General features: G+C 66.2%; 54 protein-coding genes (2 of these 54 only partly in view). 23 read left to right on the forward strand and 31 right to left on the reverse strand.

The window, feature by feature from the left end:
• Nucleotides 1-708, reverse strand: partial view of a cell wall hydrolase gene (locus C8J39_RS05820; RefSeq protein WP_165895138.1) — the 5' portion only. The gene continues 396 nt to the left of window position 1, outside the view; only the first 708 of its 1,104 coding nucleotides appear in the window; the start codon lies at nucleotides 706-708; its stop codon lies beyond the left edge, outside the window.
• Nucleotides 709-768: 60 nt separating this feature from the next.
• Between C8J39_RS05820 and C8J39_RS05825 the strand changes: the two genes are divergently transcribed.
• A complete protein-coding gene (locus C8J39_RS05825) occupies nucleotides 769-1,224 on the forward strand; it encodes a Rap1a/Tai family immunity protein (protein WP_120299580.1) in 456 nt (151 codons plus the stop codon).
• A 43-nt stretch (nucleotides 1,225-1,267) separates the two neighbouring features.
• Here the strand turns inward: C8J39_RS05825 and C8J39_RS05830 are convergent, their stop codons facing one another.
• From C8J39_RS05830 to C8J39_RS05850, 5 genes are all read right to left on the reverse strand, one after another.
• Nucleotides 1,268-3,397, reverse strand: coding sequence for a GumC family protein (locus tag C8J39_RS05830; protein ID WP_183037933.1), 2,130 nt, complete (start codon nucleotides 3,395-3,397; stop codon nucleotides 1,268-1,270).
• 125 nt (nucleotides 3,398-3,522) lie between these two features.
• Nucleotides 3,523-4,224, reverse strand: coding sequence for a polysaccharide biosynthesis/export family protein (locus C8J39_RS05835; RefSeq protein ID WP_082441380.1), 702 nt, complete (start codon nucleotides 4,222-4,224; stop codon nucleotides 3,523-3,525).
• A 93-nt stretch (nucleotides 4,225-4,317) separates the two neighbouring features.
• Nucleotides 4,318-6,870, reverse strand: a complete 2,553-nt coding sequence (locus tag C8J39_RS05840) for an O-antigen ligase (RefSeq protein WP_183037934.1) — start codon at nucleotides 6,868-6,870, stop codon at nucleotides 4,318-4,320.
• Nucleotides 6,871-7,411: 541 nt separating this feature from the next.
• A complete protein-coding gene (locus C8J39_RS05845) occupies nucleotides 7,412-7,684 on the reverse strand; it encodes a hypothetical protein (protein WP_120299583.1) in 273 nt (90 codons plus the stop codon).
• 178 nt (nucleotides 7,685-7,862) lie between these two features.
• Nucleotides 7,863-8,588 (reverse strand): metallophosphoesterase family protein, encoded by a 726-nt coding sequence (locus C8J39_RS05850; RefSeq protein WP_120299584.1) that lies wholly within the window; start codon nucleotides 8,586-8,588, stop codon nucleotides 7,863-7,865.
• A 412-nt stretch (nucleotides 8,589-9,000) separates the two neighbouring features.
• Here C8J39_RS05850 and C8J39_RS05855 point away from each other — a divergent pair, with 412 nt between their 5' ends.
• From C8J39_RS05855 to C8J39_RS05890, 8 genes are all read left to right on the forward strand, one after another.
• Nucleotides 9,001-9,447: a hypothetical protein gene (locus C8J39_RS05855; protein ID WP_056061499.1), complete on the forward strand. Its 447-nt coding sequence runs from the start codon at nucleotides 9,001-9,003 to the stop codon at nucleotides 9,445-9,447.
• Nucleotides 9,448-9,452: 5 nt separating this feature from the next.
• Nucleotides 9,453-10,004 carry a glycosyltransferase gene (locus C8J39_RS05860; protein WP_243649750.1) on the forward strand — a complete coding sequence of 184 codons (552 nt, stop codon included), beginning with the start codon at nucleotides 9,453-9,455 and terminating at the stop codon, nucleotides 10,002-10,004.
• Between the two features lie 68 nt (nucleotides 10,005-10,072).
• Nucleotides 10,073-10,660 (forward strand): polysaccharide biosynthesis/export family protein, encoded by a 588-nt coding sequence (locus C8J39_RS05865; RefSeq protein WP_056061505.1) that lies wholly within the window; start codon nucleotides 10,073-10,075, stop codon nucleotides 10,658-10,660.
• A gap of 41 nt (nucleotides 10,661-10,701) precedes the next feature.
• Nucleotides 10,702-12,093, forward strand: a complete 1,392-nt coding sequence (locus tag C8J39_RS05870) for an outer membrane beta-barrel protein (RefSeq protein WP_120299586.1) — start codon at nucleotides 10,702-10,704, stop codon at nucleotides 12,091-12,093.
• A 64-nt stretch (nucleotides 12,094-12,157) separates the two neighbouring features.
• Nucleotides 12,158-14,278, forward strand: coding sequence for a polysaccharide biosynthesis tyrosine autokinase (locus tag C8J39_RS05875; protein WP_107951807.1), 2,121 nt, complete (start codon nucleotides 12,158-12,160; stop codon nucleotides 14,276-14,278).
• A gap of 463 nt (nucleotides 14,279-14,741) precedes the next feature.
• The gene (locus tag C8J39_RS05880) at nucleotides 14,742-15,041 is read left to right on the forward strand and encodes a hypothetical protein (protein WP_120299587.1); all 300 of its coding nucleotides are present in this window, start codon (nucleotides 14,742-14,744) and stop codon (nucleotides 15,039-15,041) included.
• Nucleotides 15,042-15,152: 111 nt separating this feature from the next.
• Nucleotides 15,153-15,878: a hypothetical protein gene (locus tag C8J39_RS05885; protein ID WP_120299588.1), complete on the forward strand. Its 726-nt coding sequence runs from the start codon at nucleotides 15,153-15,155 to the stop codon at nucleotides 15,876-15,878.
• A gap of 88 nt (nucleotides 15,879-15,966) precedes the next feature.
• Nucleotides 15,967-16,290 (forward strand): Rap1a/Tai family immunity protein, encoded by a 324-nt coding sequence (locus C8J39_RS05890; protein WP_120299589.1) that lies wholly within the window; start codon nucleotides 15,967-15,969, stop codon nucleotides 16,288-16,290.
• A gap of 83 nt (nucleotides 16,291-16,373) precedes the next feature.
• Here C8J39_RS05890 and C8J39_RS05895 read toward each other — a convergent pair whose 3' ends face one another.
• The 9 genes from C8J39_RS05895 to C8J39_RS05935 all read right to left on the reverse strand — a co-directional run bounded on the left by C8J39_RS05895 (nucleotide 16,374) and on the right by C8J39_RS05935 (nucleotide 28,550).
• Nucleotides 16,374-18,791 (reverse strand): sialidase family protein, encoded by a 2,418-nt coding sequence (locus tag C8J39_RS05895; protein WP_120299590.1) that lies wholly within the window; start codon nucleotides 18,789-18,791, stop codon nucleotides 16,374-16,376.
• Between the two features lie 37 nt (nucleotides 18,792-18,828).
• A complete protein-coding gene (locus C8J39_RS05900) occupies nucleotides 18,829-19,584 on the reverse strand; it encodes a WecB/TagA/CpsF family glycosyltransferase (protein ID WP_243649739.1) in 756 nt (251 codons plus the stop codon).
• Nucleotides 19,585-19,765: 181 nt separating this feature from the next.
• Nucleotides 19,766-21,367, reverse strand: a complete 1,602-nt coding sequence (locus tag C8J39_RS05905; RefSeq protein ID WP_120299591.1) for a hypothetical protein — start codon at nucleotides 21,365-21,367, stop codon at nucleotides 19,766-19,768.
• Nucleotides 21,367-22,737, reverse strand: coding sequence for an O-antigen ligase (locus C8J39_RS05910; protein WP_120299592.1), 1,371 nt, complete (start codon nucleotides 22,735-22,737; stop codon nucleotides 21,367-21,369). Before C8J39_RS05910 ends, C8J39_RS05905 begins: the two co-directional genes overlap by 1 nt.
• A 9-nt stretch (nucleotides 22,738-22,746) precedes the next feature.
• On the reverse strand, nucleotides 22,747-23,874 hold the full coding sequence (locus C8J39_RS05915) for a glycosyltransferase (RefSeq protein ID WP_165895140.1): 1,128 nt from the start codon (nucleotides 23,872-23,874) through the stop codon (nucleotides 22,747-22,749).
• Entirely contained in the window at nucleotides 23,871-25,040 is a 1,170-nt protein-coding gene (locus C8J39_RS05920) for a glycosyltransferase (protein WP_120299594.1), read from the reverse strand. The genes C8J39_RS05915 and C8J39_RS05920 overlap by 4 nt, the downstream gene beginning before the upstream one ends.
• On the reverse strand, nucleotides 25,037-26,374 hold the full coding sequence (locus C8J39_RS05925) for an oligosaccharide flippase family protein (RefSeq protein ID WP_120299595.1): 1,338 nt from the start codon (nucleotides 26,372-26,374) through the stop codon (nucleotides 25,037-25,039). The genes C8J39_RS05920 and C8J39_RS05925 overlap by 4 nt, the downstream gene beginning before the upstream one ends.
• A complete protein-coding gene (locus C8J39_RS05930) occupies nucleotides 26,371-27,381 on the reverse strand; it encodes a glycosyltransferase family 2 protein (protein ID WP_120299596.1) in 1,011 nt (336 codons plus the stop codon). Before C8J39_RS05930 ends, C8J39_RS05925 begins: the two co-directional genes overlap by 4 nt.
• Nucleotides 27,378-28,550 carry a glycosyltransferase family 4 protein gene (locus C8J39_RS05935; protein WP_165895141.1) on the reverse strand — a complete coding sequence of 391 codons (1,173 nt, stop codon included), beginning with the start codon at nucleotides 28,548-28,550 and terminating at the stop codon, nucleotides 27,378-27,380. The genes C8J39_RS05930 and C8J39_RS05935 overlap by 4 nt, the downstream gene beginning before the upstream one ends.
• 123 nt (nucleotides 28,551-28,673) lie before the next feature.
• Between C8J39_RS05935 and C8J39_RS05940 the strand changes: the two genes are divergently transcribed.
• Nucleotides 28,674-30,614, forward strand: coding sequence for an acyltransferase family protein (locus C8J39_RS05940; RefSeq protein ID WP_183037935.1), 1,941 nt, complete (start codon nucleotides 28,674-28,676; stop codon nucleotides 30,612-30,614).
• Here C8J39_RS05940 and C8J39_RS05945 read toward each other — a convergent pair.
• The gene (locus C8J39_RS05945) at nucleotides 30,598-32,079 is read right to left on the reverse strand and encodes an O-antigen ligase (RefSeq protein ID WP_120299599.1); all 1,482 of its coding nucleotides are present in this window, start codon (nucleotides 32,077-32,079) and stop codon (nucleotides 30,598-30,600) included. The genes C8J39_RS05940 and C8J39_RS05945 overlap by 17 nt on opposite strands.
• Nucleotides 32,080-32,415: 336 nt before the next feature.
• Between C8J39_RS05945 and C8J39_RS05950 the strand changes: the two genes are divergently transcribed.
• Nucleotides 32,416-32,919 carry a MucR family transcriptional regulator gene (locus tag C8J39_RS05950; RefSeq protein ID WP_120299600.1) on the forward strand — a complete coding sequence of 168 codons (504 nt, stop codon included), beginning with the start codon at nucleotides 32,416-32,418 and terminating at the stop codon, nucleotides 32,917-32,919.
• An 86-nt stretch (nucleotides 32,920-33,005) separates the two neighbouring features.
• Here C8J39_RS05950 and C8J39_RS05955 read toward each other — a convergent pair whose 3' ends face one another.
• From C8J39_RS05955 to C8J39_RS06015, 13 genes are all read right to left on the reverse strand, one after another.
• Entirely contained in the window at nucleotides 33,006-33,911 is a 906-nt protein-coding gene (locus C8J39_RS05955; RefSeq protein WP_120299601.1) for a flagellar motor protein MotB, read from the reverse strand.
• A gap of 4 nt (nucleotides 33,912-33,915) precedes the next feature.
• Nucleotides 33,916-34,779 carry a flagellar motor stator protein MotA gene (gene motA, locus C8J39_RS05960; RefSeq protein ID WP_056061555.1) on the reverse strand — a complete coding sequence of 288 codons (864 nt, stop codon included), beginning with the start codon at nucleotides 34,777-34,779 and terminating at the stop codon, nucleotides 33,916-33,918.
• Nucleotides 34,780-34,889: 110 nt separating this feature from the next.
• Nucleotides 34,890-35,810: a flagellin gene (locus tag C8J39_RS05965; RefSeq protein ID WP_120299602.1), complete on the reverse strand. Its 921-nt coding sequence runs from the start codon at nucleotides 35,808-35,810 to the stop codon at nucleotides 34,890-34,892.
• A 5-nt stretch (nucleotides 35,811-35,815) separates the two neighbouring features.
• Nucleotides 35,816-37,162, reverse strand: a complete 1,347-nt coding sequence (gene flgK, locus C8J39_RS05970; RefSeq protein ID WP_120299603.1) for a flagellar hook-associated protein FlgK — start codon at nucleotides 37,160-37,162, stop codon at nucleotides 35,816-35,818.
• Nucleotides 37,159-37,491, reverse strand: a complete 333-nt coding sequence (locus C8J39_RS05975) for a rod-binding protein (RefSeq protein WP_120299604.1) — start codon at nucleotides 37,489-37,491, stop codon at nucleotides 37,159-37,161. Before C8J39_RS05975 ends, flgK begins: the two co-directional genes overlap by 4 nt.
• A complete protein-coding gene (locus C8J39_RS05980) occupies nucleotides 37,488-38,594 on the reverse strand; it encodes a flagellar basal body P-ring protein FlgI (protein ID WP_243649740.1) in 1,107 nt (368 codons plus the stop codon). The genes C8J39_RS05975 and C8J39_RS05980 overlap by 4 nt, the downstream gene beginning before the upstream one ends.
• Before the next feature lie 296 nt (nucleotides 38,595-38,890).
• On the reverse strand, nucleotides 38,891-39,571 hold the full coding sequence (locus C8J39_RS05985) for a flagellar basal body L-ring protein FlgH (protein WP_120299606.1): 681 nt from the start codon (nucleotides 39,569-39,571) through the stop codon (nucleotides 38,891-38,893).
• A complete protein-coding gene (flgG, locus tag C8J39_RS05990) occupies nucleotides 39,571-40,359 on the reverse strand; it encodes a flagellar basal-body rod protein FlgG (protein WP_120299607.1) in 789 nt (262 codons plus the stop codon). The genes C8J39_RS05985 and flgG overlap by 1 nt, the downstream gene beginning before the upstream one ends.
• A gap of 13 nt (nucleotides 40,360-40,372) precedes the next feature.
• Nucleotides 40,373-41,125 (reverse strand): flagellar basal-body rod protein FlgF, encoded by a 753-nt coding sequence (gene flgF, locus C8J39_RS05995; RefSeq protein WP_120299608.1) that lies wholly within the window; start codon nucleotides 41,123-41,125, stop codon nucleotides 40,373-40,375.
• Between the two features lie 24 nt (nucleotides 41,126-41,149).
• Nucleotides 41,150-42,418, reverse strand: a complete 1,269-nt coding sequence (locus C8J39_RS06000; RefSeq protein ID WP_056061578.1) for a flagellar hook protein FlgE — start codon at nucleotides 42,416-42,418, stop codon at nucleotides 41,150-41,152.
• A 28-nt stretch (nucleotides 42,419-42,446) separates the two neighbouring features.
• Nucleotides 42,447-43,127 (reverse strand): flagellar hook assembly protein FlgD, encoded by a 681-nt coding sequence (locus tag C8J39_RS06005; protein ID WP_120299609.1) that lies wholly within the window; start codon nucleotides 43,125-43,127, stop codon nucleotides 42,447-42,449.
• A 2-nt stretch (nucleotides 43,128-43,129) separates the two neighbouring features.
• Nucleotides 43,130-43,525, reverse strand: a complete 396-nt coding sequence (flgC, locus tag C8J39_RS06010) for a flagellar basal body rod protein FlgC (protein WP_093400072.1) — start codon at nucleotides 43,523-43,525, stop codon at nucleotides 43,130-43,132.
• A gap of 18 nt (nucleotides 43,526-43,543) precedes the next feature.
• Nucleotides 43,544-43,882 (reverse strand): flagellar basal body protein, encoded by a 339-nt coding sequence (locus C8J39_RS06015; RefSeq protein ID WP_279388810.1) that lies wholly within the window; start codon nucleotides 43,880-43,882, stop codon nucleotides 43,544-43,546.
• A 622-nt stretch (nucleotides 43,883-44,504) separates the two neighbouring features.
• Between C8J39_RS06015 and C8J39_RS06025 the strand changes: the two genes are divergently transcribed.
• The 8 genes from C8J39_RS06025 to fliA all read left to right on the forward strand — a co-directional run bounded on the left by C8J39_RS06025 (nucleotide 44,505) and on the right by fliA (nucleotide 50,756).
• Entirely contained in the window at nucleotides 44,505-45,179 is a 675-nt protein-coding gene (locus C8J39_RS06025) for a motility protein A (protein ID WP_120299612.1), read from the forward strand.
• Entirely contained in the window at nucleotides 45,176-45,697 is a 522-nt protein-coding gene (locus tag C8J39_RS06030; RefSeq protein WP_120299613.1) for a hypothetical protein, read from the forward strand. The genes C8J39_RS06025 and C8J39_RS06030 overlap by 4 nt, the downstream gene beginning before the upstream one ends.
• Complete coding sequence (locus C8J39_RS06035; RefSeq protein WP_120299614.1) at nucleotides 45,694-46,188, forward strand: flagella basal body P-ring formation protein FlgA; 495 nt, start codon at nucleotides 45,694-45,696, stop codon at nucleotides 46,186-46,188. Before C8J39_RS06030 ends, C8J39_RS06035 begins: the two co-directional genes overlap by 4 nt.
• An 85-nt stretch (nucleotides 46,189-46,273) precedes the next feature.
• The gene (flgM, locus tag C8J39_RS06040; RefSeq protein ID WP_120299615.1) at nucleotides 46,274-46,570 is read left to right on the forward strand and encodes a flagellar biosynthesis anti-sigma factor FlgM; all 297 of its coding nucleotides are present in this window, start codon (nucleotides 46,274-46,276) and stop codon (nucleotides 46,568-46,570) included.
• Nucleotides 46,557-46,874 (forward strand): flagellar protein FlgN, encoded by a 318-nt coding sequence (locus tag C8J39_RS06045; protein ID WP_120299616.1) that lies wholly within the window; start codon nucleotides 46,557-46,559, stop codon nucleotides 46,872-46,874. Before flgM ends, C8J39_RS06045 begins: the two co-directional genes overlap by 14 nt.
• A gap of 211 nt (nucleotides 46,875-47,085) precedes the next feature.
• A complete protein-coding gene (locus C8J39_RS06050; protein WP_120299617.1) occupies nucleotides 47,086-47,931 on the forward strand; it encodes a lytic transglycosylase domain-containing protein in 846 nt (281 codons plus the stop codon).
• Between the two features lie 3 nt (nucleotides 47,932-47,934).
• Nucleotides 47,935-49,995 carry a flagellar biosynthesis protein FlhA gene (flhA, locus tag C8J39_RS06055; protein WP_120299618.1) on the forward strand — a complete coding sequence of 687 codons (2,061 nt, stop codon included), beginning with the start codon at nucleotides 47,935-47,937 and terminating at the stop codon, nucleotides 49,993-49,995.
• Nucleotides 49,992-50,756, forward strand: a complete 765-nt coding sequence (gene fliA, locus C8J39_RS06060) for an RNA polymerase sigma factor FliA (RefSeq protein WP_120299619.1) — start codon at nucleotides 49,992-49,994, stop codon at nucleotides 50,754-50,756. Before flhA ends, fliA begins: the two co-directional genes overlap by 4 nt.
• A gap of 35 nt (nucleotides 50,757-50,791) precedes the next feature.
• On the opposite strand, the gene C8J39_RS06065 is transcribed toward fliA, so the two are convergent.
• Nucleotides 50,792-51,532 (reverse strand): SDR family NAD(P)-dependent oxidoreductase, encoded by a 741-nt coding sequence (locus C8J39_RS06065; protein WP_120299620.1) that lies wholly within the window; start codon nucleotides 51,530-51,532, stop codon nucleotides 50,792-50,794.
• Nucleotides 51,533-51,788: 256 nt separating this feature from the next.
• Nucleotides 51,789-52,745, reverse strand: a complete 957-nt coding sequence (locus tag C8J39_RS06070; protein WP_120299766.1) for a flagellin — start codon at nucleotides 52,743-52,745, stop codon at nucleotides 51,789-51,791.
• A gap of 284 nt (nucleotides 52,746-53,029) precedes the next feature.
• Here C8J39_RS06070 and C8J39_RS06075 point away from each other — a divergent pair, with 284 nt between their 5' ends.
• The 4 genes in view from C8J39_RS06075 to fliG are tightly spaced (at most 1 nt apart) and all read left to right on the forward strand, a layout consistent with a single transcriptional unit that may run on beyond the window.
• Nucleotides 53,030-54,331, forward strand: coding sequence for a sigma-54-dependent Fis family transcriptional regulator (locus tag C8J39_RS06075; RefSeq protein WP_120299621.1), 1,302 nt, complete (start codon nucleotides 53,030-53,032; stop codon nucleotides 54,329-54,331).
• Entirely contained in the window at nucleotides 54,328-54,690 is a 363-nt protein-coding gene (fliE, locus tag C8J39_RS06080; protein ID WP_120299622.1) for a flagellar hook-basal body complex protein FliE, read from the forward strand. Before C8J39_RS06075 ends, fliE begins: the two co-directional genes overlap by 4 nt.
• Nucleotide 54,691: 1 nt before the next feature.
• On the forward strand, nucleotides 54,692-56,362 hold the full coding sequence (gene fliF / locus C8J39_RS06085) for a flagellar basal-body MS-ring/collar protein FliF (protein ID WP_120299623.1): 1,671 nt from the start codon (nucleotides 54,692-54,694) through the stop codon (nucleotides 56,360-56,362).
• Nucleotides 56,359-57,160, forward strand: partial view of a flagellar motor switch protein FliG gene (fliG, locus tag C8J39_RS06090; RefSeq protein WP_259457504.1) — the 5' portion only. The gene runs 221 nt beyond the window's last position; only the first 802 of its 1,023 coding nucleotides appear in the window; it begins with the start codon at nucleotides 56,359-56,361; its stop codon lies off the right edge, out of view. Before fliF ends, fliG begins: the two co-directional genes overlap by 4 nt.

The following is a 57,160-nucleotide window of genomic DNA, read 5'->3' on the forward strand; positions in this document are numbered from 1 at the left end:
GGCGTGATAATGCGTCGCCCAGCCCACCGGCGCGAACACCGCGCCGCCCAGTGCCGACGTCGCGATCCGCGAGGCGCGCAGCCAGCCCTTCTGCGACGGTAACCGGCCAAGCGCACCATCGCAGACGAAGGTGAACTGGCAGCCGGTCCTGCGTTGCGATCCGTCGAGGACGACGCCGCAGACCGTCTTGGGATAGGCGGGATGGCGCACCCGGTTGAGGATGACCTGCGCCACCGCGCGCTCGCCATCGTCCGATTCGCTGCCCGCCTCGTAATAGACCGCCATCGTCAGGCATTGCAGCGAACGGCTGTAATCCTCCGCCTTGCCGGTCCGCAGCGCGAAGGTGGACGCGGACTCGACGCGCTTCGCCACGGTCGGCGCGGCGGCGTTCCAGGCGACCGCCTGCTCGGGCGTCAGCGGGCGCATCGTCTTCGGCGCGAACGGTGCCTCGATTCGCGCCGTGCTCGCCCAGCGCGTGCCGCCGGTCGCGTCGAACGTCTTGTCCGGTGGCGTCCCGAGGCTGACGACCGCGACAATGATCGATCCGCCGATCAGGATCAGCGCCAGCAGGGCGGGCACGATCACGCCCAGATGAAACCGACGCACCGGCGGCAACGACGAAACGGTGTTCGGATCGAGGATCAGCGTCGAGGGCGCCGGCTCGTGCGACGCGGGCGCCTGTCGCCGAATAAGGTCGAGAAGAGCCATTGCTTCGTCGGGTGTTAGTGAATTGAAGCGCACCGCGCCAGCGCGTAACGACGGGCGATCATGGTCATGCCCCTCGTCCTGCTGCTCGCCGCACCGCTGTTGGTCCAGTCCCAGAAACCCAATGGGCCGGTGCCGCAGGCTTCCGCCCCGCAAGCTTCGACCTCGCAAGTATCCGCGGGGCCGCTCGCCGGGGGGTTGTTCAGTGCTGGGCAGTTGCGGCAGCGCTGTTTGTCCAACGTGCCGGCCGACGCGTCCTATTGCTTCGCTTATATCACCGGCGTGCATGACACGGTCCGCGCGTACGAGGCGTGGCTGAACCAGCGCGAATTCTGCGTGCCGCGGCATGTCCCGCAGGGCGATTTGCGCCAGGCGTTTATCGACTATCTGCGCGACAAACCCTCCGACCTGTCCGGCGAAGCGGCCTCGGTCGTCGTCGTCGCGCTGAAGATCCGCTACGCCTGCGGTAGCGGCGCGCGCGGGGCACCGCCTGCCCCGGCTCGGAGCGGCAAACCCTGACCCGCGCTAGCTGCTCCGGCCCAAGCCAGAGCAGCGGTGCGGCTTATTTCGACGCGTCGTCGTAGCGATAGCGGTAATAATCGTAGGACTGGCCGAAGCCCGCCTTCTTGGCGTTGTACTTGGTCATGACGCAGCCGATCACGGTGCCGCCGGCGCGGAGCAGGCGGGACACGGCGTTGCGTGCCTGCCCGAAATGCGCGCTTGAGGCTTCAGCGACGAACACGGTGGCCTGCGCGGCGGCCGTCAACTGCGCCGCGTCGGCGAGTGCAAGAACCGGCGGGCCGTCGACGATCACGACGTCGTAATCCGCCTCCAGCGCGGCGAGCAGGTCCTGCATCGCCGTCCCCGCGAACAGCGTCGCGGGATCCGGTGGCAGGCGTCCGCTCGGCAGGAAGCTGAGCCCGGGGAACGCGGTCGGCAGGATCGACGCGCCGCGTTCGGTCATCCGAGCGAGGACCGACGAGAGGCCGATCTCGGGCAAGGTGATCCCCAGCGTGCGGTGCAGCGACGGACGCCGCAAATCCGCATCGACGAGAAGGACGCGGCGGCCGAGCCCGGCGAAGTCGCGTGCGAGCGCGAACGAGGTGGTCGACTTGCCCTCCGACTTGCTGCTGCCGGTGACGAGGATCGACCGCGGCGGCCCCTGGTTCGACGACAGTTCGATCGACGTCCGGATCGCGTGATACGCCTCGGCGATCTCCGACTTCGGATTGTTGAGCGCGTCGAGCGGCGAATCGCCCCGCGTGTCGGGCACGACGCCGAGCAGCGGGATGTGCAGCTTCTGCTCGACATCCTGCGGATCGCGGATCGAATCGTCGAGATAGTCGCGACCGAACGCATACAGCATCGCCAGCGCGAGCCCGGCGATCAGCGCGAGCGCGACGTTCAACAGCGGCCGCGGCGACGTCGGACGACGGGGCTGCTCGGCGGTATCGACGCTGGAGACGTTGTTGGTCGTGATCCCCGCCTCGGCGCTGACTTCCTTGTAGCGCTGGAGCAGGCCCTCATAGAGCTGGCGGTTGGTATCCACCTCGCGGCGCAGGATATTGTAGCGAACGCTGCGGCCCTGTTCGGCAAGCGTGGCGCCCTGAAGCGCGGTGACCTGCTGGATGAGCGCGCGGTTCTGACGTTCGGCGGTCAGATACTGGTTCTCGATCGACTTGCGCGTTACCTCCGCAAGCTGGCGGATCTGCTGGTCGAGCGTGGCGATCTCGGCAAGCGCCTGGATCACGACAGGGTGGTCGGGCTTCAGGCGACGACGGACTTCGCTGAGGCTGGCGATATCCTCCGCGCGCTTCTGCGACAGGCGCTGGACCGCCTCGTTCGCCTGCACTTCGGGCAGCGACATCAGCGGCGCACGACGCGCCTGCTCCCACCGCGCACGTGTCCGCAGGCGGTTGGCCTCCGACGTCGCCGAGTCGGCGTTGAGCTGGATGAGATTGGCGGTGACGAGCGAGCGCGGCGCGTTGTCCGCTTCCTGCTGGCGCGCACCGGCACTGGCGTCGATCAGCCGCGCGGACCGGGCATAGGCGATCAGGTCGCGCTCCGACCCTTCGAGGCGCGTCTTGGCGAGGCCGAGCTGGTTCTGGAGGAACCGGCGGGAATAGGACGATGCGGAGAATTTCCGCTGGATATTCCCCTCGATGAAGTTGGTCGCGTAGCTGTTGGCGATCTCTGCGGCGAGTGCGGGGTCGCGGCTGGTGAAGATGATGTGGACGACGCGCGAGTTGCGGCGAAGGTCGATCGTCAGGTTCTTTTGCAGGACGTCGACGACCTGGTCGGCAAGGCTGGCATCGCCCGGCTTGATCTCGATCTGGCGCGCGCCGGTCATCCGCTTGAGGAAGTCGTCGTTCGCACTCAGCGCAAGGCTGTCCGAAACGCGGCGCGCGATCGCCCGGCTGTTGAGCACGTCCGCCTGCGTCTGGAGGAAGCGATCGGCATCGCTGCCGGCGACCTGCGGCTCCGAATCCTCGGTGCCGAGTACCTTCGCGACCTGCTGGTCGATCTGGATGCTCGACTGCGCGGTGTACTTGCGCGGCATCAGCAACGCGGAGGCGATGCCGAGCATCAGCGCGACACCGACGATCGCGATCATCATGTATCGATTGCGGAAGATCGTCGCCCAGACTGCGCGAAGATCGATCGCCGGTTCGTCCTCCTCGCCCTCAGGCACGGAAAAGTCCTCGCGCTCGGCGAAATTCGACCCTGGGGCCGAACCGAAGTTCCGCCGGTCGTTCGGCGTGAGAGCGCCCTGAGAGACGTCGACACTCCCCATGAGTCAGTTCTCTTCCTGTGGTCTTAGAATTGCGCGAAGACGCCGAAGCCCGCGAGCAACGGTGCCGCGCGCAGAATGTCATGCCAGGCCGACTTGCCCGTCGAATGGCCGACGATGATCGTGTCGCGAGCCGCGATCGCCGGATCGGCATCGTCACCGCGGCGGATCCGCTTCAGATCGAACACCGCGCCCATCCGCTTGCCGTCGATGTAGCGGATCACGATCACCTCGCGCAACGACGCGTCCTCGCTCTCGCCCTTGGCAAGCGCGATCGTGTCGAGCAGCGTGGTCGGCCCGGAAATCGGATAGATGCCCGGCTCCTTGACGTCGCCCTGCACGGTGACGCGCTGCGCGACCGAACTGGCGACGGTGACCGTGACTTGCGGATTGACGTAGAACCGCTCGGCCAGCTTTGCGGCGAGCAGGTCGGCGAGCTGCGTGCTGGTGTTGCCGGCCGCCTGGATCCGTCCGATCAACGGCATCGATATGACGCCGGCGGCATCGACGACGACCCCGCGCGTCGAGATGTCGGCTTCTTGGAACACGACGATGTCCAGCGTATCGAGCGCGCCGATACGATAATCCTGCACCCGGGGCGCCCCCACAGGCGCCGGGATCGTCTCATACGCGGCTTCGCCGGTTCGGAGATTAGGGCCGACATTATCGTCGGCGCACGCGCCGAGCATGGCGCTCAGCGCGACCACCCCTATCAAGGTCGCTCGCATCCGTTGATCTTGCCCCTTTGGAATGACGAACCCTCGCACTACCCGGTGCACTCGGTCAAGCGTCTAACCTGTGTTACCGGCACCGGCACGACGTCACTGCCCGGTCGCGGCGGTTATGCGGACCGAATCGATCCAGAACACGCCGGGCTGCCCACCACGCTCGCGCAGGTTGAGCCCCAGGACCTGCACCGGACAGCTGGTTTCGACCGTGACGACACCAGCCATCTGCCGCCAGCCGGCCCCTCGCCCGTCGAGCGCGATGCCGTCGGTCGTGATCGTCGCCGGTCGACCGGCGCACGTCAGCGAAAGCGTGGCCGGCACGTCGGAACCGCGAACCATCGCGCTCACCCGCCAGCGGCCCGGCGGCAAGGTGATCGCCTGCGCCAGCGCGGTGCCGCTCGACAGCCCGTCCGAGACGATCTGCAGTGCGTGGCCGCTGCCGTCCGCGCCGCGATCCGCCGGGATCACGCGTACGCCCGGCAAGCTCGGTGCGCCCCAGGCATAGGGGATGACCCCACCCGGCAGCGGTGACGGCAACGCCTCGAACCCGCCATCCGCGACCAGTCCGCGGCCACCGCTCGCGAGCCAGACCTGACGCGCGCCGGCCACGTCGCCCCTGTCACCGAGCTGCCAGCGGATCAGCGTGGTTTCCAGCGGCGTCGCGGCGACGCCCGCCTTCTGCAGCTTGCCAAGAAACTCGAGCGTGCGCGGCACCGATTCGGCAGCATCCTTGGCGATCAGGTTGAAGAACCCCTGCCGCCATTTGGGCGCATCGCCGAGGCGCGCGACGACCGCATCGACGCCGCCGGGCGACAGATAGGTGCGGCGCATCTGAGGCATCAGCGCGTCGGGCAGCTGGGCACGGCGCAACAGCGCGTCGATACGCTCTGCGGCGACACCCGTGCTGCCAACCTCCAGCGCGCGTTCCGCCAGCCACAATTGCATCAGCGTATCGCGCCAGCCCAGCGCGGCGCCCGCCTGTAGCAACGCGCTGCCGCGCACCGGCTGGTCGATCGCGAGATCGGCATAGCCGTGCGCGCGGACTGCCCCCGCGTCGATCGGGTCGATCGCCAGCGCACGGGCCGCAGCAGCGCGTGCCGCGGCTGGCTGGCTGGCGAGTTGCTCGGCATTGGCAAGCGCCGACCAGGCGCTGGCGGACCACGGCGAGACCGTCGTCGCGGCCGCGGGCTGGCCGCGCAACGTCAGGAAGCGCCCGGCCGCATCGCCACTCGCCGCCAACCCGATAATGGCCGCGACGATCGTCATCGTTATCGTCGAGGGCGTCCAGGCGAAGGAAGCGGTCGTGCGGGACTGCGGACGACCGACCGCGGCGATCAGGCCGAGCGCGGCGCCGAACAGGCCTGCGATCCCCGCCATGCGCAGTGGATAATCGACCAGGGAAAACAGCAGGATCAGCGCGATCGCCGCACCGCCCGCGACCAGTGTCGCGCGCTCCTGACGCGTGCCGGCGTGGCGATCGCCGCTCTGCCGGTCGCTCGCGCCGCGAACGCCTGCGCGGCGCCAACCCGATACGAGCGCGACGATCAGCACGATCAGCCCTGCCGCGATCAGGATCGCCGCGGGCAGCCCCCCTTCGAGGACGAGTTCGAGAAAATCATTGTGCGCGTGATTGACGCTCAGCGGCGAAACCTGCCCGAGTGGCTCGACGCTCCGATAGACTCGCTCGAAACTGCCAAAGCCGGTGCCGAACGGGAATGTCTCGCGGACGATGTAGAGCGAGTTCTCCCAATATTGATAGCGCAGTTCTTCGGCGACCGTGGTGAAGCGGGCGAACAGGCGCTGGACCAGATCGGTGCGCGACAACAGGAGACCGCCGACGACATAGAGCGCGGCGGCCGCAGCGACCGACTTGCCCGTGCGCCGAACGTCGCCGACCAGGGCGAATGCGACGATCAGCGAAATCGGCAGCAACAGCAACGCGGTGCGCGAACTGGTCGCGAGAATGCCGAGCGACAGGAAACCGATGACGCCGAGCATCCCGAGCCGGCGCGCCGCCCCCGTGCCCATCACGCCCGGTACCGCAGCGAAGACGATCGACACCAGCAGGAACGTCGCCTGGTGATTGCGGTTGACGAAGAAGCCGACGCCGAACCCGCGATGCGCGGTTTCGTACAGGACCGGCGCGCTGCCGCCTGCCGCGACCTGCAGCGCGGCGAGCACCGTCGAGATCACCGCGGCAATGACGATCAGCCGCAGCATCGTCACGCGCGACTGGAGCGGAAGTACCGCCACCGTCAGCATCGCGGCCAACGGCACGAGCAACGTGAGCAACGCGGTAAAGGTCGTATCGGGCGTCATGCTGAACGCGTGCCACCGGGTCGTCCAGCCGAGCAGCGTGAAGATCTGTACCGCCGTCTCGCGCGCCGGCAGGCCATGCCACCAGCTCGCGGGCAGCGGCACCAGTTGCGCCACCAGCACGAGCGCCGCAGCGGCGAACACCAGCAGGAAGCGGCTCAGTGCGACCGATCTCGTGGCGGTCGTCGCGGACGCAAGCGTATTGATTTCGGAGGGCGCCGGACGCGCGGCGCGGACGATCAGGATAAGCGCCAGAATTTGTGCGGCAAGTTCGATCAGCGGATAGCCAGTGCCCGCGCCCCCGCCGAACAGCAGGACCGCCAGGAACACCACCAACGGCGCATGGGCCCGCCATGGCGCCGACAAACCGAACCTGTCAGTGCGAGACCGTCCGCTCGACCTGCCGCCAGACCGGCCACTCTCTCTTCGAGAGCCGCGACGCTCATTCATGCCGCTCATGCGGAACGCCCCCACGCACTGTAGCGATGATGTTCGCTGCGGCACAGCATGACGATCATGTCCACCGGGTCATGCAATCTCGCGCTTGCCGTCAGCGATCGTACGTCACGTAAAGCCATCGATGGACCGCTTCGATAAGGACTGGGACAGGCAGGTGAGCCCGCCAGGCGATCGATCGTCGCAATCGGCCGGGACGACCGTGCGGATTCGTCGATCCACAGCAATTGGCGAAGATCACGCCCCCAGCCGGCAAGTCATCGACGTCACCGTCCGGACGTTTTTGACGTTACCGAACGCGACCGTGGATCAAAAACCACTGAAAGGCACAAAAAGATAAAGGCGAAGCACTCGTTCGAATGCTTCGCCTCAATAACTCTCGCGATCGCGTGCCTAGCGAGGCAGCGTCAGCCGATCAGTTCGGGCTGGAGTCGTCGTCACCACCGCTGGCAACGACCGCAACCACTGCAACCAGGGCAACGACACCGAGCAACGGCAGCAGGAATGGCGCGCCAGCAAGATCATTCTTGCGCTTGGCCGACGTTCCGATGCGCGTCGGCGAACCGGCAGCATCGACCATCTTTACGCTGTCGAAGCTGACTGCTTGCGGACGCGCCGGTGCTGCATACGCGGTACCGATGAAAGCCTGGCTAGCGAGCGCCGCTCCAAGAATGATCTTTTTGAACATGATTTCCGACCCCTGAATACGGCGTTTCCGCGCCTATACTTCAGTTACTCACGTGCTGGCAGAAGAGTCAAGTACAGGGATCGCACCACTAACCTGGATCAATTGCCCAAATTGCATGTTCCTTACAATAGGACCGTTTGTTTTTTACAATTTGCTGCAGTTGCTCACTTCCGTGAGTTCACATTGGCAACGAGACAGCAAGTATGTCCCTTTTTTCACCTTCCAAGTAGATCGCACTGAGAACGCCTGTTCGATACGCACCGGTATCGATACCAATCCGGTTCTCGCGGACATCGACATCGGGGGTAATGCTGTGTCCGTGGACGACGACCGCACCGAAATCGCGTTCGGACCGGAGGAACTCGCTTCGGATCCACAGCATGTCGTCGCGCACCTGCCGCGCAAGCGCGACACCGGGACGAACACCCGCATGGACGAAGTAATAGTCTCCGGACTGGACACTGAGTGGCAATTGACGAAGCCAGGCGAGCCACTGCCGCGGGATCGCGCGTCGCGCGCTATTCATATAGTCGCGTGGGTCGTCGTCGGTGCGCAGCGGTGCGATGCCGAAGCTGGCGAGCGTCGCATCGCCGCCTACCGCAAGCCATCGCCGCAATGCGTCCGGATCGCCGTCGAGCGCCTGAAGCATCGCCTCTTCATGATTGCCGAGCAGGACGATGACGCGGCTATTCTGGCGCTGGAGACCATAAAGCATTGCCAGCACCTCGGCGCTTTGCGGCCCGCGATCGACGACGTCTCCGATCAAAACCACGTAGAGCGAGCGAGCCGCCGGCAAGCTTGCAGAATGCTCGCCGATCCGCGCGATCAACATCTGGAGAAGGTCGTATCGGCCGTGGATGTCACCGATGGCATATATTCGGTCACCAGAATCGGTGCTTGGCAACGCAACATCTCCGGTATAGCGTTTCCCGCAAGGTCGTGGGGGAAGCGCGGCGATCTAACTTGAATATGCCATTGCGATCAATTGGTTCGATTGCTGGAATATCAAAGTCTGCGATAGTGGAGCACTGCACATCCCATGGGCTGGCCGATAATTGAAGAGGGCCAGTCACGGACGGTATGCACCAAGTCGAGCATGATCCCGATGGACTGGTGGCGCAAGATGGGGACGCGACAAAGTGGCTGAGGTCGGATCAACGTCAGCCCGTTCCCTGCCCGAGCGGTTCTTCGTGAACCCGGGCAATGACAGCGATACTGCCGCATCCTCGGCGGATTCTACCCCGCGGCGAACGAATACACCCGTTGCATCGATCGATCATTTGCGCTTCCCGGTAAATCCGGATAGCGGCACCCTGATGCGCGTCCTGCTTGTCGCCTCGGCCGGTGGGCATTGGATCGAACTTCACCGCCTTCGCGCGGCGTTCGTCGGCGCGGACTGCCAATTCGTCAGTACGTCCAAAGGCATGACGCCGCCGCTCGGCGACCGCGAGGTTCTCGAAATCGCCGACACGGCGAGGGATTCGGCCTGGGCGATGGCACCTACCCTGCTTGGCTTGCTGCGGGTCTTCCGCGCGTTCGATCCAGACCTGGTCGTGTCGACCGGTGCCGCACCGGGCGCGCTGGCGCTGATGATCGCCAAGATGTTCGGCGCACGAACGATCTGGATCGACAGCATCGCCAACAGCGAAACATTATCGCTGTCGGGGCGCCTCGTGAAGCCGTTCGCCGATCTGCGAATCGCGCAGTGGCAACATCTCGCCGACGAGAACCCATCGCTGCGTTACCTAGGGCAAATCCTGTGATTCTGGTGTCCGTCGGTACGCAATTGCCTTTCGATCGGCTGATCCGCGCGGTCGACGGGTGGGCGGTCGACCATGGTCGCTCCGATGTGATCGCGCAGGTCGGCCCGACCCGCTATCGCCCGGTTGCCCTGAAGAGCTTTGCGCACGTCGCCTATGACGTCTTCCGCGATCTGCAGAAGGAGTGTCGCGTGATGGTGTGCCATGCGGGCATGGGATCGATCATCACCGCGATGGAATTCGGCAAGCCGATCATCGTGATGCCGCGAAACCACAAGCTCGGCGAACATCGCAACGGCCACCAGTTCGCGACCTTGCGGCAATTTGGCGATCGCCCCGGCATCTACCCTGCGGACACGGAAGTCGAACTGCGCGCGCTGCTCGAGCGGGTCGATGACCTGACTGCGTATCCGACGCTCAATACCATCGCCTCGGATGCGTTTGTCGAGCAATTGGCGGAGATCGTTCATCGACCCGCCAAGACCTCCAAGGTCCGACAACTACGGCATTTTCTCTCCGGCAAACGAGGCGGTGAGCCCGACAGACCCGGTCTCCGATAGATACCGCGATGCAACAAATTACCTTGATGCTTTAGTATCGGCATGTTAGCCAAGAACTGACAGTGTAAATGGGGGTTTGCGTGAAAAATAGAGCGGCTTTTGTCTTGCTAGCCGCCTTTGCGCTTGCCGGATGTTCGAAATCCGGCCCGCCCCCTATTTCGAGCGGTGAACGCTATGCCGAGGGCGCAGCGAGCGACGACATCTACAAACTAGGCGCTGGCGACAAGATTCGCGTCATTGTTTACAATGAACCGCAATTGAGCGGTGATTTCTCGGTCAGCAGCGATGGCGAGATCTCGCTACCGCTGATCGGCAACGTGCAGGTCGCGGGCAAGCCGATCGAGCGCGTCACGCAGGAGGTGCAGGCGCGCCTGTCCGATGGCTATCTTCGCGACCCCCGCGTGAACATGGAGGTGGCGACCTACCGCCCGTTCTTCATCCTCGGCGAAGTCCGCTCGCCCGGCCAATATCCCTATCTGAGCGGGCTGACCGCTTTGAATGCGATCGCCACGGCACAGGGCTATACGCCCCGCGCGCGCAAGGCGACCGTCCGCATCCGCCGGTTCGGCGATCAATATGAGCAGGAATATGTCCTGACGCCCAACCTGCGGATCTATCCGGGCGACACGATCCGTCTGACGGAGCGGTTTTTCTGATACCGAGCACGATCCGGTCAGGCCGGTCGATACGCTATCGCTTGTTTTCGACGAGCCGGACCTGGGACGCGGACGATATGACGGGGGTACGCAGCATCACGCAGACGCGCGCCGCGTCTAGGCACCGGGCCGCCGCGCTGTGGCTTCGCGGTACATTGATCGCAGCGTCCGCGCTTACCCCCGCCGTTGCCGCCGCGCAGACCAGCAGCCTGTTGCTGCCGCCCGCGACAACCAGCGGTGACGACTATGATCGTGGTCACAATGTCGGTGTCGTCGAACGCGGGCGGCCCGAATATGACGCGCTGGGCGTCCGGCTCGGCAGTTTTATCGTAAACCCGCAGCTGAACACGTCGATCGGTTACAGCGACAACATCTTCAACGACAACACGAACAAGAAGTCCGACGTCTACACGTCGTTCGAACCCTATGTGAACGTGGCGTCCGACTGGTCGGTGCATCAGTTGCGGCTTACCGGCGCTGCGGACATCCGGCGTTTCGCCAAGCAGACAATCCGCAATCAGGATGCGTGGAACGTCCAGGGCAGCGGCCGCATCGACGTGACGCGCGACCTGACGGTGCGGCTCGACGCACAGGCAGACCGGACGTACGAGTCGCCGTTCTCCGCCGATGTCGTCGCGAATCTGATCGAGCCGTCGCGGTATCTGCGGACGTTCCTCGGAACCCGGACGTCGTACGATTCTGGCCGGTCGCGCGTGATCGGGACGATCGATCGCACCTCGTACGAATTCAGTTCGGTGCGCTTTGCGGACGGGTTGATCCGCGACCAGCGGTATCGCGATCGCGTCACCTATGCCGGCACCGGCACGTATGAACTCGGTTTCAGCCCCAGCCTGTCTCTCTACACGCGGCTCGAGGCCGACCGGAACAATTATGGTCTTGCGCAGGCGTTCGGCGCACCGAACCGCGATTCGAACGGCTATCGCGGCGTGTTCGGATCGAATTTCGATATCGCCGGCGTCGCGCGCGGCACCGTCGGCATCGGCTATAGTTACCGCAAGTTCGACGCGAGCCAGACGTATCGCACGACGAGCGGCCTGTCGGTCGAGGCACGCGCGGACTGGTTTCCGAGCGAACTCACGACGGTCGGTATTCTCCTGCAACGCCGGTTGATCGACGTCGACTTGTCCAACGCGGGCAGTTCATGGGATAACCGGATCCGAGTCACGGTCGATCACGAACTTCTGTACAATCTGATCGTCACGGTCGGTGGCGAAGTCAGCAAGCGCGAGTATCCGGAGCGGTCGAGTTCCACGCAAGTCTATCGCGCGGAAGTCGGCAGCCGCTACCAGATCACGCGATGGCTCGGTCTCGATGCGAACATCGGCTACGGATCCAACAAACCGAGCGGCGTCGGCCTCGGCAATCCTTTTGACGAGTTGCGTGCACGTTTCTCGATCCGTATCAGACGATAGGACGCAACCATGTCTCAACTGAAGAACAACGGCCTGTCCGCCAGATACTTAGGAAAATCCTGACATGAAGGTCGTGAACGCGGCAGAGCCCGAGACCCGGTTGAGCGACGTGATCCGCACGGTGCGCGACGTCATCCGCCGGCGCATCCTGATCCTCCTGGGCATCACCGCGGTGGTCGCCGCGATCGGCATCATCCTGACGCTGCGGATCACGCCGGTCTATCAGGGCGTGACCCGCATCCAGATCGATCCGAGCCGCAACCCGCTGGCGCGCACCGCCAACGATGCGCAGGCGCAGCTCGCCAGTGAGGCGATCGAGACCGAGGTGTCGGTGATCCGCTCGCTCGACCTGGCGCGCGTCGTCGTCAAGCGGCTCAACCTGCTCAACGATCCGGAATTCAGTGGTGGCCCGCCCCCCGAAGGCAAGCCTGCATTGTCGCCGGCGGCCAAGCTCGATGTCGTCGCGCGGTCGGTCAACAGCCACCTCGACGTCGCGCGCGATCGCCTGACCTATATCATGGCGATTCGCTTCAATTCGGAATCCGCCGACAAGGCCGCACGCATCGCCAATGCGTTCGCGACCGGCTATCTCGATACCAAGGTCGGCAACAAGATCGGTACCGCCGAGCGCCAGACGGCGTGGTACCAGAAGCGCATGGATGAACTCGCGGCCGACATCCGTGTCGCCGACGAGCGCGTCGCGCAGTACCAGGCGCAGGCCGGCATCGTCCGCGGTGCCTCGAACCAGACCGGGACGATCGTCGACCAGCAGGTCGCACCGCTTTCATTGCAGCTTGCGTCGGCCGAATCCTTTGCCGCCGAAGCGCGTTCGAAGGAGCAGTCGGCTAAACAGCAGGTCCGTCGCGGCGCGCTCGACTCGATTTCCGATGTTCGCCAGTCGGCGACCATCCAGGATCTGCGGAGCAAGCGGGCATCCTTGTCGCAGACGCTCGAAGACGTCCGTGGCCGCTACGGCGAACGTCACCCCGATTTCATCAAGGTTCGCGATCAGGTTGCGGGGATCGACGCCGAACTGAGCAAGGAAATGGGTCGGGTCGTGCGCTCGCTCGATGCCGATGCAGGCGCCGCCGACGCACGGGCGGCCAGCCTGCGCCAATCGATGACCCAGCTCGAACAGAAGCAGGCCGGCAACGCTCGCGCATCGGTCATCGCCGCCAGTCTCCAGCGTGATGCCGACGGCAAGCACGACGCGTACGAGAAGATCTCGCAGATGGCGCTCGAATCGCGTCAGGCTGCGCAGAACTCGATCGCGCAGGCGCAGATCATCGACAATGCCGAGCCGCCACAGTCGCCCAGTTGGCCGAACCGCCCGCTGCTGTTCCTGTTGTCGCTCATCGCCGGGTTCGGCGTCGGCATCGCGGTCATCGTGACGCAGGAAATGCTGGTCACCGGCATGCGCAGCATCGACGAGGTCGAAAGCGAGCTGGGCGTGCCGTTGATCGCGGCGATCCCGAATATCCGGCAGGATCACCCTGCCGATATCGTGGTCGACAAGCCGACGTCGCAATATTCCGAAGCGTTGCGCAATGCCCGCGCCTCGCTGCTCGGCGTCCGCGGCCAGCCTCGGCCGAAGATCATCGCGCTTACCTCGGCCCTGCCGGGCGAAGGCAAGACCACCACCGCGCTGGCGCTGGCGCGCGTGATGGCGATGAACGGCGACAGGACGATCATCGTCGATGCGGACGTCCGCCGCGCGCAGTTGCGGATGATCACGCAGACCAAGGCCGATGGCGTCGGTCTGGTCGAACTGCTTCACGGCGACGTGACGCTCGACGAGGCGATCGAGCCGAGCGGGTTGCAGAACCTCGACCAGATCATCATCCACAAGCCATTCTTCTCGTCCGAGAATCTGTTCGGCAACGACCTGATGCCGAAGATCCTCGAGCAGCTGTCCGAGCGCTACGACACGATCATCCTTGATCTGCCGCCGCTCGTCGGTCTGGCAGATGGTCGCTTCCTCGCGGCCCTGGCCGATGCGGTCGCTCTCGTGATCCGCTGGAACAACACGCCGAAGCACGCCGTCACCTCGGCCGCCGCATGGCTGAAGTCGGATGGCGCCAACCTGGTCGGCTCGATGTTCACGATGGTCGACACGAGCTCGCAGGCAGTCGGGTCGTATTATTATTATTCGAAGCAATATTCGGAATATTACCAGGAAGCATGATGGCGTCGCGCCGTCGGTGAAGGCGATTGCCCGGCTTCACCGACGGCGTTCGAGCACAGAGCTACCACTGCTACAGGCGGCTCATCGGGGCGCTGCCGATCGGTTTGCCGGGAAGACGCTGACGCAGCGTTCACGACCGCGACATGCAGGTCCGATCGCATTCCAGCGAACAGTCTAAATTCGTTCCTCACGAACATTCGCAACATCATGCGCCGCGTAGTGAGGAAGTCCGTGAGCCGCGCGGCTTACCTAGCTCGCTGCTCTAACCATCGCGTTGAGAACGCTTAACTTATCGCGAATTGGCGAGCCTTCGAACACCGCAGTACGGGTCAAGCGACACGCATATCGGCGAAGCCCGGCGCCTGGTTCCCGACGTATAAGCCGCACGTCTCGACTAAAATCGATTGTCGTCCGTCGCTGGCGTGGGATGGAAGATGCGATCCACGTTCGGAGAGGTGAGTATATGCGTTCCAATCTTCCTAAATTTACCACGGTCGGGCTGATTCTGGTCGGCGCCACGGGCCTTGGCGGTTGCGCCACGAAGGGCTTCGTCCGGGAGCAGATCGCTACCGTGAACACCCGCATCGACGGCATGGACGGGCGTCTGCGCACCGTCGAGGGCACGTCCGGCCAGGCGCTGGCACAGGCTCAGGCTGCTGCCGGTCAGGCGCAGCAGAACGGTCAGCGGATCGACCAGATCAACGGTCGCGTCGATGGCATGGAGCAGCAGATGCAACAGCGGCAGCGCAAGCCACGCGGCTAAGCGCATCATCGCGCACTCCGGTTGCCTGAAGGGACAAATCTGCTGAACAGGACCGCCGCCGTAGACGGGCCGTGCCGTATCGCCTCGCGTACGGGCATAGCCGCGGCGCTCATGATCGCAGTGCTTGCAGCGCAACCGGGTTTCGCCACGGCCCCCCCGTCGCACGCGACCGACCGCAAGGCCGTGTCGCACACGCGCGACCGCAAGGTCGTGGCGAAACCACGTCCGAAAGCCGTTCCGGCCGAGGACGTGACCCAAGACCCGGAACCTATGCGATCGGAAGCGGCCAGCCGCATGATCGCATGGGTGACGGCCGCCCACGACAATGGGACCCTTCCCTATGTCGTCATCGACAAGCCGACGGCGACGTTGTTCCTGTTCAACGCCAAGGGCGACTATCAGGGACAGACGCCCGTCCTGCTCGGCGTCGGCATAGGCGATGATTCGACGCCCGGCGTGGGCGCAAAGAACCTCTCTGAGATCGGTCCGGTCGAACGGACGACGCCCGCGGGCAGGTTCGTCGCGAAATTCGGCAAGGCGCTGGGGCGCCAGCGAGTGCTCTGGGTGGATTATACGAATTCGGTGGCACTGCATGCGGTGATCACCACGCACAAGTCCGAGCATCGCGTCGAACGGCTGCTGTCTCCGACGCCGGACGACAACCGGATCAGCTTCGGCTGCATCAATGTCGGCACCAGTTTCTACACGAAGAAGCTTCGCCCGCTGCTGCAGCGAAAAGGCGGCGTGGTCTATATCCTGCCCGATACCAAGTCGCTCGACGAGGTGTTCCCACGCGTGCGCCTGCTGCCGTATCTGAATAGCGTGGCGAGCGAGTAGGTGTATCCAGGCTGGCCATCGTGGCTTTGCCGATACGCCGGAACAGTGGCGGATCCCGGTCCGGGCGACGTCGAGAGGGACGAAGACGATGATATTGGCGCTTGCCCTGCTTGCTGCCGCGGCAGACCGACCGGTCGTCGTGAGCGCGCTCACCACCGATCAGCTCGTCGAACAGTGTCGCGGCAAGGACAACGACCCCGCGCCGACATTCTGCACCGGCTTTATCCTGGCGGCGTTCGACACGCTGTCGCTGGCCCGCCAGATTTGCCCGTCGCCGACGCGCTCCTCCAACATCGAGGTCATGGCGACTGCGCGCAAATATCTGCGGACGCGGGGCAAGAAGGCGACCGGCGCACCGTCGTTCGTGGTGCGCGATGCACTGCAACGCGCGTTCCCGTGCAAGCGGAAGTAGCGCCGGCTCCGATCTCGGACTGACGCTAGCGGGCGGGGAGCGTCAGTCCGCCTGAACCGCTCCCGCGCCTGCAGAGCTATCGCTTAGCGAACCGATGAGCATTGCCGATCCGCCAACGGGCGATAGGCGGCAGGTTTGCACGGAGCGGGCTCGCCCCATATCCAGCTTGAACCCACATAGCCGAGATACACCCGGCCGAAGACGTCGGGATCGGCGCCGACCACGCTGACCTGATCGAGCGTACCGACCGGGAAGTCGGTGAGCTGCTGCCAGCTCGCGGCGTCGTCGACCGATCGCCAGATGCCGTATTCGCCGGCGACCCGCCCCGACAGGAACAGCGTCGGATAGGTCTTGCCCTTGGCCGCCTTGCCGAACGCGATGTCGTCGACGCGGGTAACGCCGGTGACGGTTTGCCAGGTCTTGCCGCCGTCGATGCTGCGACGCAGGCCGGTATCGCTGGTGTGCTCGAAGGCGGAGGTGAAGAACAGGTTGCCAGGATGGCCGGGCACCGACCGGAGCTTTGCCGCGAGTTCGCTCGACGGTGCGAGTTCGCCGTCGAAGACCTTGTCCCAGCCGACGCCGCCGTCGGTCGTCCGCCACAGTCCCTGGAGACCGGCGTTCGCGCCACCGCCGCTATGGTAGAGGTAGAAGGTGCCGGGGATGGCCTTGTCCGCGGTCAGCGTTTTGCGCTGCATCCACTGCGCCTGGAACGATCCGGGCGTATCGCCGCTCGCGCCGGGCAGGCGGACCGGCGTCCAGCTGCGGCCGCCGTCCTTGGTGTAATAGGGCTGGCGGTTAAACGCGGGTGCCCAGATGATGTTCTGGGGGTCGCCGGACGAGACTGCGATCGTCCCGAACGACATCCGCCAAGGATCGTCGTCCTTGGTGCCGGGGGGTGTCGGCAGCGTCGGGAACTTGGCCCATTTGCGGCCGCCGTCGGTGCTGGTGCCCGCCATCACTGCGTTGCCGTCCTCCGAACAGCAGCCCATCCGCGCATCGGATGCGTTGCTGACGACGAAGCCGGGCTTGGCCGGCGTCCAATCGAGCTGCGGGACGGTCATCAACGCACGCTCGCCGGGGCCGAACGTCGTCGAATAGGCGTTGAGATCGTCCTTCACGTGGATACCGAAATCCCAGCCGGCAAAGATCGGCGAGCCGCCGGACGGCTGGATCACGTCGTTGGCGACAAGCTCCTCGATCCCCCGAGTCTGGCTGACCCAGTCGAGCGCGCCCGTGCCCGGCGGCACGTCGGCATGGAACACGCCCATGCCCGCCGCGACCCAGACCCGGTTCGGCACGACGGGGTCGAACATCATGTCCGCAGTCGTGAAGAACGGCGCGTTGGCGACGCGGAGCCAGGGGGGATCGCCCTCCCCCGCCTTCGCGCTGTGCGATACGCTGTTCCAGGTCGCGCCGCCGTCTGTGCTGGCATAGCCCTGCCCGCCGCGGTCCACGACGATGACCTGGTCGGCTCGCGGATTGGCGACGACCGCGGCATATTCGCGCACGGTCAGGCCGAGGTCCGCGGTGAGATCGCGCCAGCGTCCGTCGCGGTACGACCAGATCGACTTGCTCAGATCATCGACGCCGAAGAACGTGCCGCGACGATCGAACGTACCGCGCTGGAGCGTCATTGGCTGCGACCCGACCGCCGGAAGCGGGCGGAACGTCGCACCCGCGTCGTTGGACACGAACATGCCCGCACCCGATGCGAGCGCGAACAACCGCCCGGTCGGCTTGCCGCCGGCGGGTCGTTCGAACCAGAGCATCGTGCCGGGCGCCTGCGCGCCCGCATCGGGCTTGCGATCCTTGCTGACCGGGACCGAGCCGACATGCGTCCACTGCGCGCCGCCATCGGTCGAGCGCCACAGCCCGGTCGCGGGGGTACCGAGCAGGACGATGTCCGGATTGGTCGGATCGACCGCCATGAACGGACCGTGCAGGCGGAACTCGCTGTTCGCGTCCCACACCATCGGGAAGGGATTGCCGGCATTGGGCTGGACCCAGTGCCTGCCGGTATCGTCCGAGCGATAGACCCGGCCCTGCAACGCCATGTAGATGCGTTGCGCGCGCGAGGGGGCGACGACGATCTCGTACGCACCCGCGGCGGCGCCGTTCTGCGTGCGGATGCTGTCGGGCATCGACGCCGCGGTGACGAGCTGGCTCCAGCGGTTCGCCGACGCGTCCCAGATATACGCGCCATAGACGTCGGTGCGCGAGACGAAGGTCTTGCCCGAAGCATCACTCGACAGGCCGGAGATCATGCCGCCGCCGCCGATCGCGACGTGCTTCCACTGATAGGCCTCGGACGCGACCGGGCCACCGGTCTGCGACAAAGCGGGCGGCGCGGCGTGCGCCTGGTGGTCGCCCCCGAACCAGAAGGCGGCGATCCCGGCGGCCAGCGCGAGCAGCATCACGACGCCCAGGATCCACGGCCAGCGACGGCGGCGGGGCTGGACGAAATCCTCATAGCGGACGGTGCGGCGTACATGTGGTTCCATCGAACTCCCTGCCGATCCCGGCCCCGCGCGAGGGCTGTCAATCATGCGTTCTGGTTGCCAGATAGTAGATCGCGACCGGACTTGTCACGAGATAGCGCCAGCCGAGCCGCACCGGTTCGCGTGCGGCACGGTAGAGCCACTCCAGCCCGGTCGCCTGCATCCAGTTTGGCGCGCGCGATACGCCGCCGCCGTAATGATCGAACAGCCCGCCACAGGTCCGGATCCACGCGACCCCGCCGAGCAGATGCCGGTTGTCGACCGCGAACCGCTCCTGCGCGGGGCTGCCCATGCCGATCCACAACACGTCGGCGCCGGACGCACGGACCTTCGCGCAAATGTCCGGGATCGCGTCGGGCGAGAAGAATCCGTGGCGCGTGCCGACGACCTTGAGGCCGGGGAAGCGGCTGCGGAGATGCTGCGCGGCGCGAGCCGCGACGCCCGGTCGCGAGCCGAGGAAGAAGAAGCGGATGTCGTCGCGCGCGGCGATGGTGGCCGCGTCGAGCAGAAAATCGGTGGTGGCGATGCGCTCCTCGAGCGGCTCGCGGCACAGGAGCCGGCTGGCGAACACCAGCGGCATGCCATCCGCATCGACGATGTCGGCGCCGTCGATCAGCCGTCGATAGTCCGCGTCGCGATTATAGGCGGCGATCACGCTGCCATTGGCCGAGGTGACGATCCGCGGTTCCGCCAGCGTCCCGGCCCGCGCGCGCGCCGTGTCGGCGAGCATCAGTGCCGCGAGTTCGTCGCGCCGCAGCCGGGCGATCTTCATGCCGCCGATCGTCGCGGTCCGCACGCGGCCGTCGTCGCCGACCGAGGTGTCGACGGCGTTCGGCGCAGTCCCGTGATGATCGCGCTCGAACAGCGGCTCGTCTCCCCGTCCAGATCTTACAAGACCGCAAACGTCTGACCTGTATTGAGGATGCTATGCGCGAGCCCACCAAGGCATGGCAAGCCCGAGACGGTAATTACGGACGTTACGGTGCCAGTCGATAGACGTCGTATACTTCATCGCCTGACGCAGTTCGAAGCGTCGCAAGCTTGGTCGTTGCCGCGCGAAACTTGGCGATGTCGTCCGGATCGAGCACCAGCGGCCCGAACGTGCCGCGATCGATTACCGCGCGCTGCCTTACATCGTCGAGCGGTGTCGACAGCAAAATCACGACCGGCCTGTGCTTGGCCGCGGCGAGGCGCTTTGCGGTGGCGAGCAGGCGGCCCGGGCTCATCGGTGCGGTCTCGGCGAGAGTCATCGGCACCAGCGACGTGAACCGGTCGCGTCTAACCGACCAGGTCGGGTTCGCGCCATAATAGGCGATGCTTTCGATCAGGAAGTCCGGGTCGGCGATCACGACCGACCGAGAGAGGCCCTTGGTCGCGAGCAGGTCGACGAGCGCTTTCGCCTCGCCCTGCGGCTGCGCCTTCGCCGCCTGGACGACGGCGCGCGCTGTCGCGGGAAGCTGGGCGGCTAGCAGCGCGAGAAAGGCGATGCGGCCGATCCGCTCTGCGCGACGGGCGAATACCGTGTCGTGCCAGCCGCCGAACCCCTTCGCCGTCAGCCAGTGCAGCACGACGAAGAACACGATCAACAGCGCATCGTGGCGGTAATGACCCGGATAGACGAACACGAACAGCAGTTGCAGCCCGCCCAGCGCCGCGACCGCCGCAACGAGGGCGGCGGGGCGGCGCGCAAAGGCGGCGACGCTGCCGGTGACGAGCACCGCCGCGAGGATCATGACCGGCAGGCTCGCGTTGAAATTCCCGAAGATCCGCTGGAACTCGACACCGGGTATGAGGTGGAGCAGCGTCTGGCCGAAACTCCGGTGCACGGCGGCGGGTGCGTCCTCGACCGACGGATAGACCGATACGAACGCAAGCAAGGCGCCCAAGCCGGCGACGATCATCGCGGTGAGCCATTGCCGCTTCGTCCGGCTCCAGCCCCATCCCTCCTGCGCGATCAGGTCGCCAAGCCAGAAGATACCGAACGCGCCAGCCAGCACGACCGCATGGACGTTGGCGTTGCACAGCAGGAACAATAGGCCCCCGAGGATCAGCGGGTGAGACCGGCCGCGTTCCCGAACTCCCGGATAGGCCCAGGCGACGAGCAACAGCAGCAGCATCGCGAGCCCGTAGTTCCGCGCCATCACGACATAGTCGAACGTCGCGAACCCGCCGAACAGCGTCAGGATCATCACCGGCAGGGACAGGCGGGCGACGAACACGAGGATGGCCGCGGCAACGATGCCGATCGCCAGCGCGAGGCCCGGCAGGACGAGTTTCGTCCCCCACAGGTCGGTGCCGAACCGCAGCAGCACATGCCAGAGCAGCGGATGCCCGTAACCGCGCGCCGCCGCCGGCATGTCGAGGACCGACGCCCCTCGGGTCGCGAGGCTGAGCGCGCGGACCTCGTCGCGCCACATCACGTGATGCGCGACCAGAAACACAACTAGCGCGAGCCATGCGACGAAGATCAGGAGGCGCAGCGGCCATTGGCGAGCCGGTGGTCGAGCGGCGCTATCTTCAGCAGGAAACAGCCCGTCCACCAGTCCCCACAATCGCGCCGAACCGATCGAGCGGGCCATCAGCGGCGCGATAGCCGGGCCGGCCTCCGCAACAACCGCGTCATCCGCCCACGCAGCGCGTGATGTGCGCCAGGGCTAGCATCGGACTCGCGATAGGTGATCGCGATCGCGATCAACAGGAACACTTCGACGAGCGACGCGGTGTTCAGCAACGTGGATTCAGCCAGATTATGCCCGGCGCAGAAGATGATGATCGCCACCAGCAGCGATCGCCGCGGCTTGCCGATCGACTGGCTGAGCAACAGCCGCAGCAACGGCCAGACGATCATCACGACGATCGCCAGCAGCAGGCCGGGCAGGCCGATCGTGACGAGCAGGTCGAGGAAGCCGTTGTGCCCATGCGCGGCATACACCGCGACCCAACCACTGGTCAGCGTCCAGATCGGACTGTCCGGGCCAATCTGCCAGAACGAACTGAAGCCGGCGCCGGTCCAGAGATGCTCGCGCGCATATTCGAACAACAGCGGCCAGATCGCGCCGCGGCCGGTCAAGGCACCGGGATCGTTGACGAAATCGCTCAACGCCGTGAGGTTTACGAACAGGATCTGCATCGCCAGCCCGACGACCATCGCAAGGCAAATCCCGACGGCGAAGCGGTGGCTGGCATCATAGGGCCGGATCGCAAAACCCATCGCCAGCGCGAGGACGAGCGACAATTCCGATGTGCTCGAATGCGTATAATACAGGAAGATCGTCGCCGCCGCGATCACCAGCGCGGAAACGATCCGCGGAAACTGCCGGTTGTCGAACGTAAAGAACAGCACGGTGAACGCGCACGCTGCCCCAGCGACGTTCTTGTGCGGGATGATTCCGCGCCAGTCGCCGACCACCGACGATTCCTCGCCGAACACTTCCGAATGGATGCCGTAGGGAGTCAGGAACACCATCAGATAATTGATGATCAGCACCGCGATCAACACGTAGCGAATGAGCTTCAGTGCGCGTTCGGTACCGAGATCGTTGATCTGCCGGAACGTCACCCAGACCACGAGCGCGGTCAGCGAAATACGCCGGAACGAGATGAACGGCGCGATCGCCCAGGTCACCGAGAAGAAGCAATAGGCGAGCAACAGCGCAAGTCCGAGGGGGATGCAGAACAGTTGACGCTTGCTCGGCATGCCGCTGCCCGCGAGCAGCATCACGAAGATGACGACGTGCAGCACCTGGTTGGCCGCGTCGCCTTGCCCGATCGCCCCGGAAAACGCCCATTCCTGGAACGCCGACGTGCCGACCAGCACCAGCGCGAGGAACACCACGAAACACGCATTGGCGATGGCGTAGCGCCGACGCGTACGCAGGCGCGTCGCGCGTTGCTGGGGCGTGATCGGCCCCGCTGCGGGTCGTCGCGCTACGTTGATCGCCGTCGCCATGAGCTGTTCCTATCGCGCCGGTGCCGCGGGAGCCAGTACCGCCTCGTACCGATCCAGCATTCGCGCGTTCGACGCCTCGCCGCCGAGCCGCGCGGCAAGATCCGCCCAGTGCGACCGGCGTGCGGGATCGTCCTGCAATCCCCGGAGTGCGGTCGCCAGCGCGGCCGGATCCTCAAGCGGCACGACGATCCCGCACCGTGTTCCGTCGCGTGCGGTGATGCCCTCGACCTGCACCGGCACGTCCGACACGACCAGCGGCAGGCCTAGCCGCGCGGCCTCGATCAGCGCGAGGCTGTGCCCCTCGTAGCGGCTGACCTGAACGAAGACGTCGGCGGAGGCGGCTCTGGCGAGCGCGGCGTCGCGCGGGATCAGGCCGACGAAGGTCACGCGGTCGCCGAGGTTCAGGTCCGCGACGAGCGTGCGCAACGCCGCCTCGTCCTCGCCGCCACCGACGATCTCCAGATCCGCGCCCGGCACTTGGGCCATGGCGCGGATCAGCATCGGATAGTTCTTCTGGTGGGACAGCCGCCCCAACGCGACGACGCGCAACCGATCGCCCCCCGCCTTTGCCCGCGGCAGGGCGTCGAGGACCCGCTCGACCCACTCCGACAGCGCGTTGTGGATCGTGAGCGTCCGCGCACGATAGGTCGCGGGCTTGTGCGCCAGCGTCGCGCCGACCGCGTCCGACACGCTGATGATCCCGGCGACGCACGGCAGGCTGCCGGTCCAGCCGTCGATCCGGTCGAGCAGACGGTTATGGGTGTCGGTCGGCGAATGATGCGACAGGAACACGCGGGTGCGCACGCGCGCGATCGTCACCGCGAGCGGCAGCAGCACGTTCGCGGCCGGCATCGCCGACACGACCGCGGCGGGTCGCTCGCGGCGCAGATAGCGAACCAGCGCCGCGAACGTGCGAACGGCGCCGAGAACGGATCGCGGACGGGCGTCGGCGACGTGGTGCCAGACCGCCATGTCGACACCTTCGCCCTCCGCATCGGCGGGGGGATAGAGGACGAAGCGCTTCACCGGATGGCCGCGTGCGATCAGTCCTTCGGCGATGTCGTCCCAGAGTTCGCGCAAGCCCCCGGCCGTCGAATGCGTCATCGTGAAATGGATCGCGCCGGTTCGGGTCGTCATGCCGGCCCGTCCAGCGCGGCGACGGTATGCGCCGACAGCCAGGCGCGATCCTCGGCATCGTCGCGCACCCAGCGATCGATCATCTCCCCCCATTTGACCGGGTTCTGCATCCGGTGCCACGCCGCCGCCGACCCTTGCGACACCCGCGCATACAGCGCCGGATCGGTCATCAGCCGCGCGATCGCATCCGCCAACGCGCGTGGCTTGCCCGCGGCGAACACCAGCGCGCTCTCGCCGTCCTCCAGGTGCCCGTCGAACATCGGATGGTCCGACGCGATCACCGGCGTGCGCGAGGCGAGCCCCTCGAACAGCGTCAGCGGCAGGCCTTCGGGGAAATTGTGGCGGCTGGGGACTATCACCGCATCGGCAGCCTGCATCATTGCCGGGATCGCACCGTTAGGGACGAGGCCGAGGAACCGGACGCGGTCGGCGACGCCGAGGCGTGTCGCGAGCGCCGCGAACTTGCCCGTTGCGCCCAGGCCCGCGACGTCGAGCCGGACGTCGAGTCGGTCCTTCAGCAACGCTACAGCGCGGACCAGGTCGCCGACGCCCTTCTTCGCGCTGATCGAGCCGACGAACAGCAGCGTGAAGGGCGGTCCCGACGCATGCGTCCTGCAGGCCTGAGTCTCGGGCGTCCGATCGTGCGGGAAATCCCACGCCAGCACCTTGTCCGCGCGCAAACCGATCCCGACCAGCGCCCGCGCGGCATTGGCACCGTGATTGGCGACCAGCGTCACGCGGCGATCGTTGAGCAGCTTCGGCAGCCGCCGGAACCGGACCCAGCGATAATAGGGATTGGCGAACGAATCGGCCATGATCACGCCCAGCCGGACGTCGTGCTCAATCCCCCAGCGGATCAGCGGCAGCATCGGCCCGAACACGATCAGGTGCGTCGGCGCGAACCGCTCGATCAGCGCCAACACCGGTAAGGGGTCCTGGTCCGGGTTGGTGTCCGCGCCGATCACCGTCACGCCGCTGTCGAGCGTCTCCCAATAAGACGGCGCGAGCGAACACAGGAACCCGACCGCCTCGTGCTGCGCCTGCCACGCGGCGAGCTGGTCGAGGACGTAGCCGTGGCCGTAATAGGTCTCGCCACCGGTGGCGCGGCGCAGGCGAGCGGCCTCGCGGTAGTCGCCGGCATAATGGACGATCAGCAGCCGCGTCATCCGATCCTCCCAAGACCCGCGAGCGGCGAGCCGAACCCGAGCTGCCAACGGACCGCGAGCATCACCGCGAACACCGCGCAGGCCGCCCCGATCGCCAGTGCGTCCTGTCGCCAGAAGCTCATCCGCACGCGGTGCAGGCCGACCGCGATATAGCCATATTGCAGCAGCTCGGTGACCGCGACCGCGACGACCGCGCCGGGAAAGCCCGCGAGCCGGTGACCGGTCGGCAACAACACCGCAAGCGTCGCCAGCCGCATCATGTTGGCGACGCTCGCATAAAAAGGCCGCCCAGCGCTGAGCAGCAACGCCTCGTTGAGGTTGGACAATACCGCGAATACCGCACCGCCAAGCAGCACCGACAGCATCCAGCTCGCCGCCTGGTAGCGCGGGTCGTAGATGACCAGGATCAGGCCGTCCGCTACCGATGCCGTCAGTGCCAGCGCGGCGCAGACGCCGAGCGTGAACACCGCGCGCGAGCCGGCGATCGCCGCCATTTGCCCCACCCGGTCGCCTTCGGAAACGCTGGCCAGCGCGGGGAAGATGATCTGATAGCTCATCCGCCGCGCGAGCGTGGTCGGCAGCTCGGCGATCGCGCGCGCGATGCCGTAGATGCCGAGCAGCGCGAGCGGCGCGACCCGGCCGAGATACAGCCGGTCGAGATTGGTCGCGGCGTACATCACCAGCGAGGTGATCGCGATCCACTTGCCGAAATGGATGATGCGCCGAACGACGTCGCGGTCGAACCGGAGGCGCTGGCCGGGATCGGGCAGCAGATAGCTCAGCGCCGAGCGGATCGCGACCGCGAGGACGAGGCCGATGACCGGCGCCCAGACCGAGCGCAGCCACGCCGCCAGTGCGACCTGCACCGCGAACGCCAGCGCCTCGCACGACAGTTCGAACAGGTTGCGGCGGCGGACCTCCATCTGCTTGACCAGCACGAAGATCGCGGTCGAGTGCGCACCACCGATCATCGGTGACAGCGCCGCGACCAGGAAGATGCGGACGTCGATACCGTAGGCGTGCGCGAGAAACGGCGCGGCGATCAGGAAGACTGCGCTGAGCAGCACGCCGCGCAGATATTGCAGCGTCCAGGCGGTGTCGCGGAACTGGCGATCGAGCCCGTCGCGGTGGTGGATGATGTTCTGCTCGATCCCGACATCGGTCAGCAATTCGACGCCGAGGCGGATCGCGTTGACGACCACCATGACGCCCAGGATTTCCGGCGCGAGCAGATAAGCGAGGACGATGTTGAGCCCGAACTTCAGCCCGGCGGACACGACGAAGGTGCCCGCGGTCCAGACGAACTTGCCGAGATAGCCGGACGCGGTGCTCATCGCCCCGGCGCGGACAGGTCGCGCGCGGCAACGGGTGCATCGGCGGGACGGCGCGGGCGGACGAGACCCTGGAGCATGCCGATCGCGATCACGTTCCACGTCACCAGCGAGTAGATCCCAACCCGCAGGCTCCGCCGGCGCATCGTCAGGAACGCGACCGGCAGCAGCACGACCGCGAGCAAGGCGATGCCCTGCCCCATCGCGAGCGCGACGAGCATCGCAAGCCACCAGCCATAGACGATCACGCTGTAGCGCAACTGGGCGAACTCGCGCAGGACCTGCGACCAGTGCGGGCGACCCCAGGCGGCGCGGATGACTTCGCCCGGCCCGCCGGCATAGCCGGTGCGCAACCGTCGCCACATCAGCTGGTAGCCGCCGGTCGCATGGCCGTGATGCTCGACCGCGGGCACGTCGATCCGCGCCAGTCGCCAGCCGTCCGCGCGCAACCGGGCGCCGAGCTCATATTCCTCGAACGCGTGGAGGTTGCGGTCGGCGAAATGCCCGACGCGCTGCACCGCGGCGACGCGGTACAGACCGCCGCAATCGAGGCGGTCGACATCGCCCGCCACCGCGCTTCCCTTAACGCGATCGTTGCGCGCGCGCAGTTCGAACTCGATGCTGTCGGTGTTGACCTCGCGCACGCGGCCACCGACCGCCGCGTGACGGGGGTTCGCCTCGAGGAAGGCGATGCCTGCTTCGAGGAAGCCGGGGTCGAGGACCATGTCGCCGTCGAGCAGGTAGAAATAGTCGACGCCGGGGGTCTCGGACGCAGCCTGGAATGCGAGTTGTGCCCCCGTGCCGCAAGACCGCTCGGCAGGATCGGCAAGTTGCGCGATCCGCGTGCCGGGATGTGCCTGCGCCAACGCTATCGTGGCGTCGGACGACCCGCTGTCCGCGAGCACGACCTGCCCGCCGCCGACGCGGTCGAGCGCGGCGCGCGCGCTGCCGATCGCGGCGTCGATATACGCCGCCTCGTTCAGCGCCTTGATCCCGACTGCGACCGTCACTCTGCCCCCGTATCCCCACGCGAGCGATAGCGTGCCAGATACGCGGACGCCATCGCCTCCGGGCTGAAACTGCGGGCGAGGTCTGCGCCGTAGCGTGCCGCGGTGACGCGTGCGGTCGCCGGATCGTCGATCACCGCCGCCAGTTGCGCGCCGATCCCCGCGACGTCGTCGACTGGGGCCTTGAACGGATAGTCGGCCGGGATCGCCTCATCGAGACCGGGAGCATCGGTCGTCACCAGCGCGATACCTGCCATCAACACTTCTAGCGGGAGCAGCGCGAACCCCTCGAACCGTGACGGCAGCAGCACCGCGTCATACTCCTGCAGGCGTTCGGAGAGACGCTCGATCGGCGCAGTCATCCGGACGTCCCAGCCCTCCAGACCCTCCTCGAGCCCCTGCGCCACCGAGTTCCGCATCGCACCCGAGCCGGCGATCGTCACCACGACGTCGCGGCGGATCGTGCGGGAATGGGCCTCTCGGAGGATAGCAGGCAACAGGTCGGCGCCCTTCTGGTGGACGAGCCGCCCCGCGAACAGCAGTCGTACCGAGCCTGCCTCCCTCTCGATCGGAGAAGTCGCCGGTGGCGACACGCCGTTGTAGATGACGTCGGCGAGCGGTCGGCGCCCGCGCGTGACGATCGCCGCATCGGCGGTGGCGGCGTTACGCGACACCGCCACCGCGTCGCCCTTGGCCAGCCGTTGCGTCACCCATCGGCCGATGCCGCCCCAGGCGATCCACAACTCGCTGTTATGGACGGTGCGCAGCAACGGCGTGCGGCGGACGCGGCGCGAGATCAGGCCCGCCACCGCCAGCGTCAGTTCCGGTATCTCGGTATGGACATGGATCAGGTCGGGCCGCTGCTCGGCAACCGCGCGCGCGAGCGACCGCGCCGCAAAGACCACGCCACCCGACTTAAACCCGCGCTCCGTGCCGAACCGGAACGGCACGTGCCAGCGTTCCAGCCGCTCGGCCATGTCCTGCCCGACCTTGCTCAGCGGCGACTGGCGCAGCACCGCGAACAGCGAGAACTCGACCCGGTCGCGCAAGGCATCGATCAACCCCAGCGCGACATTCTCGGCGCCGCCCATGTCGAGATGCGTGATGACGTGCATCACGCGGAGGCGCGGCGCATCTGCCGCTTGCGAAGGCTCGTCGTTCGTACCCGTCACCAGATGATCCGCCCCCCGCCGCCGTCTGCGCGTAGCAACGCCCGGCAGGCGCGTCCATGCCGGCCCTAGCAGCATGCCGTCACCCGCTATAGACCGACGGCGCAAGTGGGGGCGTCGGTACAAGTGAGCGAGAGCATAGCGACAGGATCGGCCGCGCACGCAGGCACGCGAACGTCGGCATCGCAGGACGGACGCACGCTCCGCTATCGGCCGGATATCGACGGACTGCGCGCGCTCGCGATCCTGCCCATCCTGCTCCTGCACTGCGGCGTGACGAAGTTGCGGGGCGGGTTCGTCGGGGTCGACATCTTCTTCGTGATCTCCGGGTTCCTGATCACCGCGATCATGGTGCGCGACATCGCCGAGGCGCGCTTCTCGATCGCGCGCTTCTATCGCCACCGGATCGTCCGCATCCTGCCCGCGCTGCTCGTGATGATGACCGTCACGCTCGCGCTCGGCTGCGTGCTCCTGCTGCCCAACCAGTTGCGCGACCTCGGGCGGAGTGCGGCGGCGACCAGCGTGTTCGGGTCGAATTTCTATTTCTACCTGACCTCAGACTATTTCGCGGCGGCATCGGACGCAAAGCCGCTCGTCCACACCTGGTCGCTGGCGGTGGAGGAGCAATTCTATCTGCTCTACCCGCTGCTTCTGTGGTCACTCCGGGGGCTCTCCCGGCAGCGTCTCGCGCAGGTCATCGCCAGCTTCGCACTCGCCTCGTTCGCGATCGGAGGATGGCTGGCGACGACCTATCCTTCCGCCGCGTTCTTCCTGCTGCCCGCGCGAATCTGGGAATTGTCGCTTGGCGCGCTGGTCGCGCTCGGCGCCGTACCGATAATCGCGAACCGATCGATCCGCGCGGCCCTGTGCATCCTCGCCATCGCAGTGATCTCCGCGAGTTGCATCGCGATCAGCAGCGGCTGGCCGTTTCCCGTGCCCTTCGCGCTACCCCCTGCCGTCGCGGCCGCGGTGCTGCTGGCCTATGGCGGCGAGGGTCCGACGGCACGACTGCTCGGTGCGTGGCCGCTGCGGACGGTCGGATTGATCTCCTATTCGGCCTATCTCTGGCATCGCCCGATCATCGCCTTCTACCAGATCCGCCACGGCTCGACGCTCGCGCCGGTCGAGACTTTCGGGCTGCTCTGCGCGTCGCTTGGCGCGGCATGGCTGAGCTTTGCGCTGGTTGAGCGCCCGGCGAGCCGGCGCTGGCGCAGCGGATCAGGTCTTGCCCCGCACGCCGTCGCAGTCGTGCTGCTCGCGGCGATGACGATCGCCGGGCTGACGATCGCCGCCAGGGCCGACGACATCCGTCCGCTCTCGCCGCGCCAGGCGCTGGCCGCCAGCTATCTCGGCTGGGACTCGACGGACGCGGGCAAACGCCAATTCAGCACCGATCGCTGCTTCGTCTTGCCGACCGGCCGCCGCTTCTCGCCCGAGTGCCTGCAATTGTCGGCCACCAAGCCCAACATCGCGCTGTTCGGCGACAGCCACGGCGCGCATTTCTCGCAAGCGTTGCACACGCTTCTGCCGGGCGCGAACATCGTCCAGGTGACTGCGGCGGGGTGTCGACCACTGCTACACGGGAAGGGCCTGCCGACCTGTCGCACCACTATGGACGCCGCGTTCGGCACGTTGGATTTCGCGCGGATCGATACGGTTATCTTGTCTGCACGATGGCTCGACTTCGAACAGCCGGCGTTGCTCGACACGATCCGCTGGCTGCGGATGCGGGACACGCGGGTCCTGGTGATCGGGCCCTCCGTCGAATACGACGTGGACCTTCCTGCGTTGATCGTGCGATCGGACGCGGATGCCGACCCGACGCTCGCGGACGGGTTTCGACTGATGGACCGTATCGCGCTCGATCGCGCGATGGCGGGGCCGGTCCGCGCAGCGGGCGCCGATTACGCCTCCGCCATCGACACGGAGTGTACCGGCACGACCTGCCGCCTGACCACCGCCGATGGCACGCCGCTACACTTCGATCATTCGCACTTCACGCCCGCCGGCGCCCAGGCCGCGCTGGCGGCGATCCTGGCCCGTCACCCGGTCATTCGCCGGCGGTAAGCACCGGGCGATGCTTGCGCTTGCGGCGACGCAGTTCGCGCATCACGTCGTCGCCCGCCTGTTTGACCGGCGCCGTCCGCTTGTCGTCCATCGTGCAATAATGCGCGAGCGCGACCGCGAAGAAGAAGATCGTGCTGACGATGCCGTCGCGCTCGAACAGGCCGCTCTCGGTGATGTTGTGACCGATGCAGAACATCAGCATCGCCGAGATCAGTGCGCCCCGCCCCTTCGCGACGTCCGCGCTCGCGAGCAGCCTCCCCAACGGCCAGACCGCCATCGCGAAGACCATCAGCAGCACGCCGGGAATACCGACCGTCACGAGCTGGTCGATATACCCCGAATGGCCGACGGTGATCTTGGTGACATAGCCATGGCCGTATTCGAACACCGGGCTGCTGCCCTCGATGTTCCAGAAGGACCCGAAGCCTGCGCCGAGCAGGGGATGATCGCCAGCATAGTTCAGCAGCGCCCCCCAGATCTGACCACGGCCGGTAAATGCCTTTGGCTGTAGGAAGTTGGACTGGACCATGTCGGCATAGGCGCTGGTCAGGAACCAGAAGACCGATCCGACGATCATCAGGATCGGGATGATGTAGCGGCGCAGGCGGATACTGACCGTCTCGAAGACGATGCCGCCGACCGAGGCGAGCACCACCATGCCACCCGACGTCTTCGACTGCGACCGGAACAGGAAATACCCCGCCACCAGAATCGCGAAGATGCGGATCGTCGGTCGGATACGCTTCGCATCGAACAGGAACATGATGATGCACAACGCGCACACCGCGCCGGCGAAGTTCTTGTGGCCGAGGAAGCCGCGCCAGTTGCCGATCAGCGCCATCGCCTGCTCTTCGCCCGCAAGATGAATGCCTACCATCGGATCCAGCACGACCACGAGATACGAGATCAGGATCGCGGCGAGCAGCGAATAGCGAAGCAGGTCGACGTTCAGTTGATAGCCGCCGTGCCGGACGAGACTGAACACCATCCACGCGACCAGCGTCGTCAGGAATACACGGCGGAATGCGGTGCCCGGGTCGAGCGCCCAGGATACGCTGATCCAGCACCATGCGAGTGCCAGCAGCATCGGCCAGGTGAACGCGACCAGCGACTTCGGACTCGCCGAGGGGCGGATCGCGAAGATCGTGCCGGCCAAGATCGCGAGATAGCCGATCTGTCGTATGGCGCTCCCGTCGCCGCCATTGCCGCCCTCGACATTGGTCATGATCGGACCGAGCATCACGAGGGAAATCAGCGCGATGATAGCGATCCGCAGCGGCATCAGGCGATCGCCAACGCCTCTCAGCATCGGCGCGTCGTCGTCCGCATTGCCCTTGCCGAGCTTGGCGAGCCAGTCGCTGCCCGAATAGGCGTCCGCCTTCGACAGCGCCTTTGCGGTCCCGCCCATGCCGGAGGATCGGTTCGCGCGTTCGGATCGGTTCGCGCTGTCGGGACCTGAAAGCATGCGGAAACTCTCTCGATAGGATGCATCGCAGCTACGACGCGTGCCGAACAGGTTGCGCGATAGCTATCGACGCGGCCGACGATACGCACGCGACCGTCACGTGAGTTCTATCCGCCGCGACGACAGGCGTCCAGCCGTCAGCGCCCGATGATCTCTTCGCCGTGCTTGCTTTGTTCATGCTCGGAAACTCTAATTTAGAGCAATCGAAATGGACCGATCTTCATCCGTTCCCACTTCCAATGTCGATTTTTACAATTTAATGGGCTGAAAACGTCTTTGGATGGTTGAACCCGATGTCGCACGTCGTTACGGCGTCCGCAGACAATGGAGTATACTATGGCCGAAGATACCACCGACCTGAATGCCGTCGAGCTGGCAACAGAACTGACGATCGCATGGCTCGGCAACCCGAATACCCGGAGTTCGGCTGATGACGTTCCCGCGTTTCTCGGCAAGATGCATGAGACGGTCGCGTCGTTGCTCGGCGCTACCACCGAAGCTGCTCCGGTCGAAGCTGCGACCGAATACACGCCTGCCGTAACGGCACGCAAATCGCTCGCGTCGAAGGATCACATCATCTCGATGATCGACGGCAAGTCGTACAAGACCTTGCGCCGTCACCTCGCGACGCACGGCATGACGCCGGCCGAGTACCGCGAACGTTATGGGCTGAAGCCCGATTACCCGATGGTCGCCGAGAACTACTCGGAGAGCCGTCGTGCGATGGCGAAGAAGATCGGCCTCGGACGCAAGCCCGGCCCGCGCAAGACCGAATCGGCGCCTGCCCAGCAGACGACGACGCGCAAGCGCAAGACGGACACTGCCGCCGCCGCTGAATAAGCGACGCAGCCAGTGACGACAAAAAGGACCGGCGCCTCGCGGCACCGGTCCTTTTTTGTTGCGCGGAGCGTGAGAACGCGGCGGCGTTACTTGGCGAAGATTCCACGCCTGTAGAGCAACGTGATCGCAACGCGACGATTGCGCGGATCTGCAGGGTCTTTGACGATCAGCGGTTCGCGGTCGGCGACGCCTTCGATCCGCTCGAACCGCTCCTCCGGCGTGCCACCCGACAACAGCCGCCGACGCGTCGCCTCGGCGCGACCCGAAGACAGCATCCAGTTGTTCATCGCACGCGGGTCGCCATACGGCACGCTGTCGGTATGGCCGCGGATCATGATCGGGTTCTGCATGCCCTGCACCGACCCTGCGATCATGCCGATCAACGCCGACGCTTCCGGATCGAGCGCCGTCGTGCCGAGCGCGAACATCGAATAATCCGCATCGTCGACCAGATCGATCCGCATGCCGTCTTGGGTCGGCACGAAGCGGACATGGTTTTGCAGCCGCGACAGTTTCGCATTGCCCGACATCTCGCCAAGCACGCGCCGACGCAGAGCCTGGAAGTTCTTCTGATCTTCCTTGGTCAGCGCATCACGGCTTTTCAGCGAACCCTTGGGCCCCGTCCCTGCCGATGGCCCACCGAGCCCGGCATCGGGAATCGCAAGCTGCGCCATGCTCGTCTGCCCGGGCTTCGGCCCGATGCGATTCTTGTCCAGGATCGATTCGCCGCCGAACAGCCCGCCGCCGCCGATCCCGAGCGAGCGCGTGTTGAGGATGGTCGGCGCGAAGTAATCGGCGATGCCCTTGCGCTGTTTCTCGGTGGTCGCGCCAACGATCCACAGCAACAAGAAGAACGCCATCATCGCGGTCACGAAATCGGCGTACGCAACTTTCCACGCGCCGCCGTGATGGCCGCCATGCGCCTCGATATAGATCTTCTTGACGATGACCTTGGGCGGCTGGTTCGTCCCATGAGGCGCGCGCGCGGCCACCGGATTACTTGCCCCTCAGCCCGTCGAAGACTTCGGCGAAGCCCGGCTGGTTCTTGTGCGCGATGCCCGAGCGGGCGGCCTCGATCACCAGCGGCTGCGGATGGCCGTGCAGCGAGGCGATGATGATCTGCTTCACCACGTCGTAGATCGACGCGTCGGCATCGAGCACCTGCTTCAACCGGTTCGCGAGCGGCGCGACGATGCCGTAGGCGAGCAACACGCCCATGAACGTACCGACCAGCGCCGAGCCGATCATCGCGCCGAGGATCGACGGTGGCTTGTCGATCGAGCCCATCGTCTTCACCACGCCGAGCACCGCGGCGACGATGCCGAGCGCGGGCAGTGCATCGGCGAGGCTCGCGAGCGTGCCGTGCGCCGCCTCCTCCTCGTGATGATGCGTCTTGATCGAGTGGTCCATCACCTCCTCGACCGCATGCACGTCGAGCGTACCGGACGACACCACCACCAGGCGCAGCGTATCGGCGATCAGGTTGACGAGCGCCTTGTCCTTGAGGAGCTTCGGGTATTCCGCGAACACGGCGGACGACTGCGGATCCTCGACATGCGGCTCGAGCGCGATCGGCCCGTCCATCCGCAGCATCTTCATCAGCTTGCTGACGAGGAAGATGACGTCGAGATAATCCTGCTTCTTGTACTTCGGACCCTTGAAGACCTTTCCGAGACCGGCGCCGAGACCTTTCAGTTCCTTGCCCGAATTGCCGATGATCAGCGCGCCGGCGGCGGCACCACCGATGATCAGCATCTCGTGCGGGATGGCCTCCATGACGGGGCCGAGCGCGCCGCCGGTGAACGCGAATCCGCCAAACACCATGACGAGCAGGACGACGATGCCGATGACCGGAAACATGGTGTTCGAATTCCCCCAGGGCCGACAGCGGCACTTGCGTCGCCACAGAATTAACCGCCTTTGGTAGCCAACCGGTTACCAAGGCGACGTCGCGCGCGATTAAATTCGGATCAGCGCAGATAATCGAACAGCGACAGCGCCGAGAGCTTCGAGAAGCTCGCCTGCGTCGCCGACAGGATCGTCATCGTCTTCTGCAACTCGACCACCGTCGTGGTGATGTCGGTATCCTCAAGCCCCGACCGGGTCGCTTCGCGGTCCGCCGCGACATCGGTCAGCCGCGATGCCTCCAGATCGACACGCGCGGCGCGAGCCCCGAGCGAGGCCTGCACCGTGGACACCTGATCCGACGCGGCGCTGATGTCGGCGAGCGACGTATCGAGCGAACTCGCCTTGAAATCGTCCGACTGCAACGCGGTCGCGATCGCCGAGAGCATCGCCAGCGTATTGGTACCGCCCTCGATGCTGCCATCAGGCTTGGCCTTGCCGCCGACGGTGAAGATACGCGCGGCAGTCTCGTTCGCCTGGACGGTCTGGCCGTCGCCGATCGGGATGCCCGACACCGGCTTCGACGCGAGCGCGTAGGTCCCGCCCGCAGCGACCGCAGGCGCACCGTCGGCACCACCGAACAGCGCCTGCCCGCGGGCGTCTTTGGCGTTGGCGAGGTTGGTCAGCGTCACGACGAGGCCGGCGATCTGTTCGCCGATCGCCTTGCGGTTCGCCGCATTCAGCGTGCCCGTCTTCGCCTGCGTCACCAGCTCGGTCGCGCTCTGCAGCTGGTCGGTGATCGCGGAGAGGCTGGTGTCGCCCTGCTTCAACACCGATTCGGCGGTGCCGAGATTGGCGGCATAGGCCTTGTCGTCGACGGTATCGCGCTTGATCCCGGCAAGCCGCTGATACGCGGCGCTGTCCGACGAGGGTGTCGACAGCTTGGTCCCGGTCGAGATCTGGTTCTGCAACGACTCCGCCTTGCCACCGAGCGAAGTCATCGACGCCGAGGCGCGGTCGTAGAAGAGGCGAGTCGCGATCTGCATGGGCGTTACCGTAGATCGAGGATGGTCTGGAGCGTGTCGCGCGCGGTCTGGATCACGCGGCTCGACGCCTGATAGGCCTGCTGGAAGCGCAGTAGGTCGACCGCTTCGCTATCGAGATCGACACCCGACGCGGACGCAAGCGAGCTCACCGCGCCGTCGCGGATTGCAGTTTGCGCATCGGCCACGACCTTGCGCTGTTCGAGCGCGGCGGCGTTGCCGGCGATCAGCGTCGTGGTGCGCGTTTCGAAGCCACCGCTGCTGCGGACTCCCTGCAACGCGGAGAGATTGGATGCGTCACGCTTGCCGCCGGTCACGCTCGCCGCAGCGATCCCGCGTCCGTCGGCGAGTGCAACCGAGATGTCCGTCGGCGTGGCACCGGTCGCGAACATCGCGGCGCCCGCATTGCCGTCGAGATCGCGACCCTGCGCCTGCACCGCGTTGATCTTGCTCGTGAAGTCGGTGGCGATCGCATTGAGCGATCCGCGCGCCGCGGCGATCCGCTGTGCGCCTTCCGCGAACCCGGCAAGCGCGCCACCCGTCGGCGACAATGCAGACGTGACGTTGCCGCGCGTGACGGCGAACTGGACCGCACCCTCGTCGTTGCGCGCATAGGACGCCTGCGCGCTCTCGCCACCCGCGACGAACACCGAGCCCGCCGCGCCGCCGAGCCGCACAGTGGTCCGCCCGAGATCGTCGAACGACGTATTGATGTCGGTGATCGTGCTCATCTGCTCGAGCATCTGGTCGCGCTGGTCGGCGAGTTGCGCCGCAGTCGACGATCCCGGCGCGGTGCGCGCGATGCCGTCGTTGATCTTGGCGAGTGCGGTACCGAGCGCATTGAGCGACTGCACCGCCTGCGATGCGGTCGAATCGAGATCGGCGGCCGCGGTATCGAGCGCCGCGCCGGTCGCGGTGAACGCCGCCGCCGCCGTACCCGCCGATTCGAGCATGACCGCCCGCGCCGGCTCCGAAGTCGGATCGGCGGCGAGTTTCTGCGCGGACGTGAAGAAGCTGGTGAGCCGGTCGCCGAGCTGGTTGTTGCCCAGCGCCGTCTCTATCCGGTTCATCCAGGTGACGCCGGCTTCGGTCTTGGCGAGATCGGTGCCGGCCGAGCGGACCGCCTGCGACCGGTATGCGTCGGCGCTGCGGCCGATCCCCGTGATCGTGACGCCGTTGCTGCTGACCGACTTTTGCGCGTTCAGCCCGCCATTGACCGACGACACTTCGGAAAGCGTCGTCGTCCGCCTTGTATAGCCCGCATTGCCGGTGTTCGCGATGTTCTCCGACACCGTGGACAGCGCGGTCTGGTACGCGCGCACGCCCGAGGCGCCGATCGAAAGGAGATCGCTCATGGCGGCGAGTCTGCCGCAGCCTGGTTAAGATCGGATTGAGACTTGGCGAGAAAATCGGTCATCGCCTTGCCGATGCCGAGCGGCGTGTGCTCGGCCATCGACTTGGCGATCAGCCCGTCCTGCATGTCGGTGAAGGTGTCGATCGCCTTCGAATCGAACAGCGGGTCCGCCAATTTCGCTTGGCGCATGCTCTTCAGCATCATGCCGGTGAAGACCGCCTCGAACTTCTCGCCTGCCTTGTCGAGATTGTCCTTCGACTTGAGGCGGCTCGTGTCGGTCGAGATGCCGGTCGTGGGTGCTACGGCTGCGGCTGCGTCGAGCGGGCTCACAGGACGATCAACTCGGCCTTGAGCGCGCCGGCTTCCTTCAGCGCCTCGAGGATCGCGACCAGATCAGCCGGCGATGCGCCGATCGCGTTGACCGCCTTGACGATGTCGGCGAGCTTGGGGCCGGGGTTGAGTAGGAACATCGGGCGACGCTCCTCCTCGACTGCGACGCGGCTGTTCGGGACGATCGCGGTCTGGCCTTGGCTGAACGGGGCTGGCTGGCTGACCTGCGGCTTCTCGTCGATCCGCACCGTCATCTTGCCGTGCGTGATCGCCGCAGGCCCGACGCGGACTGCCGAGTTGATGACGACGGTACCGGTGCGCGCGTTGACGATCACCTTGGCGGGGGGTTCGGCGGAGACGACATCGAGATTCTCGATCGTCGACATAAGCGTGGCGCGAATATCGGCACCGATCGGCGCGCGCACCGCGACCGAGACCGCGTCGATCGCCTGCGCGCTGCCGAAGCCGAGCTTCGAGTTGATCGCCCCCGCAACGTTCTGCGCGGTGGTGAAATCGGCGCGTGCAAGGTTGAAGGTGAGCGTCGGCGCGCTGTCGAACCCGGTGGCGACAGCGCGTTCGACGGTGGCACCTTCGGGGATGCGACCGGTCGAGGGTACGTTGACGACGATCTTCGACCCATCCGCGCCTTCCGCGCCGAGACCGCCGACCGCCAGGTTGCCCTGCGCCATCGCGTAGATCTGGTTATCGGCACCGAGGAGCGGCGTCATGATCAGGCTGCCACCGCGGAGGCTCTTCGCCTTGCCCATCGAGGCGACGGTGATGTCGAGCCGCTGGCCGGGCTTGGCGAACGGCGGCAGTTCGGCGGTAATCATCACCACCGCCGCGTTCTTCATACCGGGATTCGCCGATGGCGGCAGCTGCAGCCCGAAGCGTGACGCGACGGCCTTCAGCGACTGCACGGTGTATTCGAGGTTGTCGTCGCCCGTGCCTGGCAGGCCGACGACGATGCCGTAGCCGGTCAACTGGTTCGAACGGATACCCTGGAACCCGCCCAGATCCTTGATCCGGTCGGCCGAGGCCGGCGCGGCGATCAGGAGCGATGCCAGGAGGGTGGTGAGGAGACCTGCGAGAGTACGAAACACGGTCTTTAGTCCTTTGCCGTTCGTGCTGAGTAGCGACCGAGTAGGCGCGCAGCGGCGTATCGAGGGCGCGTATCGAAGCATGGGTTCCGCGCGCCAACCTGTCCTTCGATACGAGCCCTCGATACGCGCCTTCGGCACTATTCGGTCTCTACTCAGGACGAACGGGTTGGCGCTGACACGCGTGCCCTCACCCTTCGCCGCCTTCGGCGTCTCTCCCTCTCCCCTGAGGGGAGAGGGAAGGGGCCCGGCCGGCGCTTGCCGGGTGGGAAGGGTGAGGGCACGGGTCAGCGGGCGCATCAAAACGGGCTGACGACGGAGAAGAAGCGGCTGAGCCACCCCTGGCGGCCGGCGCGGGCGACGTCGCCCTTGCCGGTGTACGAAATCTGCGCGTCGGCGACGCGGGTCGACAGGACGCGGTTGTTCGCGTCGACGTCGGCGGTGCGGACCAGGCCCTTGATCTTCAGGAACTCGTCGCCGCGGTTGAGCGTGACGCGCTTCTGGCCCTGCACCAGCATCGTCCCGTTGGGATAGACTTGCGCCACCGTCACGCTGACTTCGCCCGACAGCGAGTTGGTCTGGTCGGCCGCGCCGCTGCCGTTGAAACTACGCCCGCCGCTGAGCGTCGCGTCGCTCTTGTTGAACAGGTTGAGGAAGCCGGTGGTCGGCGGCGTGATGCTGCCCGAGCCATTGCTGTCGAGCTTCGACCCCGACGACTTCGACGCAGCGGTGCGCTCGACCAGCACGATCGTCAGCGGATCGCCGACCTTCCGCGCACGCCAGCCTTCGTACAGAGCGGCATAGCCGTCCTGCGCCTGGAAGATCGAGCCTGTTGCGACGACCGGCACCGGCTGGACCGGCAAGGGCCGCGCGACCGAGAAATCCTCGGGCGGCGCCTTCTTGCCGAACAGGCTGGCGTCTGCCGAAGACGCGGCGAGGATCGCGGCGAGGGCGGCAAGCGATGTTGAGACGGTGCGCATCACAGGTTCTGGTTGACGTATTTGAGCATGTCGTCGGTCGCCGAGATCATCTTCGAATTGACCTCGTACGCGCGCTGCGTCTCGATCATGTCGACCAGTTCCTCGACGACGTTGACGTTCGACGCTTCCAGCATGCCCTGCTTGATCCCGCCGCGACCGTCCTGCCCGGCGACGCCGACGGTCGCCGCGCCGCTGGCTGCGGTCTCGACGAGATAATTGTCGCCGGTCGCCTGGAGCCCAGCCCCGTTCGGGAAGCTAGCGACCTGGATCTGGCCGATCTGCGACGCCTCGGTCTGGCCGGGAACCATCGCCGACACGGTGCCGTCGCGGCCGATCGTGATCCCGGTCGTCCCCTCGGGTACGGTGATGCCGGGCTGCACCTGATAGCCTTCGCTGGTCACCAGCAACCCCTCGGCGGAGCGCGAGAAATTGCCGGCGCGGGTGTAGCCGAGCGTGCCGCCGGGCATCTGCACCTGGAAATAGCCGTCGCCGTCGAGCGCGAGGTCGAGGCTGTTGCCGGTCGTCTGCATCGCGCCCTGCGTGTCGATCCGTGCGGTGCCCTGGATACGGACGCCGGTGCCCAGGTTGAGCCCGGTCGCGTATTTGGTCTCGGCGGTGCTCTGCGTACCGGGCGTCGTGACGGTCTGGTAGGCGAGCGTCTCGAACGCCGCGCGGTCCTTCTTGAAGCCCGTGGTGTTCACGTTGGCGAGATTGTTCGAGATGACGCGCATGCGCATGTCCTGGGCGTCGAGCCCGGTGCGCGCGATATGCATGGCTGCGGATGACATTCGTCTGTTCCTTCTAGCTCGGCAGGCGCATCAGCGATGCACCGCTCTCGTCGATTTCCTTGGCGGATTTCATCATGTTGGCCTGGACTTCGTAGCTGCGCTGGTTCTCGATCATGTCGACCAGTGCCTGCGTCATGTTGACGTTCGATCCCTCGATCGCGCCGCCCTGAACCTTGGCGTCCATGTCCTCCGGCAGCGCACCGCCGCCGCGCACGCGCAACAGGTTGTCGAGGCCCTTCACGGTATCCGACCCCTTGGTGTCGGCGAGCTTGAGCTTGTCGATCACCTGCGTGTCCTTCGCGTCGCCGCCCTGCGGCACGATCGAGATCGTCCCGTCGGCCGAGATCGTCAGCGACTGGTAGGGCGGCAGGGTGATCGGCCCCCCCGAGCCGATCACCGGATGCCCGTCGCCGGTCTGCAGCACGCCTGATGGCGCGACCTCCAGATCACCGCGGCGCGTGTACGCCTCCGACCCGTCCGACGCCTGCACCGCCAGCCACGCGGTGGTGCCGGTGATCGCGACGTCGAGCGGACGCCCGGTCAACTGGATCGCGCCCGGCGAGCGATCGGCGTCGGTCACCTCTTCCGAGGTCGGCGCGCGCGCCTCGATCGTCGAGCCGTCGCCCTTCAGGTTGAGCCGGTCGAACACCACGCGATCGGCGCGGAAACCGGTGGTCGACGCGTTCGCCATGTTGTTGGCGATCGCCGCCTGCGCCGCCATGTGCGCGCGCAGGCCCGTCGCCGCGGTGTAGACCAGCTTGTCCATTCAGGGTCCCCTGCTCGCTCTTGCTTAGCTGCGGATGTTGAAGATGGTTTCGGAGATCTGGTTGGCGGTATCCAAGGCCTTGGAGTTCGCCTGGAAATTGCGCTGTGCCGCGATCAGGTTGACCAGCTCCTCGGTGATGTCGACGTTCGATCCCTCGATCGTCCCCGACATCAGCTTGCCGAAACCGTTGGTGTCCGCCGAGCCGAGCTTCGCCGAGCCCGAAATGCCGGTCGACTGCCAATAGCTGCTGCCGAGCTGGCGCAGGCCTTCGGGGTTGGAGAAGTTCGCGAGCATCACCTGCCCCAGCACCTGCGTGTCGCCATTCGAGAAGCTCGCATTGACGAGGCCCTTCTCGTCGACCGTCACGCCCTGGATCTGGCCGACCGCCTTGCCGTCCTGCGTTCGCGAGGCGACGTTGAACGCGCTCGACAGCTGCGTCGTGCCGCTGCCGAAGGTGAAGGCGATCGCCTGCGGATCGGTCGAGTTCGCGGTGGTGAACTGGTCGAACTTGATCGCGGCGGTCGGCGCGGTCATCTTGCCGGTCGGGTCGAACGTCATTGCCGTCCCGGCGGTGCCGTTCGTCGTCAACTCCTTGTCGCCGACGAAGCTGTGGACTTCCCAGGTGCTGTTCGCGTTGGTCGTCGTCGGTGCCGACGTGCGCTTGAAATAGTTGGTCAGCGTCATCGCGTTGCCACTGGCATCGTACACCGTGGTCTGCGCGGACTGGTTGTAGCTCGACGGATCGAACCGGTCGAACGTCGCCGTCGTCGGCAGCGCCGAATTGGCGTTGAGGTTGAGGGTCATCGTAACCGCCGAAGTCGGCACCGGCGTCCCGCTCGTCTCGGGCAGGCGCAGGCTGACCGCGGAATCGGAGCCGGTCGCGACCACCGCGCCCGAGCCGTCGACCGGGAACACCTGCAGATGCGAGCCCTGCGAATCGACGACATAGCGGTTCGAGTCGACCAGGAAGCCGCCATTGCGCGTGTAGTTGATCGAGGCGGATTCGATGCTCGGCTTGACCGCGAAGAAGCCGTCGCCCGACACCGCGAGATCGAGGCTGTTCGAGGTCTGGATGAGGCTGCCTTGCGCGAACTGCTGGCGATTGGCCTGGACGATCGCGCCCGAGCCGATCTGCTGCGACGGCGCGACCGACACGCTCGATGCGATCACGTCGGCGAATTCGGTGCGGCTCTTCTTGAAGCCGTTGGTGGCGACGTTCGCGAGGTTGTGCGAGATCGTCGACATCTCGGCCTGCGACGCCTGGAGACCGGAGAGCGAAGTGTAGAAGGACATGGCGGTTTAACTCCTGGAAACTCTGGGTTCAGCCGATCTGGCGGACGGCGCTGGCGGGAATTTCGCCGAGGCCGGGAAGCGTGAGGATGGCGGCGCCTGTGGTGGTCGACACCGACTGGACGGGTGCCCAGACCAGGCCGGTCGCGCCGACCGTGGTGCCGGCGTTCTGCGCGGCGACCTGGACTGTGAACGGGCCGTTGCCAGTTTCCGCACCGGCGGCGTCCTTGCCGTCCCAGTCGTAGCCGATCGTCCCCTTGGCCTGCTTGCCGAGCGACATGGTCTTCAGGACCGCGCCGTTCGCGTCGCTGATCGTGACGTTGACGTCGGTCGCGGCACCGGCGAGCTCGACCGACCCGGCGATGCCGCCGGCTGCGCGACCATAAGCGGTGCTGCCCGGGGTCAGAACGGTCTTGCTGACATAGCCGAGCGCTTCGCCGGTGCTGGTGACGCCCAGCTTGTCGGCGATCGCCTTCATCGTCGTGTTCATCTCGGAGATGCCCGAGGTGGTCGAGATCTGTGCCATCTGCGCGACCATCTGGGTGTTGTCGACCGGGTTGAACGGGTCCTGGTTCTGCATCTGCGCGGTCATCAGCTTCAGGAAGTCGGACTGGCCGAGCGACGTCGAAGACTTGGTCGTGGTGGTCGCCGCGGCGGTCGAAGTGCGCGTGATGCCGAGATTGGAGAGCGTGGAGTCGAAGGAGGTTGCCATGATCAGCGGCCTAGCTTGAGGGTATCGATGATGAGCGACTTGGCCGTGTTCATCACTTCGATGTTGTTCTGGTAGCTGCGGGCGGTCTCCATCATGTCGACCATCTCGCGGGTTTCATCGACCGCCGCCTCGAAGATGTTGCCATCCTTGTCGGCCATCGGATTGTCGGGATCGTAGCGCTTGGTCGGCGCGTCGCCCGCGGTGACGACGCGCTCGACGTCGACCGTCGACATACCGCTGGCCGCGTCGAAGCTGGTGCGGAACACCGGCTTCATCGTCTTGTACGCGGTCTCCGCCGAGCCGGTCGTGCCGCCGGCGTTGGCAAGGTTCGACGCCGTCGTGTTCATCCGGACGAGCTGCGCGGACATCGCGCGGCCGGCGACCTGGAAGATCGTCATGGGCTGGCTGGACACGCCTTATTCCCCCTTCAGCGCACGAGTGATCTGGCCGATCCGCCCGTTCAGGAACGACAGCGTCGTCTGATACTGGACGGCGTTCTCGGCGAACGCGGTCTGCTCCTGGCTCAGCTCGACGGTGTTGCCGTCCATCGAGGTCTGCGTCGGGATGCGATACTTGGTGGCGGCATTGGTGCTGTCGTCGTTCTCGACCGAGGCGAGCGCGGCCTGGAAATCGATGTCGCGCGCCTTGAAGCCGGGCGTCGAGGCGTTGGCGATGTTCGACGCCAGCACACCCATGCGCTGCGACCGCACCTCGAGTGCCGCCCCGTGAACTCCGAAAAGCGTGTCGCCTGACACAAGCCCGTCTCCTGGCGCACCGATTGCGCAACCGGACATAAGCAATGGCCGTGCCAGTTTTCGTGTTGCGGGTGGGGGATGGTGGTTTGCCGGGCGGCGGCAGGTGGGCGGCAAGGGGAGCGGCAAGAGGTTGCCGGTGTTGCAGGGGTGGGCGGCAATGGAGTTGCCGGTTGGCGTGTTTGGGGCGGCAAACCGAACCACTGCCCCCTGCCTCACTATGTTTCCCCGCGGAGGCGGGGACCCAGTCTGGGTCCCGCCTTCGCGGGAGAACAAGGAAGCAGGCACCACTGCCACCACCGCGGCGAAGGCCGGGGGCCAATTGGAAAGGTCGCAGTAACGAAGCGCACCCTCAGTTAGCGACGTCCCCCAATTGGGCCCCGGCCTTCGCCGGGGTGGCGGTTGAGTGGCCGCCGGCATCACCCTTCTTCCCCCCTCCCTCGTGAAGGGAGGGGTCGGGGGTGGGTGGGCCGCTTGGCAAGCGCACCGCATGCCAACGAACCCACCCACCCCTAGCCCCTCCCTTCACGAGGGAGGGGAACAGAAGACCAGCTCCCGGCATGACACAGCGGCCTTACGCTTCGCTGCCTTCCAATTGGCCCACCCCTTGCATCACGCCAGGCGCATGATCACGCTCGCCCAACTCCTCGACCCCGCAGCGCTCGCCATCGTCGGTGGCGGGACGGCGCTCGCCGTCGTCCTCCGCACCCCCTTGCGCGATCTCGGCCGAGCGCTCGCCGCCGTAACCACACTCGGCCGCGGCCGGTTCGACGCAGACCCGCTCCTCCTCCAGATCACGGCCCTAGCCCGCATCGCCAAGCGCCACGGCGTGATGGCGCTCGATCGCTCGGTCATTACCGACGCCGACGTCGCCGCGGGGATCGCGGCGATCGTCGATGGCGCCTCCGCAACCGACGTCGCGACGCTCGTCCAGCATCGCCGCCGCGCCCGCATCGAGCGCCACGTCGCTGCCGCCGACGTCTGGGCTGGTGCCGCCGAGGTCGCCCCGGCGATGGGCATGGTCGGCACGCTGATCGGCCTCGCGCACATGTTCGCGACGATGAGCGATCCCGGCGCGATCGGTGGTGCGATGGCGGTGGCGCTACTCGCCACGCTGTACGGCGCACTGTTCGCCAACCTCCTCTTCACGCCGATCGCCAACCGCCTCCGCGCGCAAGGGCGCAACGAAGCCTTCGAGCGCGTGCGGATCGAAGCGCCGCTCGTCGCACTCGCCGAACGCGAGACTCCCCGCGGCTACGTCGCACCCAGTTCGCCACCCACGCTGGCCACCGTCGCGTGAACGCCAGCGAATATCCCGATGCGCCGACCGGCAAGCCGCTCTGGTTGATCACGCTCGCCGACCTCGCGCTGTTGCTCGTGGGCTTCCTCGTACTCCTCCAGGCCACGCAACATATCGGCGGCAAGGACTTGGCAAAGGGCATTCGCGAAGGCTTCGGCGCGAACGACACCGAGCCGACGCCGATGCCCGTCGCGGCCGCCGGCATTCTCGATTTCGCGCCCGGCTCGGCGATCCTGCCGACCACCCCCGGCGCGCTCGTCGCCTGGGCGCGCGAGGCGGCGCGCGATCCCCGCGTCATGCTCACCGTCACCGGCTCGACCGACGGGACGGCCGCCGATATCGACCGCGTGACCGGTAGCGCCGCGATCCTTGCCGCCGACCGCGCGCGCACCGTTGCCGCCGCGCTTGCCGCGGTCGCGCCGTCACGCGTCGCGATCGTCACCGCCACCAAGCCCGGCCGTCGGGCCGCCATCGTCTCCGTCGCCTTTGTCGGCGAACCGCTGAGGACTGCTAAATGATCATCCCGCTTCTGCTCATGGCCGCAAGCTTCCAGGATACCGCCGCGCTCGACGCTTCGGTCGCCGCGTTTACCGGCCGCCCGACTGGTGCAGAGGGGGGCGCGCGCACGCCGGTCGACGCGCGGCTGCGGCTCGCGACCTGCCCGACGGTGTCGCTGTCATGGCGCTCCGAACAGCATGACGCGGTCGTCGTCTCGTGCGCCGGCCCCGCATGGCGGATCTTCGTGCCGGTCATCCGCCCCGCCAACGCGCCCGCCGCTGTAGCAGCCTCGTTCACGCCCGCCGTGAAGGTCGCGCCCGTCATCAAACGCGGCGATCCGATCGTCATCGAGGCCGGCACAGAGGGCTTCTCCATCAGCCGCGAAGGCGTCGCGATGGGTGATGCCGCGCCCGGCGGGCGCTTTATGGTCAAGGTCGACGACACCCGCACGCCGGTCCAGGCGATCGCGGTCGAGGCCGGTCGCGCCACCCTTCCCGGCTGGTCGAACTAATTTCGGCCGAACAGATTAATTTTGCTAAAGGTTTTGTCGGTGCAGCCGTTTCTCCTGATGTCAGCGCAAACCAGAGGATGCGGACATGGTGGATTCGATCGGCGCGAAGCCGTCAGTAGCAGGAGATCGTTCCGTCGCGCGCATCGCCGCGGCGACGCCGACGACGGTCGTACAGACGCCGGTTCTGCCCAGGCAGATTTCGGTGGTGCCGGAATCGATCGCGCTCGCCAAGTCGATGGCCGCCTCGCCGCCGATCGATGCGAGCCGCGTCGCCGCGATCAAGAAGGCGATCGCGACGGGCACCTTCCCGATCCTCCCCGCGACCATCGCCGATCGCCTGATGGCGCTTCGCCTGGACTGGAATTCGAATGAAACGGCGTGATGCCCTGATCCGCGTCATTGATGCGCTGCACGCGGAGATCGCCGCGCTGAAGTCGAACGACGTCGCCAGCCTGGAACGCGCGACTGCCGACAAGCTCGCCGGGATCGAACAGGTCGCGCTGCTCGGCACCGGGCCCGCGGGCACCGAGATCCGCGAGCTGGCGGACGAGGCGAACCGCCTCAACGAGACGTGCCGGATCTACACCAATTTGATGGCGGCAAATGTTCGCCGCCGCCTGCAAACCCTGACCGGCGATGGTGCCGTTGCCGGGTATCGGCCGGGTCTGCGCGCCGGGTACGCCTGACTTCTGCGCCCCTCCCTGGAAGGGAGGGGTTGGGGGTGGGTCGCCTTCCACGAATTCCGAACCGCTAAGACACAAGCCGGCCTACCCACCCCCTGCCCCTCCCTTCCAGGGAGGGGAGATCGTTGTGCACCGGGCGAATGCAGCCTGCCCACACCAAAACTGGCACGCCCCTTGCTGAGCACCCCCTGAACCAGGGGCACCGCACACGGGCATGACCGTCAATCCTATCACTACCGGCCGGATCCAGTCCGCGATCGCGCTTGCGAGCAGCAAGACGGGCGTGGATTTCGACTATCTGCTGGGCCAGGCAAAGCTCGAGAGCGGGCTGAACGCCAACGCCAAGGCCGGCACGTCGAGCGCATCGGGCCTCTATCAGTTCATCGAACAGAGCTGGCTCTCCGTCGTCAAGAAGCACGGCGCCGAGCACGGCATGGCCTGGGCTGCGGACAGCATCGGCACGTCGTCGAGCGGCCGCCTGTCGGTCGGCGATGCCGGCACCAAGGCGGCGATCCTCGCGCTGCGCAACGATCCCAACGCCTCGTCGATGATGGCCGCCGAATATGCGTCGGACAACAAGGCGTCGCTCGAAGGCACGCTGAACCGCCCGGCTTCCGGCACCGACCTGTATATGGCGCACTTCATGGGACTCGGTGGCGCGACCAAGTTCCTGAAAACGATGCAGGCCAACCCGCAGGCGAGCGGCGCGGCACTGCTCCCCGCCGCCGCGCGCGCGAACCACAACGTCTTCTACGATTCGAACAACCAGCCGCGCACGCTGTCGGCGATCTACGACCGCTTCGCCGACAAGCTCGGCGGTGCCGCCGCCGGGGCAAGCGCGACCGTGACACCCGCCAACTATGCCGCGCAGGCGCTCGACATGAACGGCTCCACGGTCATCACCGGCAACAACGAAAGCGCCGACGACGCGCTCGCCTGGGCAACAACTGCAATGGGCAGGTTCACCGGCAAGACGACGCAGGCCGCGGTGAACGTCCTGCGCCCGACACCCGATACCGCGCGCCTGGCCTACATGATGCTCGCACGGTTGGGCGGCTAAGCGATGAACCGCATCCTCTCCAACGCGCGCGCGTCGGTCCTGCCGCTCGCGATCCTGCTGCTCGTGCTCGTCATGGTCGTGCCGATCCCGGCATTCATGCTCGACATCTTCTTCGTAGCGAACATCGCGATCAGCCTCGCGGTGCTGATGGTCGCGCTCAACGCACAGAAGCCGCTCGATTTCTCCGCCTTCCCGACCGTCCTGCTGTTCGCCACCCTTTTCCGCCTAGGCCTCAACGTCGCCTCCACGCGCATCGTGCTGGTCCACGGCCACGAGGGCGAGAGCGCGGCGGGTCACGTCATCGAGGCGTTCGGCACGTTCCTGATCGGCGGCGATTACGTCGTCGGCATCTTCGTCTTCGCGATCCTGATGATCATCAACATGATCGTCGTCACCAAGGGCGCCGGCCGCGTGTCCGAAGTCAGCGCGCGCTTCACGCTCGACGCACTCCCCGGCAAGCAGATGGCGATCGACGCCGATCTGAACGCCGGCCTCATCACCCCCGACGAAGCCAAGGCGCGCCGCGTCGAAGTCTCCACCGAAGCCGATTTCTACGGCTCGATGGACGGCTCGTCGAAGTTCGTGAAGGGCGATGCGGTCGCGGCGATGCTGATCCTCGCCGCCAACATCATCGGCGGCCTGATCCTCGGCCCCGTCAGCCACGGCATGACGATCGCCGATGCGGCGCACAACTACATCCTGCTCGCGATCGGCGACGCGCTCGTCGCGCAGCTGCCGTCGCTGATGCTGTCGATCGCCGCCGCCTCGATCGTCACGCGCGTGACCTCCGACAAGGATCTCGCCGGCCAGATCGGCGGCCAGTTCGGGTCGCCCCGCACCTGGACGCCCGTCGCCGTCATCCTCGCGCTGCTCGGCATCCTCCCCGGCATGCCGCACATGGTGATCCTGCCCGCCGCGGCGATCGCCGGGTTCGCCGCGTGGAAGCTCCGCCAGATCGAACGCCGCCCCGCCCCCGTCGTGGTCGTCCCCGTCGAGACGATCGACCAGTCGAAAATCGGCTGGGAAGAAGTCACCGATGGCATGCAGGTCAATCTCGACATCGGTTACGGCCTGGTGCCGCTCGCCGACGAGCGTCGCGGGTCGCCGTTGATGAGCCGGATCACCGGTGTGCGTCGCCAGCTGTCGAAGGAACTTGGGTTCGTCGTGCCGCAGGTCCGCGTCCGCGACGACATCAACCTCGCGCCCTACGTCTACCGCATCCTCGTCAACGGCGTCGTCGTCGGCGAGGACACCGTGTCGCCCGACGAGATGCTCGCGCTCGACACCGGGCAGGCGTTCGGCGACCTGTTCGGCAAGAAGGTCAAGGATCCGACCTTCGGGCTCGACGCGACCTGGGTCGATGCGGGCGATGCCGATGCGGCGACCGGCGCAGGCTATCTCGTGGTCGATCCCGGCACGGTGATGGCGACGCACCTCAACCACCTGCTCGGCCAGAACGCGTCCGAGCTGCTCGGCCAGGACGAAGTGCAGGCGCTGCTCGACGGTCTCAAGGAGCGCGCCGCGCAACTGGTCGCAGCCCTCGCGCCGCTGCCGATCACGACGCTGACGCAGGTCCTGAAAGGCCTGCTCGCGGAGAACGTCCCGCTCAAGGAATTCCGTCGCATCGCAGGGGCCATCGCGGTCGCTGCGCAGCGCACGCAGGACGCCGAGGAGATCATCGAAACGATCCGCCCCGAACTCGGCGCGCTCATCATCCAGAAACTGTGCGGCGTGCGCGAACCGCTGCGCGTCATGACGTTGGAGGGTCAATTGGAAGGTCTGCTCGGCCAGGCGATGCGCGCCGATCAATCGCGCCGCCACGTCATCGAACCCGATCTCGGCCGCCGCATCGTCGAGGCGCTGCAACGCGCCGCCGAACCGCTGATCGCCGAGGCGAAACCGTTCGCGCTGGTGGTCCAGCCGACCATCCGCATCGCGATCCGCAAGCTGGTCAGGACGTGCCTGCCCGATACGCCGGTCATGTCGTTCTTCGAAGTGCCCGAGGAGAAGGCGGTCGAAGTCGTCGCCGTCATCGGTGCCTCGCAGCAGGCGCTGGCGGCATGAGCGCCCTCCCGATGCGCGGCGCGTTCGCCGATGCGCAACCCCTCACAGGGCAGCCCCTGACCTACCGCCCCCATCAACGCCCCGGCGGCGACGCGGACCAGCTCGTCAAACAGCATTTGCCGCTGGTCCGCCGGATCGCCTGGCACGTCCATGGCAGCATGAGCAGCAGCGTCGAGGTCGAGGATCTGATCCAGGTCGGCCTGGTCGCGCTGGTCGAGGCCGCCGCAAATTTCGACGAGCGCGGCATGCCGTTCAAGACCTACCTCATCACCCGCCTGCGCGGCAGCATGATCGACGAACTCCGCCGCCAGGCGACGTCGACGCGCGGCGCGATGCGTCGCCGCCGCCAGTACGCAGACGCGATCTCGACGCTCACCGCCCGTACGGGGAAAGCCCCGGGAGAAGACATGATCGCAGAGCACATCGGCGTCACGATCGAGAAACTCCGCACCGACTACGTCACCGCCGACTCGATCCGCTTCGATTCGATCGACGAGCTGTACGCCGACGACCTGCCCTGGTTCGCCGACGACACGCCGGATGCGTTCGAGCAACTCGCCGACAGCGACATGCGCGAAGCCCTGATCGCCGCGATAACGGCGTTGCCGGAACGCGAGGCACAAGTGATCCAGCTCTATTACGTTGAGGAACTCAACCTCGAGGAAATCGGCGAAGTCTTCGGCGTCGGCTCCGCGCGCGTGTGCCAGATCAAGGCGTCGGCGCATGCGAAGCTGAAAAAGGCCTTGGCTCGAACGCTATAGATAGCTGTCAGTACAGCGAGCGAGCGGACGCACTTTCAGGCACTCCAACCGCCGTCGATATTATACACCGCGCCGGTGATGAACCCCGCTTCGTCCGAGGCAAGATAGGCGACTAGCCCGGCCACCTCGTCGGGCGTGCCGTGCCGGCGGATTGCGAGCGGCGCCCTGTTCGCCTCCGCATTGGGGCCATCGGCAGGATTGCGTTCGGTGTCGACCGGTCCCGGCTGCACCAGGTTTGCGGTGATGCCGCGTGCACCCAGATCGCGCGCCAGCCCCCGGGTCATGCCAGCAAGCGCCGATTTGCTGGCGGCATACAGTGTAACGCCCTCTCCGGGCGCGCGGTCGGCGACGATGCTGCCGATCGTTATGATGCGTCCGCCGGTGGTCATCGCGGCTGCAACCCGCTGCGCGGCAATGAACGGCGCACGGACGTTGACCGCAAACACCCGGTCGAACGCATCGTCGGCATAGCTCGCAAGCGTGCCGTTCTCAGACATGCCCGCGACGTTCACCAGGATATCGATCGTGCCGTAACGCGCGATCACCGTGTCGATCGCAGCGCGCAACGCGGCGGCATCGCTCACATCGGCCTGCACCGCGAAGACCGCGCGTCCACCGTCCTCGATCCCGCGAACGAACTGGCGCGCATCGTCCGCACGCGATCGATAGATCACCGCCAGCGACGCGCCATCAGCAGCGAGGCGGCGCGTGATCGCGGCTCCTATGCCGCGCGTGCCGCCGATCACCAGGGCGATCTTTCCGTGCAATGCCGTCATCGCTCTTCCCAACCAGCCTATGCTGCGACGCCGATGGTGGCACGCGCAGAAGAGGGCAGTGTACGCCTGCTCTCCCCGAGCAGACCAGCTGCGCGCTATGGGGCCACGACAACGCCTTTCCTCGATCGCCCGCAAACATGCAAAAACCCCGGCAGCTTGCGCCACCGGGGTCTCTCTCGCTCGCGCTTCAGAGAAGCGAGGCGGGTCCGACCGGCACCGTCACCCTGCGGGGGGCTGGTGCCGGTGCCGGTCCGGATTAGCCCAGCAGCTTCAGCACGCTCTGCTGGCTCTGGTTCGCCTGGCTCAGCATCGCGGTCGATGCCTGGCTCAGGATCTGTGCCTTGGCGAGCGCGGTGGTCTCTGCCGAGAAGTCGGTGTCTTCGATGCGGCTCTTGGCGTCCGACAGGTTGGTCGCGTTCGAGGTCAGGTTGTTGACCGCCGACTGCAGCTGGTTCTGCGAAGCGCCGAGCGATGCCCGACGGTTCGAAACGGTAGCGATCGCGTTGTCGTAATCCTTCAACGTGGTTTCCGACGATGCCGCAGCGCCCATTGCGGTCACTACTGTTCCGACGCCCCCGCCGGCCGCCTTCGCTGCTTGCGCAGTCACCGCGGCGGAACCGCCGTTACCGTTAGCGTCGGCAGCGACTGCAGCCTGTCCCACAACCGCTGCGGTAGCGGCCGTGTAAGCCCCGCTAAGATCGGTACCCAGGTTGAGATTGATCGAATCGGTCTTGTCAGCACCCGCCTGGATCTTAACAACCGCACCATCGGTTGGTGGGGTTGCAGCACCGGCCTTACCGTCAAACAACTTCACACCGTTAAAGCTTGTGTTAGACAATACATTGGTGATCTGCTTGGCCAGTGCATCCTGCTCGGTCTTGATATTGGCGATATCGCTCGCAGAATACGTGCCGTTGCCCTTCTGGACTTCGAGTTCGCGCATGCGCTGCAGATTGTTCGTGACCTCGTCGAGCGCGCCCTCTGCGGTCTGCGCCATCGAGATGCCGTCGTTGGCGTTGCGGATGCCCTGGTTCATGCCCTTGATCTGCGACGTCATCGACGACGAGATGGCGAGGCCGGCGGCGTCGTCCTTGGCCGAATTGATACGCTTGCCCGTCGACAGTCGCTCCATCGAGGTCGCGAGCAGGCCCGATGCCTTGGTCGAAGCGTTGGTCGCGCGCAGCGCCGAGATGTTGGTACCGATGACAGTCATTGCGAAATCTCCGTGATCTTCGACGATCCGCGCCGCCCCCATGGCGAAGTGCCGATCCGTCAAAGTGGGTAACGGCCGGTTCGGGACGGACTTAAGCTAAAAAATGCAGCCGGGGCCGGGCCTCGCACGCGCCCGTACGTGGGCCCGCACATGCGTTCGTGTGCGCAAACGCGCGCCTGTGTGCTCGCGGAGACGCGCCCGGAAATAATCTGCCGGGGGCGGCAGGGTTTAACCGCGCGTTTACCACCAATGCTGCATTCCCCGAATCGTTCAGGGGGAACTCCATGCGTTCAATTTTTCCATCGGCTGCAGTCACTTCGCGGAAATACGCGCTTGTTTCGTCATTGCGTGCGCAGGGCTTCGGCGTGGGCTCGTTCGAGACTGCACAGCCGGGTGCAAACGATCTGTTCCTGGTCGCGGACGGCGAGGGAGTCACCGCCCCCGCTCGCACCGTGGTGATAGGTTGCGAAGGGCGCGAAGTGACCCCGTCGCGTGACGGTTCGCCGGCCCGGATCAGCTTCGCCGCAGAGGACACCGCGGTCGGCAACGGCTTCGCCCGCGCGCTGATCGGTGGCGCCGACATGCCGACCGCAGCGGACCCCGAATCGCTCGCGCTGCTCGCCCTCGCGGAGCGCGTTGCCGCCGCCGATATCACGGTGCTGATCAACGGCCCGACCGGCACCGGCAAGGAAGTTCTCGCCCGCGCCATCCACAATGGCTCGGCGCGCAAGGACAAGCCGTTCATCGCGATCAACTGCGCGGCGCTCCCCGAATCGATGCTCGAAGCCTTGCTGTTCGGTCACCAGAAGGGTGCGTTCACCGGCGCATCGTCGGGCGGCGACGGGTTCTTCCGCGCGGCGAACGGCGGCACGATCCTGCTGGACGAAATCGCCGAGATGCCGCTCCAGTTGCAGGCCAAGCTGCTCCGCGTGTTGCAGGAGCGCGAGGTCGTACCGCTCGGTGCCTCGGTACCGCAGCCGATCGACGTCCGCGTCATCGCGTGCGCCAACCGCGACCTCCACGCCGAAGTCGCCGCCGGCCGCTTCCGCGCCGATCTCTATTACCGTCTCGCCGTGTTCCCGCTCGCGACCAAGTCGCTGGCCGAGCGCCCGCAGGATATTCCCGCGCTCGCCGCGACGCTGATCCTGCGTCACGCCGGCAACCGCAACGTGATCCCCTGGCCGAGCCACGCCGCGATCGAGCAGCTGATGCTGCACGACTGGCCGGGCAACGTCCGCGAGCTGGAGAACGTGATCCAGCGCGCGCTGCTGTTCTGCGGCGGCGATACGATCGAGGCGAACCACATCTTGTTCGACCGCCCGGTGACGATGACCTTTCAGCGCACCGCTTCGGTGACGCCGATCGCACCAGTTGCAGCGCCGGTTGAGCCTGAAACTCTCGGCAATATCGTCCAGATGAGCGAGTTCGCGGCGATCCGCGAGACGCTCAAGGCGTGCAACGGCAGCCGGATCGAAACCGCCAAGCGCCTCGGCATTTCCGAACGCACACTCCGCTACCGCCTCGCCAAGGCGCGTGAGCAGGGTGACGATATCGGCAGCGTCCATAACTGGGCGGCCTCGGCATGAGCGGCGTCTCGGGAATCGGCGGCGGCGCGATGAGCGTCGACCGCGTGATGGCGCTGCGTTCGCAGATCCTCGAACGCAACCAGGCGCTGTCGCGCGCCGGTGCCGCGGGGAACGTCGCGCCGACCGAGACGGTCAAGCCGACCAGCTTTGCCGATTCGATGGAAACCGCGCTGAAGAGCGTCAACGACGGCCAGACCCAGGCCGCCAAGCTCAGCGAAAGCTATGAGCGCGGCGAGACGGTCGACATCGCGAAAGTGATGCTCGCCCGCCAACAGGCGTCGGTCGGTTTCGAGGCGACGTTGCAGGTCCGCAACAAGCTGCTGTCCGCCTACAAGGATATCATGAGCATGCCGGTCTGACATGAGCACCGCACTCATCCCCACATCATCCGGCGGCACCGAACGGTTCGCCAATCCCCTCCAGCAGATCAAGGGCGCGTTCGCGCAGCCGGCAGTCCGCCGTTCGCTGCCGATGGCGCTGATGGTCGGTCTGATCGCTGCCGCCGCGCTTGCGTGGATGAGCCTGTCGACGCCGACGCAGAAGACTCTGTTCAGCGGCCTGCCCGATTCGGACAAGGCCGCGGTCACGTCCGCGCTGACGACGGCCAACATCAAGAGCCATATCGACGAAGGCACCGGCGCACTGACCGTCGGCGAGGACGATTACAGCCGCGCGAAGATGCTGCTCGCGGGCCAGGGCCTGCCGAAAGCAGCGCCGGGCGGCTATGCGATCCTCGACCAGTTGCCGATGGGCGTTTCGCGCGCGGTCGAAGGCGAACGCCTCCGCCAGGCACGCGAATCCGAGATGGCGAAGTCGATTGAGGAGATCGATGCGGTCGCCGAGGCGCGCGTGCATCTGGCGATGCCCGAAGCATCGGTATTCGTCCGCGACAACGCCGCACCATCGGCCTCGGTTATCCTGAAATTGCAGGGTGGTCGGTCGCTGAGCGATGCGCAGGTCAGCTCGATCATCAACCTCGTCGCCTCGTCGGTGCCGGGGATGAAGCCCGAGGCGGTGACGATCGTCGACCAGATGGGCGCGCTGCTCACCAAGGCCGGCGGCAACGACGGCGCAGGCGCTGCGAGCGACGCAAGGATCGATATCCAGCGCCGCGTCGAGGACAAGTATCGCACGCAGCTGATTGCGCTGCTGACGCCGTTGGTCGGCGCTGGCAATTTTACCGCGGAAGTCCAGGCCGACGTCAATCTCGACGAGAGCCAGGCGACGCGCGAAAGTTATGAAAAGCAGGGCGTCCTCCGCGCCGAGACGGGCAACTGGACCGGCAACCAGAAGGACGGCGCGGCTGGGGCTCCGGGCGGTATTCCGGGTGCGTTGAGCAATACGCCGCCTGCCGCGAGCACGCTATCGACGCCACAGGCCGCTAACGGCGCGCCGGGCAGTGCTCAGCCGGTCGCCGGTGGCGCTGCGCCGGACGCGATGAAGCAGTCCGACCAGTATCAGCGCGCCTATGATCTCGGCCGCGAGGTGTCGGTCACGCGCGCCACGCCGGGCGGGGTCAAGCGCCTGTCGGTCGCCGTCCTCCTGCGCGATCCCGAAAAGGGTCGCCGCACGGCGATGGAGATCAACCAGATCAGCGATCTCGTGAAGAGCGCGGTCGGATTCGACCAGGCGCGCAACGACAACGTGACGGTCATCAGCCGCAAGTTCGCCGGCGCCGATGCCACCGCGTCGAGCGGCCCGGCTTGGTACGACAATGCCTGGCTGCCGGTGCTCGCGCGCAATGGAACGGCCATCCTGATCGCGCTGCTGGTGCTGCTGCTTGGGGTCCGCCCGATCGCCAAGGCGCTGATGAAGAAGCGCGACGATGCCGGCACGCGTCCTGCGCTGGGCCAGCCGGGCGGCGCGGCGAGCGGCGACGGCATGGCGGTCGCGGCACCGGTGAGCCTCGACCAGCTCGAGAACACGCGCGGCTATGACGACCGGATCGGTGCGGTCCGCGGCTTCACCCGCGACAATCCCACGCGCGCGGCCTTGGCGGTGCGTGACATGATCAAGGCCGACGCGAAGTGAGCGAAGTCGGCCCCAGTGCTATTGGCCGCACCTATACCGGCGTCGAACGCGCCGCGGTGCTGATGATGCTCGTCGGCGAGGAAGAGGCCGCTGCCATCCTCCAGAAGCTGGAGCCCGAAGAGGTGCGTCAGCTCGGCGCGGCGATGTTCAAGGTCGCCGACGTGTCGGAGCAGGAGGTCGAGGACGTGCTCGACGATTTCGTCGGTCGCGCGCGCGAGCGGACCGCGATCGGCTTTGACCCGCGCCCGCAGATCGAGGCGGTGATGAACCGCGCGCTCGGGCCCGAGAAAGCGGAAAGCGTCCTCGCGCGCATCACGCCGCCCGAGGCCGCCTGCGAACTCGAACTGCTCGACTGGCTCGACGCACCCGAGATCGCCGCGATGATTGAGAAGGAGCATCCACAGATCGCTGCGGTGCTGATCGCCAATCTCGACGCCTCGATCGGCGGCCAGGTACTCGAGTTGCTGCCCGACGCGGTCCAGCCCGACATCCTCCACCGCATCGCGCGGCTGGGACCGATTACGCCCGAGGCAGTCGAGACGCTGAAGATCGTGCTCGCCAACCGTACCACGGCCGCACCCGGCTCGGTCGGCGTCACGCTCGGCGGCACGCGCGAGGCCGCCAAGATCCTGTCGGGGGCGCGCAAGGCAACCGAACAGCGCGTCATGCCGAAGCTGTTCAAGATCGACCGCGAAGTGGCGAAGGCGATCGAGGAGGCGATGTTCGTCTTCGACAATCTGCTCGCGCTCGACGACAAGAATCTCGGCACGCTGATCCGCAACGTCGACAGCGAGATCC

The sequence above is a fragment of the Sphingomonas sp. PP-CC-1A-547 genome, assembly GCF_003610375.1.
In the GTDB taxonomy this organism is placed as follows: domain Bacteria; phylum Pseudomonadota; class Alphaproteobacteria; order Sphingomonadales; family Sphingomonadaceae; genus Sphingomonas.

Excerpts from the sequence above, each read along its gene's own strand:
- C8J39_RS05825 (WP_120299580.1), top strand. The coding sequence starts at position 769 with ATGGTCATGCCCCTCGTCCTGCTGCTCGCCGCACCGCTGTTGGTCCAG.
- C8J39_RS05835 (WP_082441380.1), bottom strand. The coding sequence starts at position 4,224 with ATGCGAGCGACCTTGATAGGGGTGGTCGCGCTGAGCGCCATGCTCGGC.
- C8J39_RS05845 (WP_120299583.1), bottom strand. The coding sequence starts at position 7,684 with ATGTTCAAAAAGATCATTCTTGGAGCGGCGCTCGCTAGCCAGGCTTTC.
- C8J39_RS05855 (WP_056061499.1), top strand. The coding sequence starts at position 9,001 with ATGCGCGTCCTGCTTGTCGCCTCGGCCGGTGGGCATTGGATCGAACTT.
- C8J39_RS05865 (WP_056061505.1), top strand. The coding sequence starts at position 10,073 with ATGGGGGTTTGCGTGAAAAATAGAGCGGCTTTTGTCTTGCTAGCCGCC.
- C8J39_RS05875 (WP_107951807.1), top strand. The coding sequence starts at position 12,158 with ATGAAGGTCGTGAACGCGGCAGAGCCCGAGACCCGGTTGAGCGACGTG.
- C8J39_RS05880 (WP_120299587.1), top strand. The coding sequence starts at position 14,742 with ATGCGTTCCAATCTTCCTAAATTTACCACGGTCGGGCTGATTCTGGTC.
- C8J39_RS05885 (WP_120299588.1), top strand. The coding sequence starts at position 15,153 with ATGATCGCAGTGCTTGCAGCGCAACCGGGTTTCGCCACGGCCCCCCCG.
- C8J39_RS05890 (WP_120299589.1), top strand. The coding sequence starts at position 15,967 with ATGATATTGGCGCTTGCCCTGCTTGCTGCCGCGGCAGACCGACCGGTC.
- C8J39_RS05895 (WP_120299590.1), bottom strand. The coding sequence starts at position 18,791 with ATGGAACCACATGTACGCCGCACCGTCCGCTATGAGGATTTCGTCCAG.
- C8J39_RS05905 (WP_120299591.1), bottom strand. The coding sequence starts at position 21,367 with ATGGCCCGCTCGATCGGTTCGGCGCGATTGTGGGGACTGGTGGACGGG.
- C8J39_RS05910 (WP_120299592.1), bottom strand. The coding sequence starts at position 22,737 with ATGGCGACGGCGATCAACGTAGCGCGACGACCCGCAGCGGGGCCGATC.
- C8J39_RS05915 (WP_165895140.1), bottom strand. The coding sequence starts at position 23,874 with ATGACGACCCGAACCGGCGCGATCCATTTCACGATGACGCATTCGACG.
- C8J39_RS05920 (WP_120299594.1), bottom strand. The coding sequence starts at position 25,040 with ATGACGCGGCTGCTGATCGTCCATTATGCCGGCGACTACCGCGAGGCC.
- C8J39_RS05925 (WP_120299595.1), bottom strand. The coding sequence starts at position 26,374 with ATGAGCACCGCGTCCGGCTATCTCGGCAAGTTCGTCTGGACCGCGGGC.
- C8J39_RS05945 (WP_120299599.1), bottom strand. The coding sequence starts at position 32,079 with ATGCTTTCAGGTCCCGACAGCGCGAACCGATCCGAACGCGCGAACCGA.
- C8J39_RS05950 (WP_120299600.1), top strand. The coding sequence starts at position 32,416 with ATGGCCGAAGATACCACCGACCTGAATGCCGTCGAGCTGGCAACAGAA.
- motA (WP_056061555.1), bottom strand. The coding sequence starts at position 34,779 with ATGTTTCCGGTCATCGGCATCGTCGTCCTGCTCGTCATGGTGTTTGGC.
- C8J39_RS05965 (WP_120299602.1), bottom strand. The coding sequence starts at position 35,810 with ATGCAGATCGCGACTCGCCTCTTCTACGACCGCGCCTCGGCGTCGATG.
- flgK (WP_120299603.1), bottom strand. The coding sequence starts at position 37,162 with ATGAGCGATCTCCTTTCGATCGGCGCCTCGGGCGTGCGCGCGTACCAG.
- C8J39_RS05985 (WP_120299606.1), bottom strand. The coding sequence starts at position 39,571 with ATGCGCACCGTCTCAACATCGCTTGCCGCCCTCGCCGCGATCCTCGCC.
- flgG (WP_120299607.1), bottom strand. The coding sequence starts at position 40,359 with ATGTCATCCGCAGCCATGCATATCGCGCGCACCGGGCTCGACGCCCAG.
- flgF (WP_120299608.1), bottom strand. The coding sequence starts at position 41,125 with ATGGACAAGCTGGTCTACACCGCGGCGACGGGCCTGCGCGCGCACATG.
- C8J39_RS06000 (WP_056061578.1), bottom strand. The coding sequence starts at position 42,418 with ATGTCCTTCTACACTTCGCTCTCCGGTCTCCAGGCGTCGCAGGCCGAG.
- C8J39_RS06005 (WP_120299609.1), bottom strand. The coding sequence starts at position 43,127 with ATGGCAACCTCCTTCGACTCCACGCTCTCCAATCTCGGCATCACGCGC.
- flgC (WP_093400072.1), bottom strand. The coding sequence starts at position 43,525 with ATGACGATCTTCCAGGTCGCCGGCCGCGCGATGTCCGCGCAGCTCGTC.
- C8J39_RS06025 (WP_120299612.1), top strand. The coding sequence starts at position 44,505 with ATGATCACGCTCGCCCAACTCCTCGACCCCGCAGCGCTCGCCATCGTC.
- C8J39_RS06035 (WP_120299614.1), top strand. The coding sequence starts at position 45,694 with ATGATCATCCCGCTTCTGCTCATGGCCGCAAGCTTCCAGGATACCGCC.
- flgM (WP_120299615.1), top strand. The coding sequence starts at position 46,274 with ATGGTGGATTCGATCGGCGCGAAGCCGTCAGTAGCAGGAGATCGTTCC.
- C8J39_RS06045 (WP_120299616.1), top strand. The coding sequence starts at position 46,557 with ATGAAACGGCGTGATGCCCTGATCCGCGTCATTGATGCGCTGCACGCG.
- C8J39_RS06050 (WP_120299617.1), top strand. The coding sequence starts at position 47,086 with ATGACCGTCAATCCTATCACTACCGGCCGGATCCAGTCCGCGATCGCG.
- flhA (WP_120299618.1), top strand. The coding sequence starts at position 47,935 with ATGAACCGCATCCTCTCCAACGCGCGCGCGTCGGTCCTGCCGCTCGCG.
- fliA (WP_120299619.1), top strand. The coding sequence starts at position 49,992 with ATGAGCGCCCTCCCGATGCGCGGCGCGTTCGCCGATGCGCAACCCCTC.
- C8J39_RS06065 (WP_120299620.1), bottom strand. The coding sequence starts at position 51,532 with ATGACGGCATTGCACGGAAAGATCGCCCTGGTGATCGGCGGCACGCGC.
- C8J39_RS06070 (WP_120299766.1), bottom strand. The coding sequence starts at position 52,745 with ATGACTGTCATCGGTACCAACATCTCGGCGCTGCGCGCGACCAACGCT.
- C8J39_RS06075 (WP_120299621.1), top strand. The coding sequence starts at position 53,030 with ATGCGTTCAATTTTTCCATCGGCTGCAGTCACTTCGCGGAAATACGCG.
- fliE (WP_120299622.1), top strand. The coding sequence starts at position 54,328 with ATGAGCGGCGTCTCGGGAATCGGCGGCGGCGCGATGAGCGTCGACCGC.
- fliF (WP_120299623.1), top strand. The coding sequence starts at position 54,692 with ATGAGCACCGCACTCATCCCCACATCATCCGGCGGCACCGAACGGTTC.